General features: G+C 63.2%; 53 protein-coding genes and 1 tRNA gene (1 of these 54 only partly in view). 40 read left to right on the top strand and 14 right to left on the bottom strand.

The annotated features are described in order from the left end of the window. The 9 genes from NUH19_RS08125 to NUH19_RS08165 all read left to right on the top strand — a co-directional run. Positions 1 to 140: the 3' portion of a GntR family transcriptional regulator gene (locus tag NUH19_RS08125; protein ID WP_262316056.1), read on the top strand. 562 nt of this gene lie to the left of the window's left edge; only the last 140 of its 702 coding nucleotides appear in the window; the start codon falls outside the window, past its left edge; the stop codon is at positions 138 to 140. A 279-nt stretch (positions 141 to 419) separates the two neighbouring features. Beyond that, positions 420 to 1,880 (top strand): nicotinate phosphoribosyltransferase, encoded by a 1,461-nt coding sequence (locus tag NUH19_RS08130; protein WP_262316057.1) that lies wholly within the window; start codon positions 420 to 422, stop codon positions 1,878 to 1,880. Between the two features lie 57 nt (positions 1,881 to 1,937). Further along, the gene (gene nadE / locus NUH19_RS08135; protein ID WP_262316058.1) at positions 1,938 to 2,768 is read left to right on the top strand and encodes an ammonia-dependent NAD(+) synthetase; all 831 of its coding nucleotides are present in this window, start codon (positions 1,938 to 1,940) and stop codon (positions 2,766 to 2,768) included. Between the two features lie 447 nt (positions 2,769 to 3,215). Then, the gene (locus tag NUH19_RS08140; protein WP_262316059.1) at positions 3,216 to 5,873 is read left to right on the top strand and encodes a cation-translocating P-type ATPase; all 2,658 of its coding nucleotides are present in this window, start codon (positions 3,216 to 3,218) and stop codon (positions 5,871 to 5,873) included. A gap of 56 nt (positions 5,874 to 5,929) precedes the next feature. Then, entirely contained in the window at positions 5,930 to 6,367 is a 438-nt protein-coding gene (locus NUH19_RS08145) for a hypothetical protein (RefSeq protein WP_262316060.1), read from the top strand. An 824-nt stretch (positions 6,368 to 7,191) separates the two neighbouring features. Further along, positions 7,192 to 8,196: a tryptophan ABC transporter substrate-binding protein gene (gene trpX, locus NUH19_RS08150; protein ID WP_262316061.1), complete on the top strand. Its 1,005-nt coding sequence runs from the start codon at positions 7,192 to 7,194 to the stop codon at positions 8,194 to 8,196. Beyond that, positions 8,193 to 9,092, top strand: coding sequence for an ABC transporter permease (locus NUH19_RS08155; protein WP_262316062.1), 900 nt, complete (start codon positions 8,193 to 8,195; stop codon positions 9,090 to 9,092). The genes trpX and NUH19_RS08155 overlap by 4 nt, the downstream gene beginning before the upstream one ends. Continuing rightward, positions 9,085 to 9,843, top strand: coding sequence for an ABC transporter ATP-binding protein (locus NUH19_RS08160; protein ID WP_262316063.1), 759 nt, complete (start codon positions 9,085 to 9,087; stop codon positions 9,841 to 9,843). The genes NUH19_RS08155 and NUH19_RS08160 overlap by 8 nt, the downstream gene beginning before the upstream one ends. 68 nt (positions 9,844 to 9,911) lie before the next feature. Beyond that, positions 9,912 to 10,370, top strand: coding sequence for a SprT family protein (locus tag NUH19_RS08165; RefSeq protein WP_262316064.1), 459 nt, complete (start codon positions 9,912 to 9,914; stop codon positions 10,368 to 10,370). A gap of 149 nt (positions 10,371 to 10,519) precedes the next feature. Here the strand turns inward: NUH19_RS08165 and NUH19_RS08170 are convergent, their stop codons facing one another. Both NUH19_RS08170 and NUH19_RS08175 read right to left on the bottom strand, forming a co-directional pair. Further along, a complete protein-coding gene (locus NUH19_RS08170; RefSeq protein WP_262316065.1) occupies positions 10,520 to 10,981 on the bottom strand; it encodes a GNAT family N-acetyltransferase in 462 nt (153 codons plus the stop codon). Positions 10,982 to 10,990: 9 nt separating this feature from the next. Continuing rightward, positions 10,991 to 11,605, bottom strand: coding sequence for an ECF transporter S component (locus NUH19_RS08175; RefSeq protein WP_262316066.1), 615 nt, complete (start codon positions 11,603 to 11,605; stop codon positions 10,991 to 10,993). 134 nt (positions 11,606 to 11,739) lie between these two features. Between NUH19_RS08175 and NUH19_RS08180 the strand changes: the two genes are divergently transcribed. After that, positions 11,740 to 11,824 (top strand) — tRNA-Leu (locus NUH19_RS08180). 145 nt (positions 11,825 to 11,969) lie between these two features. On the opposite strand, the gene NUH19_RS08185 is transcribed toward NUH19_RS08180, so the two are convergent. Both NUH19_RS08185 and NUH19_RS08190 read right to left on the bottom strand, forming a co-directional pair. Next, positions 11,970 to 13,196, bottom strand: a complete 1,227-nt coding sequence (locus NUH19_RS08185) for an MFS transporter (protein WP_262316067.1) — start codon at positions 13,194 to 13,196, stop codon at positions 11,970 to 11,972. A 268-nt stretch (positions 13,197 to 13,464) separates the two neighbouring features. Then, the gene (locus NUH19_RS08190; protein ID WP_262316068.1) at positions 13,465 to 14,094 is read right to left on the bottom strand and encodes a hypothetical protein; all 630 of its coding nucleotides are present in this window, start codon (positions 14,092 to 14,094) and stop codon (positions 13,465 to 13,467) included. Positions 14,095 to 14,415: 321 nt separating this feature from the next. Here NUH19_RS08190 and NUH19_RS08195 point away from each other — a divergent pair, with 321 nt between their 5' ends. The 3 genes from NUH19_RS08195 to NUH19_RS08205 all read left to right on the top strand — a co-directional run bounded on the left by NUH19_RS08195 (position 14,416) and on the right by NUH19_RS08205 (position 16,708). Next, positions 14,416 to 14,616, top strand: a complete 201-nt coding sequence (locus NUH19_RS08195; protein WP_225047708.1) for a cold-shock protein — start codon at positions 14,416 to 14,418, stop codon at positions 14,614 to 14,616. A gap of 143 nt (positions 14,617 to 14,759) precedes the next feature. Further along, a complete protein-coding gene (locus tag NUH19_RS08200; RefSeq protein WP_262316069.1) occupies positions 14,760 to 16,124 on the top strand; it encodes a DUF2252 domain-containing protein in 1,365 nt (454 codons plus the stop codon). 185 nt (positions 16,125 to 16,309) lie between these two features. Further along, a complete protein-coding gene (locus NUH19_RS08205; RefSeq protein ID WP_262316070.1) occupies positions 16,310 to 16,708 on the top strand; it encodes a hypothetical protein in 399 nt (132 codons plus the stop codon). 56 nt (positions 16,709 to 16,764) lie between these two features. Here NUH19_RS08205 and NUH19_RS08210 read toward each other — a convergent pair whose 3' ends face one another. Continuing rightward, positions 16,765 to 17,820, bottom strand: coding sequence for an LCP family protein (locus NUH19_RS08210; RefSeq protein ID WP_262316071.1), 1,056 nt, complete (start codon positions 17,818 to 17,820; stop codon positions 16,765 to 16,767). Positions 17,821 to 17,982: 162 nt separating this feature from the next. Further along, positions 17,983 to 18,732: an ion channel gene (locus NUH19_RS08215; RefSeq protein ID WP_262316072.1), complete on the bottom strand. Its 750-nt coding sequence runs from the start codon at positions 18,730 to 18,732 to the stop codon at positions 17,983 to 17,985. Positions 18,733 to 18,890: 158 nt separating this feature from the next. On the opposite strand from NUH19_RS08215, the gene NUH19_RS08220 reads away from it, so the two are divergent. The 17 genes from NUH19_RS08220 to NUH19_RS08300 all read left to right on the top strand — a co-directional run bounded on the left by NUH19_RS08220 (position 18,891) and on the right by NUH19_RS08300 (position 39,546). Beyond that, on the top strand, positions 18,891 to 19,886 hold the full coding sequence (locus tag NUH19_RS08220; protein ID WP_420844680.1) for a YihY/virulence factor BrkB family protein: 996 nt from the start codon (positions 18,891 to 18,893) through the stop codon (positions 19,884 to 19,886). Further along, the gene (locus NUH19_RS08225) at positions 19,873 to 20,283 is read left to right on the top strand and encodes a GtrA family protein (RefSeq protein ID WP_262316073.1); all 411 of its coding nucleotides are present in this window, start codon (positions 19,873 to 19,875) and stop codon (positions 20,281 to 20,283) included. The genes NUH19_RS08220 and NUH19_RS08225 overlap by 14 nt, the downstream gene beginning before the upstream one ends. A gap of 100 nt (positions 20,284 to 20,383) precedes the next feature. Further along, positions 20,384 to 21,337, top strand: coding sequence for an NAD-dependent epimerase/dehydratase family protein (locus NUH19_RS08230; protein WP_262316074.1), 954 nt, complete (start codon positions 20,384 to 20,386; stop codon positions 21,335 to 21,337). A gap of 64 nt (positions 21,338 to 21,401) precedes the next feature. Beyond that, positions 21,402 to 22,196: a type I methionyl aminopeptidase gene (map, locus tag NUH19_RS08235; protein ID WP_262316075.1), complete on the top strand. Its 795-nt coding sequence runs from the start codon at positions 21,402 to 21,404 to the stop codon at positions 22,194 to 22,196. 162 nt (positions 22,197 to 22,358) lie between these two features. Beyond that, positions 22,359 to 23,306, top strand: coding sequence for a glycosyltransferase family 2 protein (locus NUH19_RS08240; RefSeq protein ID WP_262316076.1), 948 nt, complete (start codon positions 22,359 to 22,361; stop codon positions 23,304 to 23,306). Further along, entirely contained in the window at positions 23,294 to 24,031 is a 738-nt protein-coding gene (locus NUH19_RS08245) for a WecB/TagA/CpsF family glycosyltransferase (RefSeq protein ID WP_262316077.1), read from the top strand. Before NUH19_RS08240 ends, NUH19_RS08245 begins: the two co-directional genes overlap by 13 nt. Next, positions 24,028 to 25,170, top strand: coding sequence for a CDP-glycerol glycerophosphotransferase family protein (locus NUH19_RS08250; protein WP_262316078.1), 1,143 nt, complete (start codon positions 24,028 to 24,030; stop codon positions 25,168 to 25,170). The genes NUH19_RS08245 and NUH19_RS08250 overlap by 4 nt, the downstream gene beginning before the upstream one ends. Positions 25,171 to 25,244: 74 nt before the next feature. Next, entirely contained in the window at positions 25,245 to 27,599 is a 2,355-nt protein-coding gene (locus NUH19_RS08255; RefSeq protein WP_262316079.1) for a CDP-glycerol glycerophosphotransferase family protein, read from the top strand. A gap of 163 nt (positions 27,600 to 27,762) precedes the next feature. Continuing rightward, positions 27,763 to 28,806: an ABC transporter ATP-binding protein gene (locus NUH19_RS08260; protein WP_262316080.1), complete on the top strand. Its 1,044-nt coding sequence runs from the start codon at positions 27,763 to 27,765 to the stop codon at positions 28,804 to 28,806. Further along, positions 28,799 to 29,617: an ABC transporter permease gene (locus tag NUH19_RS08265; protein WP_262316081.1), complete on the top strand. Its 819-nt coding sequence runs from the start codon at positions 28,799 to 28,801 to the stop codon at positions 29,615 to 29,617. The genes NUH19_RS08260 and NUH19_RS08265 overlap by 8 nt, the downstream gene beginning before the upstream one ends. A 164-nt stretch (positions 29,618 to 29,781) precedes the next feature. Then, a complete protein-coding gene (locus NUH19_RS08270) occupies positions 29,782 to 32,487 on the top strand; it encodes a CDP-glycerol glycerophosphotransferase family protein (RefSeq protein ID WP_262316082.1) in 2,706 nt (901 codons plus the stop codon). Between the two features lie 38 nt (positions 32,488 to 32,525). Then, positions 32,526 to 32,921, top strand: a complete 396-nt coding sequence (gene tagD / locus NUH19_RS08275; RefSeq protein WP_262316083.1) for a glycerol-3-phosphate cytidylyltransferase — start codon at positions 32,526 to 32,528, stop codon at positions 32,919 to 32,921. Between the two features lie 67 nt (positions 32,922 to 32,988). Next, complete coding sequence (locus tag NUH19_RS08280; protein ID WP_262316084.1) at positions 32,989 to 33,981, top strand: hypothetical protein; 993 nt, start codon at positions 32,989 to 32,991, stop codon at positions 33,979 to 33,981. Between the two features lie 136 nt (positions 33,982 to 34,117). Beyond that, positions 34,118 to 35,203 carry an acyltransferase family protein gene (locus NUH19_RS08285; protein WP_262316085.1) on the top strand — a complete coding sequence of 362 codons (1,086 nt, stop codon included), beginning with the start codon at positions 34,118 to 34,120 and terminating at the stop codon, positions 35,201 to 35,203. Between the two features lie 90 nt (positions 35,204 to 35,293). Next, the gene (locus NUH19_RS08290) at positions 35,294 to 37,372 is read left to right on the top strand and encodes a C39 family peptidase (RefSeq protein ID WP_262316086.1); all 2,079 of its coding nucleotides are present in this window, start codon (positions 35,294 to 35,296) and stop codon (positions 37,370 to 37,372) included. Between the two features lie 185 nt (positions 37,373 to 37,557). Beyond that, a complete protein-coding gene (locus NUH19_RS08295) occupies positions 37,558 to 38,391 on the top strand; it encodes a GW dipeptide domain-containing protein (protein WP_262316087.1) in 834 nt (277 codons plus the stop codon). Then, the gene (locus NUH19_RS08300; protein WP_262316088.1) at positions 38,392 to 39,546 is read left to right on the top strand and encodes a C39 family peptidase; all 1,155 of its coding nucleotides are present in this window, start codon (positions 38,392 to 38,394) and stop codon (positions 39,544 to 39,546) included. 580 nt (positions 39,547 to 40,126) lie between these two features. Here NUH19_RS08300 and NUH19_RS08305 read toward each other — a convergent pair. After that, positions 40,127 to 41,221, bottom strand: a complete 1,095-nt coding sequence (locus tag NUH19_RS08305; protein WP_262316113.1) for a phosphomevalonate kinase — start codon at positions 41,219 to 41,221, stop codon at positions 40,127 to 40,129. Positions 41,222 to 41,259: 38 nt separating this feature from the next. Next, positions 41,260 to 41,934, bottom strand: coding sequence for a sugar transferase (locus tag NUH19_RS08310; protein WP_262316089.1), 675 nt, complete (start codon positions 41,932 to 41,934; stop codon positions 41,260 to 41,262). A 380-nt stretch (positions 41,935 to 42,314) separates the two neighbouring features. On the opposite strand from NUH19_RS08310, the gene galU reads away from it, so the two are divergent. Further along, positions 42,315 to 43,226 (top strand): UTP--glucose-1-phosphate uridylyltransferase GalU, encoded by a 912-nt coding sequence (gene galU / locus NUH19_RS08315; RefSeq protein ID WP_262316090.1) that lies wholly within the window; start codon positions 42,315 to 42,317, stop codon positions 43,224 to 43,226. A gap of 64 nt (positions 43,227 to 43,290) precedes the next feature. Here the strand turns inward: galU and NUH19_RS08320 are convergent, their stop codons facing one another. Both NUH19_RS08320 and NUH19_RS08325 read right to left on the bottom strand, forming a co-directional pair. Further along, positions 43,291 to 43,452, bottom strand: coding sequence for a hypothetical protein (locus NUH19_RS08320; protein ID WP_262316091.1), 162 nt, complete (start codon positions 43,450 to 43,452; stop codon positions 43,291 to 43,293). Beyond that, entirely contained in the window at positions 43,452 to 44,273 is an 822-nt protein-coding gene (locus tag NUH19_RS08325) for an aldose epimerase family protein (RefSeq protein ID WP_262316092.1), read from the bottom strand. Before NUH19_RS08325 ends, NUH19_RS08320 begins: the two co-directional genes overlap by 1 nt. Before the next feature lie 173 nt (positions 44,274 to 44,446). On the opposite strand from NUH19_RS08325, the gene NUH19_RS08330 reads away from it, so the two are divergent. Further along, complete coding sequence (locus tag NUH19_RS08330) at positions 44,447 to 45,007, top strand: restriction endonuclease (RefSeq protein ID WP_262316093.1); 561 nt, start codon at positions 44,447 to 44,449, stop codon at positions 45,005 to 45,007. A 237-nt stretch (positions 45,008 to 45,244) separates the two neighbouring features. On the opposite strand, the gene NUH19_RS08335 is transcribed toward NUH19_RS08330, so the two are convergent. Continuing rightward, positions 45,245 to 45,541 carry a hypothetical protein gene (locus NUH19_RS08335; protein WP_262316094.1) on the bottom strand — a complete coding sequence of 99 codons (297 nt, stop codon included), beginning with the start codon at positions 45,539 to 45,541 and terminating at the stop codon, positions 45,245 to 45,247. 143 nt (positions 45,542 to 45,684) lie between these two features. Here NUH19_RS08335 and NUH19_RS08340 point away from each other — a divergent pair, with 143 nt between their 5' ends. From NUH19_RS08340 to NUH19_RS08360, 5 genes are all read left to right on the top strand, one after another. After that, entirely contained in the window at positions 45,685 to 46,860 is a 1,176-nt protein-coding gene (locus tag NUH19_RS08340) for an acetyl-CoA C-acyltransferase (RefSeq protein ID WP_262316095.1), read from the top strand. Continuing rightward, positions 46,857 to 48,110 carry a hydroxymethylglutaryl-CoA reductase, degradative gene (locus NUH19_RS08345; protein WP_262316096.1) on the top strand — a complete coding sequence of 418 codons (1,254 nt, stop codon included), beginning with the start codon at positions 46,857 to 46,859 and terminating at the stop codon, positions 48,108 to 48,110. Before NUH19_RS08340 ends, NUH19_RS08345 begins: the two co-directional genes overlap by 4 nt. Next, entirely contained in the window at positions 48,107 to 49,273 is a 1,167-nt protein-coding gene (locus tag NUH19_RS08350; protein WP_262316097.1) for a hydroxymethylglutaryl-CoA synthase, read from the top strand. The genes NUH19_RS08345 and NUH19_RS08350 overlap by 4 nt, the downstream gene beginning before the upstream one ends. Before the next feature lie 141 nt (positions 49,274 to 49,414). After that, entirely contained in the window at positions 49,415 to 51,151 is a 1,737-nt protein-coding gene (gene spxB / locus NUH19_RS08355) for a pyruvate oxidase (protein ID WP_262316098.1), read from the top strand. A 114-nt stretch (positions 51,152 to 51,265) separates the two neighbouring features. After that, positions 51,266 to 52,120 carry a patatin-like phospholipase family protein gene (locus NUH19_RS08360; RefSeq protein WP_262316099.1) on the top strand — a complete coding sequence of 285 codons (855 nt, stop codon included), beginning with the start codon at positions 51,266 to 51,268 and terminating at the stop codon, positions 52,118 to 52,120. A gap of 166 nt (positions 52,121 to 52,286) precedes the next feature. Here NUH19_RS08360 and NUH19_RS08365 read toward each other — a convergent pair whose 3' ends face one another. Next, complete coding sequence (locus NUH19_RS08365; protein WP_262316100.1) at positions 52,287 to 52,775, bottom strand: nucleoside 2-deoxyribosyltransferase; 489 nt, start codon at positions 52,773 to 52,775, stop codon at positions 52,287 to 52,289. Positions 52,776 to 52,798: 23 nt separating this feature from the next. Between NUH19_RS08365 and NUH19_RS08370 the strand changes: the two genes are divergently transcribed. Beyond that, a complete protein-coding gene (locus NUH19_RS08370; RefSeq protein WP_262316101.1) occupies positions 52,799 to 53,245 on the top strand; it encodes a GNAT family N-acetyltransferase in 447 nt (148 codons plus the stop codon). Here the strand turns inward: NUH19_RS08370 and NUH19_RS08375 are convergent. Beyond that, entirely contained in the window at positions 53,230 to 54,183 is a 954-nt protein-coding gene (locus tag NUH19_RS08375) for a Gfo/Idh/MocA family protein (protein WP_262316102.1), read from the bottom strand. The two genes, NUH19_RS08370 and NUH19_RS08375, sit on opposite strands and share 16 nt — an antisense overlap. Positions 54,184 to 54,284: 101 nt before the next feature. On the opposite strand from NUH19_RS08375, the gene NUH19_RS08380 reads away from it, so the two are divergent. Both NUH19_RS08380 and NUH19_RS08385 read left to right on the top strand, forming a co-directional pair. After that, entirely contained in the window at positions 54,285 to 54,770 is a 486-nt protein-coding gene (locus NUH19_RS08380; RefSeq protein ID WP_262316103.1) for a hypothetical protein, read from the top strand. A gap of 42 nt (positions 54,771 to 54,812) precedes the next feature. After that, positions 54,813 to 55,427 carry a glycoside hydrolase family 73 protein gene (locus tag NUH19_RS08385; RefSeq protein ID WP_338085551.1) on the top strand — a complete coding sequence of 205 codons (615 nt, stop codon included), beginning with the start codon at positions 54,813 to 54,815 and terminating at the stop codon, positions 55,425 to 55,427. Between the two features lie 103 nt (positions 55,428 to 55,530). Here NUH19_RS08385 and NUH19_RS08390 read toward each other — a convergent pair whose 3' ends face one another. Continuing rightward, on the bottom strand, positions 55,531 to 56,025 hold the full coding sequence (locus NUH19_RS08390; protein ID WP_262316104.1) for a hypothetical protein: 495 nt from the start codon (positions 56,023 to 56,025) through the stop codon (positions 55,531 to 55,533). Positions 56,026 to 56,101 lie beyond the last annotated feature (76 nt).

Consider the following 56,101-nt stretch of genomic DNA (forward strand, 5'->3'; position numbering starts at 1 on the left):
TTGCCGACTTCCTGGACATCAAGCGCGGCTCCGCGATTTTGCGGCTGCGCCAGGTGTCGCTGCTGCAAGACGGCCGCCCCTTCGAGTACGTTCGCACCCAGTACGTCGGCGAACGCTTCGAGTTCTACCTGGAACGCTAACTCACAAAAGCCCCGCGGCCGGTTCGGCCGCGGGGTTTTTGGTTGCGCCGCGGTTCCAGAAAACGGCGGCGGGGGTCGACGGTTGCGCCGCTCGCTGGCCGCGTGGGGTGGCCGCTGCGGGACTGGTCCGGCCGCGCGGCGGCCCCGGGGGCCGGCGGCTCCGCCTGTCCTGACACGGATTCAGCAAATAACGCGCGTTCTTGCTGAAAGTCTGGTATAATTCAACGTAATTGGTGAAATCATTCACGCAAAAAGGCACCGACAAAGGAGAATTTTGGCATGACTTATGAAGACGACAGTTTGGTCCTTCATACAGACTTTTACGAGCTGAACATGATGTACACGTACTGGCAGCAGGGCATCGCGGAGAAGAACGCGGTGTTTGAAGTCTACTTCCGCGACTTGCCGTTCGGCAGCGGCTTTGCCGTGTTCGCCGGGCTGGAGCACGTGGTCGACTACCTCAACCAGCTGACCTTTACCAAGAGCGACCTGGCCTACCTGAAGGAAACCACGGACTACCCGCAGGCGTTCCTGGATTACCTGCGCGACTTCAAGTTCACCTGCAGCGTTCGCTCGGCGGTGGAAGGCGACTTGGTGTTCAACAACGAGCCGATTCTGCAGGTCGAGGGGCCGCTGGCTCAGGGCCAGCTGGTCGAAACCGCCGTGTTGAACATGATCAACTACCAGACGCTGGTGGCGACCAAGGCGGCCCGCATCCGCGCCGTGGTCGGCAACGACCCGCTGATGGAGTTCGGGACCCGCCGCGCCCAGGAGACCGAGGCGGCGATCTGGGGTACCCGGGCGGCCTTCATCGGCGGCTTCAACGCGACCTCTAACGTCCGGGCCGGCAAGCTGTTCGGCATTCCGATTTCCGGCACCCACGCGCATGCGCTGGTGCAGGCCTACCGCGATGATTACACCGCCTTCAAGGCCTACGCCGAGGCCAACCGCGACGTCGTTTTCCTCGTGGACACCTACGACACGCTGAAATCCGGGGTGCCGGCGGCGATCCGCGTGGCCAAGGAAATGGGCGACAAGATCAACTTCCAGGGCGTTCGCATCGACTCCGGTGACATGGCCTACATCTCCAAGCGCGTTCGCCAGCAGCTCGACGAGGCCGGCTTCACCGAAACTAAGATTGTGGCCTCCAACGACTTGGACGAGCACACGATCCAAAACCTCAAGATGCAAGGCGCCAAGATTGACACCTGGGGCGTCGGCACCAAGGTGATCACCGCCTACGACCACCCGGCCTTGGGCGCGGTTTACAAGCTGGTCGCCATCGAAGACGAGAACGGTGCGATGGTCGACACCATCAAGCTGTCCAGCAACGCCGAGAAGGTCTCGACCCCGGGCAAAAAGCAGGTGTGGCGCATCACGCGGCGCAGCAACGGCAAGTCCGAGGGGGATTATATTTCGCTGTTTGACGAGGACATCAAGGACTTAGACGAGCTGTACATGTTCCACCCCAGCTACACGTACATCAACAAGACCGTGACGGACTTCAATGCCCGGCCGGTGCTGCGAGACATTTTCGACCACGGCGAGCAGGTCTACGCGCTGCCGACGCTCGACGCGATTCGCGCGTTTTGCATGCAAAGCGTCGATTCGCTGTGGGACGAGTACACCCGCGTCTTGAACCCGCAGGAGTACCCGGTCGACTTGTCGCAGGCGCTTTGGGACAACAAGATGAACCTGATTAAGCACATTCGCACCAAGGTCGCCAAGGGCAAGCTGTAAAAACTGTGGTCTGCCTGCCGGGCAGGCCACTTTACGTTGACAAAAGGAGCCAAAACCATGAACGAACAACAAGCAGAGATTATCCAGGCGCTGCACGTGGCGCCAACCATCGATGTGCAGGCTGAGATTCGCCGCAGCGTCGACTTTTTGAAGCGCTACTTGCGCCACTACCCGTTCTTGAAAACTTACGTGCTGGGCATTTCCGGCGGCCAGGATTCGACTTTGGCCGGGACCTTGACCCAAATGGCGGTCAGCGAGCTGCGCCAAGAAACCGGCGACGCCGACTACCGCTTTATCGCGGTGCGGCTGCCATACGGCGAGCAGGCCGATGAGGCGGATGCGATGGCGGCGATCGCCTTCATGAAGGCCGACGAAACCGCGCGGGTGAACATCAAGGACTCGGTCGACGCGATGGTCGCCGCGGTGGCGCAAAACGGCGTTACCGTGACCGACTTCAACAAGGGCAACATCAAGGCCCGGGCCCGGATGATCGCGCAATACGCGATCGCCGCGGCTCGCCACGGGGCGGTGATCGGCACCGACCACGCCGCCGAGGCTGTCACCGGGTTTTACACCAAGTTCGGCGACGGCGGGGCCGACCTGACGCCGCTGGCTCGCCTGGACAAGCGCCAAGGCGCGGCGATGCTCCAGGCGCTGGGGGCCCCGGCTCACTTGTACCAAAAGGCGCCGACCGCCGACCTTGAGGAGGACCGCCCGGCGCTGCCCGACGAGGTCGCCTTGGGGGTTTCGTACCGCGACATCGACGACTACCTCGAGGGCAAGCCGGTCGCCGACCAGGCCGCGGCCACCATCGAGTCCTGGTACCGCAAGTCTGCCCACAAGCGCCACCTGCCGATTACGGTGTTCGACGACTTCTGGGAAAAGTAGGCGGCAACCGGTGGCTCGCCGCGTGAACCCGGGCCGCCGCGACTGCGGCTCGGATCGCCCTGGTGCCGCGGCCGGCTCGGCCGAATCGCCCCTGGCGTCAGCACCGGGCCTAATCGGGGCTTGTGGCGCGGCCAAGGTCGGCTCAGACGCCTCGGGCGCCGCGGCCGGCGGCCTTGTGCTGGCGGCCATGCGGCGGGCGCTTTATTCGGTCTTGCGACCAAGTCCCTCCGAGTTTGTGCGAAGGCACTTGCCAGCTGGCGGTTGAGCCCGTATACTGATGATAGACATAAGGGAGTAACGCGCGGCCTCGGCCGTGGCAGCGCCACCAGCTAGGCGAATATTCTGGCGCTGCCTTAATCTGTGAGACTTATGACCAGCCTGTTTGGGCGGCCATAAGTCTCTTTTTTTCAGACGCGAGCCCCTGTCCTACGACGAGGAGGAATTCAATTGACGCAACGACCTGTTTACGCCCAGACCCCAGAAGAGGTGCTGGCGGCCACCGCCACCGACGCGACCCGCGGCCTGAGTCCCCAAGACGCCGCCAAGCGCCTGGCCGACAACGGCCCCAATGCCTTGGCCAAGGGAGAGAAAAAGACCCTGCTGCAGCGCTTTTTGGCGCAGTTCAAGGACTTCATGATCATTGTGCTGCTGGTCGCCGCCTTGGTGGCCGGCGTGGTGGTTCACGAATGGGCCGACGCCGGCATCATCTTGGCCGTGGTGCTGCTCAACGCGGTGTTCGGTGTTTTCCAGGAAAGCAAGGCCGAAGAGGCAATCGACGCGCTGGCGCAGATGGCCACGCCCAACGCCCATGTGCGGCGGGGCGGGGCGGTTGAAACCGTGCCGAGCCCGGATCTGGTGGTCGGCGACATCGTGCTGCTCGAGGCCGGTGACGTGGTGCCGGCCGACTTGCGATTGCTCGAATCCGCCAACCTGAAGGCCGAGGAATCCGCCTTGACCGGCGAATCGGTACCGGTGGAAAAAACCACCGCGGCGCTTGACGGCGGCGAGGTCGGCATCGGCGACCGCACCAACATGGTCTTCATGAACGCCAACATCACTTACGGCCGCGGGGTCGGGGTGGTGGTCGCGACGGGGATGCAAACCGAGGTCGGCCGCATCGCCGGCATGATCAACGCGGCGGAGGAGACGACGACGCCGCTGCAGGAGAACCTCAAGCAGCTGGGCAAGTCGCTGACGCTGATGATCTTGGTGATCGCGGCGATCGTCTTTGCCGTCGGCCTGTGGCGTCAGGCGGCCAGCCTGCCCGAGATGTTTTTGACCGCGATTTCGCTGGCCGTCGCCGCGATTCCTGAGGGGCTGCCGGCCATCGTCACCATCATCTTGGCCCTTGGCACGCAGAAAATGGCCAAGCGCAACGCCTTGGTGCGCAAGCTGCCGGCGGTTGAGACGCTGGGCTCCACGGACATCATCGCCTCGGACAAAACCGGGACCCTGACGCAAAACAAGATGACCGTCGAAAAGGTCTACTACGACGGCGCCTTGCACGATGCGGCTGCGGGCATCGCCGGCGGCAACTTGATGATGACCATCATGAATTTTGCCAACGATACCAAGATTCAAGAGGACGGCGAGATGCTCGGTGACCCGACCGAAACCGCACTGGTCGCCTATGGCAAGACCCAAGGCTTCGACCTGGCGGCGCAGCTGACCGCCGCGCCGCGGGTGGCCGAGGTGCCGTTCGACTCCGAGCGCAAGCTGATGACCACCATTCACCGGCTTGAAGACGGCCGCTTCCTGATTGCGACCAAGGGGGCTCCGGATCAGCTGCTCAAGCGGGTCTCGCAGCTGGCCACCGGTGATGTGACGGCGCCGCTGACGGACGCCGACCGCGCCACGATTCTCGCGGCCAACACCGGCATGGCCAAGCAGGCGCTGCGCGTGTTGATGATGGCCTACAAGGTGATCGACACGCTGCCGACCACCATCGACTCTGCGAGCGTCGAAACCGACCTGATTTTCGCCGGTTTGGTCGGCATGATCGACCCGGAGCGGCCGGAAGCCGCCAAGGCGGTGGCTGAGGCCAAGGCCGCCGGCATTCGGCCGATGATGATCACCGGTGACCACCAAGACACCGCCGAGGCGATCGCGGTGCGGCTGGGCATCATCGACGCGGGTGACGACGCCGCCGTGATCACCGGCGCCGAGCTTGACGCGCAGTCCGATGAGGAATTCGCCAAGAACGTTACCAAGTACAGCGTGTACGCCCGCGTGGCGCCGGAGCACAAGGTTCGCATCGTCAACGCCTGGCAAAAGCGCGGCAAGGTCGTCGCGATGACCGGCGACGGCGTCAACGACGCGCCGGCGCTCAAGGCCGCCGATATCGGCATCGGCATGGGCATCACCGGCACGGAGGTCTCCAAGGGGGCGTCCGACATGGTGCTGGCCGACGACAACTTCTCGACCATCGTGATCGCGGTGGAAGAGGGCCGCAAGGTGTTCTCCAACATTCAAAAAAGCATTCAGTACCTGCTGTCGGCCAACCTGGGCGAGGTCTTGACCCTGTTCATGATGACCATGCTGGGCTGGGACCTGCTGGCACCGGTGCATATCCTGTGGATCAACTTGGTCACCGACACGTTCCCGGCCATCGCGCTGGGCGTCGAGCCGACGGAACCGGGCATCATGAAGCAAAAGCCGCGCGGCCGCAAGTCCAACTTCTTCTCCGGCGGCGTCGGCCAGGCGGTGGTCTGGCAGGGGCTGCTCGAAGGGGCGCTGACGCTTGGCGTCTACTTCATCGGCATCACCTGGCCGGTGCATAGCGGCAACGCCGCGATCCACGCCGATGCCTTGACCATGGCCTACGCGACGCTGGGTTTGATCCAGCTGTTCCATGCGTTCAACGTCAAGTCGATCCACCAAAGCCTGTTCACCGTCGGGGCCTTTCGCAACAAGGCCTTCAACTGGGCGATTCTCGCCTCGTTCCTGTTGCTTGCCGTGACCATCCTCGTGCCGGGCTTCAACGGCCTGTTCCACGTGACCAGCCTCGACTGGCACCAGTGGGCGACCGTGCTCGGCGCCGGCGTGGCGATCATCGTGATTGTCGAGCTGGTGAAATTGGCTTTACGTCTGCGCAAAAACAAGTAAACTAGAACTAGCCTGCCTCGCGGTTTGCCGCGGGGCTTTATTATTGGGAGGTCAACATGAACAAGAATCAAGTGAAAATGGTCCGCTACGGGCAGCTGGTCAACAAGGTGATTGAAGACACCGAGGCCGTTCAGGAGACGATGAGCCCGAAGTTCCAGGCCCTCAAGGACGCGATCGTCGCCGGCACCGTGGCCGACGTGGCCGAGTCCGATTATGCCGCTACGCTGCAAAGCTTCACCGCAGGCACCGCCAAGTACCAGGGCTTTTTGGCCCAGCTGCAGGGCGTCGCCGCCCCTGCGCGGCTGATGGGTAACCACAAGCTGCTTTGCGGCGCCTACGCCGAGTTCGTCGCCGGCTGTGAGGCGATGGTCGCCGCGCTGCACAACGCGCCGGCGCAGCTGGACGAGGCCGCCTTCAGCGCCGCCGAGGCCGACCAAGACGTCGCCACCGACAAGCTGATGAAGTACCTGCAAAAAATTTCGGCCTTGATCTGAGCCAGGCGCCAAAGTCGGCAGTGGCGTGGCCCAATCGCCGAGTCACATTGCTTGACGGCACATTGGTCTGGTGTTAGGCTATCCGCGAATGATTATTCTTGCACGGGGAGGCAGCATAAGGCCACAGCTGCTTTGTTATCCACCGCGCGGGGCACATCCTGCGGCTCGCACCGCAGCCCCCACCCATGCCAAGCCGCAGTGTATTGCCACACGGCTTTGAGCTCGAGAGTTTTAGTGCAACCCCGGAATCAAGCGAGGGGAAACCAGGGACCCGGATTCGCACCACCCCACCGGCTGCAGGCCGGCCACCGCCACTCCCAAGCGAGTTAGCCGCGCGGTGACCGGAACCAGTGGGTGCAACGGCACCACCACGGTCAGCAGAAGCCAGGAACGTAATCAAATCAGGCCAAGGCCACCGGATTCACCGCGTCCGGTGGCTTCGGCGCGGTCGTCGCAACGCGTCGGGTTGCGGCGGCTTTTTTCGTGCCGCGGGGCGAGACGGCGCCGGCCCGAAGTTTTTCGGCCGCTGGGGTTGACAACGCTTGCGCCAGGCCTTATCGTTAGACACAAGAAATCAACGAGGAGGAAGCAGACATGACTCAATTATCTACTGTCATCAAGAGCTGGCAAAGCCAACAGTAGGTAGGTTGTGAGGACACAACCTGCCAGACGCGCAGGTTGTGTCTATGTTGGCTTCCGTTTTGTCCGCATAGACACCCACAGACTGGGGCTATGCGGACTTTTGTGTTTTTCGGCAGATCTTCGCAATGGCGGGGACCTGCCGTTTTTTGTCACCGGAGCCAAGGATTAGGGAGAATAAAACCATGAAAAGAATGATCGCATTAGTTGTTGCCTTGCTCGCCTTTATCGGCATCGCCTACGCGGTGACCAGCCACAACGACGCCAAACCCGCCGCCAAAAAAGCGGCGGTACCGACCGTCGGCATCCTGCAGATGATGAGCCACCCGGCGCTGGATCAGATTCACAAGGGCATTTTGCAGGGCCTCAAGGATGAGGGCTACACCGTCGGCAAGGACGTCAAAATTGACTTCCAAAACGCCGAAAACGACCAGAGCAACATGAAGACGATGTCCGAGCGCTTCATCAACGAGAAGGCCAACGTCGTGGTCGGCATCGCGACGCCGGCCGCCCAGGCGCTGGCCAACGCGACCAAGAAGACGCCGATCATCCTCGGCGCCATCACCGACCCCAAGGGGGCCAAGCTGGTCAAGAGCAACACCAAGCCCGGCGGCAACATCACCGGCGTCTCCGACCAGGCCCCGATCGACGCGCAGTTGAAGTTGATTCGCCAGCTGATGCCCAAGGCCAAGGTGCTGGGCGTGATCGCCACCTCCAGCGACGATTCCGCGCAGACGCAGGCCAAGATGGTCGATGAAAAGGCCGCTAAGTACGGCTTCACCGTCAAGGACTTCGGCATCAGCTCCACCAACGACTTGAACCAGGTGGCCGGCGAGATGGCCAGCCAGGTCGACGCCGTGTTCGTCCCGACCGACAACACCATCGCAAGCGCCATGCAGACGCTGGTCGCCGCGACCAACGCCAAGAAGATTCCGGTTTTCCCAACCGTTGACACGATGGTCAAGGACGGCGGCCTGGCCACGATCGGCCTGAACCAGTTCCACCTCGGCGTCTCAACTGGTAAAATGGTAGCGGCCGCGCTGAAGGGCAAGAAGCCGGCCACCACGCCGATCCACTTCGAAACCACCGGCGACTTGGTCGTCAACCTCAAGGTGGCCAAGAAGCTGGGCATCACGATTCCAGACAGCGTGGTCACCAAGGCAGAAAAGAACGGAGAAGTGATCAAATGAGTTTAGGCGTTTCCGCAATCGGGCAGGGCCTCTTGTACGGGCTGCTCGGCGTCGGGCTGTTCCTGACGTTTCGCATCCTGGATTTTCCGGACATGACGGTTGAAGGAACCTTTCCCTTCGGCGCCGCCGTCGCGGTGGCGGCCATCACCCACGGGGTTCACCCGGTTGTGGCGACGCTTTTGGCGATGCTGGCCGGGATGCTGGCCGGGCTGACCACCGGGCTTTTGTCCACCAAGGGCCACATTCCGGTGCTGTTGGCCGGGATCCTGGTGATGACCGGGCTGTTTTCGATCAACCTGCGCGTGATGGGCCGGGCGAACCTGTCGCTGCTCAATCAGCGCAACCTGTTTGACAACCCGTTTCTCAAGTCGCTGCCGGTTTACGCCGACAGCGTGGTGGTCGGCGCCGTGGTCTGCACGGTGGTCGTCGCGCTGTTGATCGCCTTTTTGAACACGCAGCTCGGCCAGGGCTTCATCGCCGCCGGGGATAACCCGACGATGGCGCGGAGCCTGGGCATCAACCCGGCCCACCAGCAGGTGCTGGGGCTGACCATCGGCAACGGGCTGATCGGCCTGTCCGGCGGCCTGATCGCCCAAAACAACGGCTATGCCGACGTCAACATGGGCATCGGCGTGATTGTCATCGGCCTGGCCGCCATCATCATCGGCGAGGTGGTCTTCGGCCAGCTCAGCTTGAGCCAGCGGCTGGTTGCCACGGTGCTGGGCAGCGTGTTGTACCGCTTCGTGCTGCTGATCGTGCTGAAGCTCGGGTTCGCCCCGGACGACCTCAAGGTGATTTCCGCCGTCGTTTTGGCCGTGGCGATCGCCGTGCCGCAAGTCGAGTCGCGCCTGCGCATTCGCCGGGTGCTGAGAAACGGGGTGACCAACAATGGCTGAGGCTCAGCTGCAACTGCAACACGTCCAGGTCAACGTCGCGGTCGGGGAGGCCGTGCGACCGCTGCTCAATGACATTTCGCTGGCCGTGGCCCCGGGCGATTTTGTCACGGTGCTGGGCAACAACGGCGCCGGCAAGTCGACGCTGTTCAACGCGATCACCGGCGACAAGCCGCTGGCCGGCGGCACCGTCACGCTGGCCGGCACCGACATCTCCCGCCTGAGTCCGGAAAAACGCGCCAGGCTGATCGCGCGGGTCTTCCAGGATCCTAAGATGGGGACCGCCCCGCGCATGAGCGTCGCCGAGAACCTCGCGCTGGCCACGCGCCGCGGGGCTCGACTGACGCTGGCGCCGCGCAACCTGCGGGGGCAGCTCGCCGCCTTCAAGCGGTTGGCCGCCGAAACCGGCAACGGCCTGGACGCCGCGCTGGACAAGCCGACCGAGCAGCTGTCCGGCGGCCAGCGCCAGGCGCTGAGCCTTCTGATGGCCACGATGCGCCGCCCCGAGCTGCTGTTGCTCGACGAACACACCGCGGCGCTTGACCCGCATACCAGCGCTGCCATCATGGCGCTGACGTCGCAGATTGTCGCCCGTGAGCACCTGACCTGCCTGATGATCACCCACCAGCTGGAGGATGCGCTGAAATACGGCAACCGCCTGATCGTGCTGGACGCCGGGCGCATCGTCGCCGATTACGACCAGGCGGCCAAGGCCAAGTTGACCCAGGCCGACCTGCTGCAGTACTTCGGCTGAGGCTAACCGAGTTACGCCAGAAGCGGCCGCGTCGTGCGGTCGCTTTTTGGTGGCCAGAAAGGAGCAGTATGACCGAACAGGAGTTGCAGGCGCTGGTGGAAAACATTTCGCAGACCTGGTTCCACCGGCCGTTCGTCAACCGCGCCACGTTCAACCGTCGGCTCAAAACCACCGGCGGCCGCTTCATGCTGGCCAGCTCTGACTTGGAGTTCAACCCCGCGCTGTTTGCCGCGGCCGACCGCACGGTGCAGGTGGGCATCATCAAACACGAGCTGTGCCACTACCACCTGTATCGACTGCACCGTGGTTTTCGCCACCAAGACGCCGACTTCAAGGCGCTGCTGGCGGCCGTGGCCGGTCTGCGCTACGCCCCGCGGCTGACCCCGCCGTCACCACCGCGCTACGTCTACGCCTGCACCGCCTGTGGCCTGCGCTACCCGCGGCAGCGCCGCATCGACCTGCGCCGGCTGCGCTGCGGCCGCTGTGGGGCCCGGCTGCGGCTGGTCAGCGGCCCCAACCCGGGGTGACCCGGCCCGGTTGTGGAGGGCGAGGATGGCGGCCGACGCGGCGTGGGGCGGCGGCCAGGCCCGGGCGAAGCCCTTGCAGCCAAGCCAAACGAAGACCCGACCGCGGTGGTGATGCCGCCGCGGCCGGGTCTTCGTCAGTTCGTGGCCAGTCAGGGCCGCTTGCGCAGCGTCAAATTCTCCGTCGCATAGCCTAGGCTCGCGTAGAACTGCCGCGCGGCCTGATTGGCACCGAGGACGTCCAGCTGGATGAAGTCGAGGCGCTGGGCCTGTTGCCAGGCCGCCACCGCCGCCATTAGCTGGCGGCCCAGGCCGGCGTGGCGAGCCGCCGGGGCGACGTAAAGCGCGGCGACATAGGCGAAGCGGTGTGGCACGGCCTCCGGCTCAACGCCGGTTTCGGCCGTGACCACCAGGGCGAACCCCTGCAGCTGCGCGGCCTCAGTCGCCACCAGCACGGCGCTGGCAGGGTCTTGGCTGTAGTCGCGAAACAGTGCGGGGTCCGGCACGCTCAGCGGTCGCAACACCTGCGGCGCGAGGCTTGCCATCTCCTTGGTCAGTGCCTGGTACATGGCGGCGACGGCCGCCGCCTCGCTGGTCGTTGCGGGTCGTATCATGAGGGCCTCCTAACGCCGGCGCCGGCGCTTGGCATCGGTCAGCACCAGCCCGAGCAGCGGGGTCACCACCGCGGCCATGCCGGCCTCGGCGACCGCGTTGATTGCAAAGGCGGTGATGAGCAGCCACCCGAGGTTTTGGGCGTTGGCACCGGGCACCACCGCGTTGGCTCGGCCGGCGAAAAACAGCCAGGTGAAGGCGATGACCAACAGGGTGTTGGTCAAGGCCCCGCAGATACCGGCCAGGCTCATTTTAAGGCCGGCCGCGCGGCGGTTGTCGGCCGCTTTGCTCAAGGCGGCGAACACCAATGCGGCGACGACGCCGACCGCCACGCGCGGTACAATCGCGATGACGGGGTTTTGGAAGAGTAGGAGGGTCATCGGGTCGGTGGCGCCGGTGTAGGCCTTGATCAGGCTGACAACGCCCCACAGCAGCCCGAGGCCGGCACCACCGCGAACGCCCAGCAGGACGCCACCGAGGATCACGGTGAGGTGAATGGTGGAAATCGCCGGCCACATCGGAAACAACCGGATGTAGCCGATCATCGGGATGTAGGCCTGCAGGATGATCAAGGCGCCGAACACGCCCAGGATGCTGATCAGGTAAGATGAGTTCTTGTGTGTCATGATGCACCTCCGTGTGCCAAAATTGTAGCAGACCGCACCGCGTTTGGCGAGCGCTGCGTCGCCCGGAAATATTACAAAAGTCGTTGACATTAGTCCGCACACCTAATATACTATTTCTTGTGCTTATGAGTCATGCGGGCATGGCGGAACTGGTAGACGCGCAAGATTAAGGATCTTGTGGGCATTGCGCCCGTGGAAGTTCGAGTCTTCTTGCCCGCAGCGCAGGTCGCAACCGATTACGGTTGCGACCTTTTTTGTGCCGCGCCGCTGACCTGGGCCACGCGACCGGGCCTGGGGTGTGTGCCGCGGCCCAGACGCCAAAAAAATCCCGCCAGTCCGACTGGCGGGACGATGTTTTCGGCGGTCAGGCCTCGCCGGGCAGCTTCAGCACCGTGGCCATCAGGCTGGCGGCGGCGAACACGATGCCGATCACGACTAGGACGGCCTGGCTGCTGATGCCGATGAACAGCGAGACAATCGCCGGCCCCAGCAGGTTGCTCAACCCGGACCCCAGGTTCAGCGCGGTAACGCCGGTTTCCAGGTCCGCAGGCAGCAGGCTGGGGATGATCGCCGACAAGGGGCAAAAGCCGGCCATGCCGACCGCGTAGGCCAACAGCGGCAGGTACAGGGCCAACGCGTTGTGGCCCAAAAGCGGCGGCAGCAAAAGCAGCCCGAACGCCCCTAGCGAGCAGAAGGTGCCGGCGAAGGCCACGACCGTTTTGCGCCAGCCGATGCGGTCGCCAATCCAGCCGAACAGGTAATCCAGCGGAATGTTGACCGCGTTGGCGACGCTCCAGGCGATCAGCCACTCGCTCAAAGAAAAGCCGAACTGGGCGAGGTACACCGGCACCACGATCACGAAGCCGAACTTGCCGATGTCGTTGGTCCCCTTGACCAAGACCCCGACGGCCACGCGCCAAGACGTCGCGATGGTGCGAAGCTGGTGCCACAGCACGGCGAACAGGTTGGTGGCCGGACCGTTCACCGGCAGCCGGTCGCGGTTGACAACCAGCGCCAGCACCGCGCCGAGCCCGACGCCCAGCAGGCCGGCCCAGATCACATTGACCTCACCAATCAGGGGCATCAGCGCGTTGGCCAGCAGCGGCCCGACGATGACGAAGCCGAGGGCAAAAAAGATCCAAAACCAAGACACCGCCTGGCCCAGCGTGGCCTTTTGGGCGCGGTAGTTGACCCACACCAGAAACGAGTAGGCGAACAGCGGGTAGGCGGCACCGCGCAGCGCGTATAGCACCAAGAGCCCCCAGGCGCTGTGCGTCGGCAGGGCCCACAAAAGCAGCGGCACGGTGGCCGCCACCGACACGCCGGTGCCCAGCCACATCATGCCGCGAACGCCGAGCAGCCGGGTGCCGACGCCGCTCATGCAGGCGGCGATGGTGACCACCAGGCCGTAGCAGGTGAAGACGGTGCTGGCAAACCCGGCGCCGAAGCCCTGGTGAATCAGGTAAGTCGAAAACCAGCTTTGCTCGATCGACGTGCCGAGGATGAAAAAGAACAGGCCGGCAAAGCCCCAGGCAATCTGGTGGGGTAGCCCCACGCGGTCGAGGCGAGCGGCAAATGTTGAGTCAGTCATGGTAAGCGGGATCTCCAGTTTCTTGGATTTCGTAAACGCTTCCTAATGTAGCAAAAAAGCCTCGCGGATTCAAGCGAGGCTTGCGGATTGGGCGAGCTGATTGCGGGGTGGCCGCCAGGGTTGCCGCGAGGCGGTTGGCCTCGCGCCTCGGCTGGGCCCCGCGGCGCGTGTCGGTGACTGGCGCCGGGGCGTGTGGCCGAGGCTGCAGCCGAGTCGCGCGGCCGAGCGGGTGACCGGGGCGTGTCGCGAGGGGTGAGGCCGCCGCCGGTCAGTCCATTTTGGCGATGGCCTTGGCCAGGGCCTTGGCCTGGACGGTGACCGTTTGCAGGTTGGCCGTGACGATTTCGGCCTGCTGGGCCAGCGAGCTGTCGTACTGGTTCAGCCGCGTCAGCGCCGTGTCGATGTCGCCTTGGGTCTCGCTTTGGGCGACGGCGGAGAAAAATTCGCTTTCCGCGGTACCCAGCTCCTTGTAGTACGCGTCGAAGGTCTTGTGGTCGAGCTTGGCCAGCTTCAGGCCGTTCAAGGCGTCGCTCAACGCGGCGGTCGGCAGGTTCGCGTTGGTTTGGGTCCGGGCCTTGATCAACGTCGTGGTCGCGTGCTCAATCGCCTTTTGCGCCGTCTCCAGCCTCTGGTAGGCCGCATCGCGCCTTGTAATCAGCCGGGCGACGCTGCCCGTGTTTTTGAAGTCCTGCGTCGGGGCCTTTTGGTAGGCCTTTTGGAACGTGGAGGGGAAGGCACTGGCGGCGGTCGTGATGGCGTCTAGCGCCTGATTTTCCTTGGCCACCTGGGTGATGACCGTCTGCGTGGCGTCTTTCATCTGCGCCTTTTGGTCGAACACCTTGGCCGAACAGCCCACCAGAATGCATAAGCTGGCGACAAGAACCGCGATTTTCTTCATGATGAGCCCCCCTTGATTGCTTTAATCGTAGCCGATTTTGCGCGGAATTGCTAGCGCCTGTGCCGCAAAATAAAAACGCCACCATTTTGGCAATATTTATTCACAAATATTAACATAGACACATCGTATCCAGTTGGGTACCGAAACAGGGGTGGTATCCCCAAAAATTGCTATCGGTTCGCCAAACTTGAATGGTTTCTTGGATGGTGCTAGAATTTAAGAGTACTTTTGAGCGGCGCGGCTTGGGGCAGTCTTCGACGCGGCCGCACCGCTCGATTGGGCAAGACGATCATGCGCATGGCGCAAGGAGGATGTTCACTCATGGAACACGGCACAGTAAAATGGTTCAACGCAGAAAAAGGTTACGGCTTCATCACCCGCGAGGACGGGTCCGATGTGTTCGTTCACTTCTCTGCGATTCAAGGGGACGGCTACAAGACGCTTGACGAAGGTCAGGCCGTGACGTTCGAAGTCGAACAAAGCGACCGTGGGCCACAGGCGGTCAACGTCAACAAAGCCTAATTGCCGTTAACGGCCTTGGCCGGGGGGAAACCTCCGGCCATTTTTGTGCGGCGCGGGACCACCGAAGGCAAAACCGGTTGCGCGGCCGGTCGCGATGCGGTAGCGTGGAGACACGGAAGCGGTTAGCAGACGGGAGGGTCATGATGCGCAAAGAAATGATACAGGAATTAGGCAAGCTGGCGGGGCAATCGGCCTTCCAAAACATCGAGGCGCTGGAGGCAGAGGGCCGCAAGCGGCGGGCGGTCGTGCCGCTGGCGGGGCTGGGGCGGCGGCCGGTGATCGAGCGGGATCCGGTCGCCTTCATCGACGCCACGGAATCCAAGCTGATTTCCGCGCTGTTGCCGCAGCGCCACGCCCGAATGGCGCAAAGCCCGGCCGCCTTTTTCCGCGGCACCGCCGAGCTGATGGCCTACGACCTCAGCCACGAGGTCGCCTCGGGCATTCGGGTGCTGTGCTCAGGGGATGCGCATCTGCAAAACTTCGGCTTCTACGCGTCGCCTGAGCGCAACCTCTTGTTTGACCTCAACGACTTCGACGAGGCCGCCCCGAACCCCTTCGAGTTCGACGTCAAGCGGCTGGTGACCTCGGTCTACCTGCTTGGCGCCCAGAACCATTACGACGAAGCCGCGCTCGACCACCTGGCCGCCAAGGTGGCCAAGACCTACCGCAAGACGCTCAAAAAGGCCTTCAAAACCGGCGCCTTAACGCGCTTTTACGCCTCCAGCGCCGTGCGGGACCTGACCGCGGCCCTGCCGGATCAGGCGGATGTGGCCTTCGTCGAGCGCATCAGCGACAGGGCGCAAGGGCGCGACAACGAATCCGTGGTGGCCAAGTACACCGAGGTGGTCGACGGCCAGCTGCGCTTCAAGGTGGCGCCGCCGCGCTCCGCCCGCGTCTCCGCGACGACCCAGGCGGCCTTGGTCGCCGCGCTTGGCGACTACCAACACACCACCCGGGCCGACGTCGCGCTGCTGTTGGCCCAGTACCGCGTCACCGACCTGATTCGCCACAGCGTCGGCATCGGCAGCTTTGGCACGACCTGCTACCTGGTGTTGATGACCGGGCTGGGTGGCTCGCACCTGGTGTTGCAGGTGAAAGAGGCGCTGCCGCGCAGGCGCGAGCTGACCGCCGGACCGCGCGTCGACTTGGCCCGTGAGGTCAGTGAGGGCCAGCGCATCATCGCCGCCCAGCAGATTTTGCAAAAGGCCTCGGATCCCTTCTTGGGCTGGCTCAGCCTGGGCGACAAGAGCTACTACGTTCGCCAGTTCCGCGACATGAAGGAATCGATCGACGTGACCGCGCTGAGCTTCTCGCAGTTCACCGCGTATTGCCGCATCACCGGCTACCTGCTGGCGATGGCTCACGCCCAAAGCCCGACCGCGGCGATCGCCGACGGTTACCTGAACCACGACTTCGACGGCGCCATTCAGCACTGGGCCAAGGGTTATTTGGGGCAGGTGATCGACGACTACGCGGCCTTCATCGCCCGTTACGCCCCGGCCAAGTGAGCCGAGGCGCTGGCGGGGCGACCGCAGCCGGGGTCCCGCCGCGGCGGCAGGTCGGTGGGGTCGGACCGCGGCCAGCGGGTCGGGCGTTTTCACAAGCGCCAGATTTGGCAACGCAGGGCTTGGCTCGTAGACTGAGCGTTGGGGCCGGCGTGGGTCGGCCGAGACCGAGTTGGGGAGGCCAAACAATGGCACAAGTCGAGTTGATGACGCTGAACGCGCGGCTGGCGGCCTACACGCCGCGGCTGGTGGTGACGGAGCCGGCGGTGGTGGCGCTGGTGTTTGCGCTGTCGAACCGGTGGCGCGGCGACGTGGTGTACGAGGATCACGGCGGCGGGTTGGCGACCGCGCAGCTGACGGCCACCGCCTTTCACCAGGCCCTGGCCGCGCAGCTGGCGGTTGCGGTGCCGGGGGAGTTGACGCTTGAGGTGAATCAGGTCAAAAACGCGGCCTACTTCACTCAAGATGGTGAGGGGCTGCGCGAGCTGTTTCGCCTGGCGCCGGTGTACCGTCTGACGCTGGAACGGCCGCAGGCGCTTGAGCTGACCTGGCGTGGTCTGGCGGCGCGGCCGGGCGGCTGGCTGTAGACGGTTCAGGAGACACAAAAGGGGCTGCAATCGGCTGATTGCGGCCCCTTTTGGCGTCACTGCGCGGTGTCGTAGATGGTGTAGGTCGGATTGTTTTGATCCTTCCAGTTGAAGCCATGAGCGGTGTTTTGCGCGTTTTGCTTGGTGTTGTAGTTGTTAAGCACCACCGGCGAGAGCCCGAGCTCCTGCCGTGCGGCGTCTGAGACCTTTTGCAGGTCGGCCGTGGCCGGCACCTGGTAGGAGCCGCCGTTGATGTAGGCGCCGAGGCCTTGCAGAATCTGCTTGCGAATCGTGCCGGCCGCGCCGCGGTAGTTCTCGGCGATCGTGACCATTTCGTCGAAGGTCAGGTCGGTTCGCATGCTGGTGGTCAAGGAGGCCATCACGGACTTGTAGTTGGTCAAGGAGCTAGTAGACAAAAGCTTCTTAACAATCTGCGTGATCACTTCCTGCTGGCGCTGCTGGCGACCATAGTCACCCAGCGGATCCTCGTGGCGCATCCGGGCGTAGGCCAGCGCCTGGGTGCCGTTGAGGTGAGCCGGGCCCTTTTTGAACGAGCCATGGGCGTCGGCGTCGGTCCAGGAGAACTTGACGTTGACGTCGATGCCGCCGACCGCGTCGACAATCTTCGACAGCCCGGCCATGTTGACCAGCACGTAGTAGTTGATCGGCACCTCGATTAGGTCCTTGACGGCCTTGATGGCGGTGTCGACCTTGCCGAAGGTGTAAGCGGCGTTGATCTTGGTGAAGCCGCTGTACATGGCCGTGTTGACGCTCACCAGGGTGTCGCGCGGAATGCTGTACATCGTGGTGCGTTTCTTCTGCGGGTTGATGGTGACCACGATCATCGAGTCGGTGCGGCCGGTGTCGGTGCGGCCGAACGCGCCGGTGTCCGTCCCCATGAGCAAAATGCTGATGGGCTTGCGGTCGGCCAGGTGAACGGTGGCCTTTTTGGTTTCTTTGGTTTTGACGTACGTTGAATCCACCGCGGTTTTGGTCTGCGAGTACAGGCGCAAAGCGTAGCCGCCGACTAGCGCCAGCGCGGTCAGCGCCACCAAAAGCACGAGTTTAACGACCCGCCGGTGCGGCGGTGTCGGGGTGTTACTCCTACTCATACGGAAAGTCCTCCCACTGTAAGCTTCCTGTATTTTACTAGATTAACGCCTAAAAAGCTTCATTAAAGCGGTAAAGTAACGTAAATGTTAAGAAGTGATGCCACCAGCGGCTGGCTCGCACCGTCACGCCACTTGGCGGTAAGCCTGCCGTGACGGCGCCACCTAAGGCAGCAGCCGCTTTTTTTGCGCCTGCAGCTCGGGCTTGGTGATCACGCCGGCGCGGTACAGCTGGTCGTACTTGAGCAGCTCGTCGGCGGGGCTTGCCGTCGGCGCAGGGGCCTGGGTGAAGTAGGCGGTGATCGAACTGGTCAGGGTACCGATCAAGCCGATCCCGGTGAACATCAGGATCACGGCGACGGTGCGGCCGAGCAGGGTGTGCGGCGCGATGTCGCCGTACCCCACGGTGGTCGCGGTGACAATCGCCCACCACAGGCCATTGGCAAAGTCGGTGTGCTCCGCGTAGGCGTAGACGCAGGTCGCGACCAGGATCAGCCCGGCGGAGAGGCCGAGGTAGTAGATCAACCCCCCGCCGCGCAAAAAGCGCATCAGTCGCCGGCGAAACTTGGCCGTCGCGCGGTGGACCCGCCCGGCCAAGGTGGCCTGGGCGGTTCTGACGCTGTGGGCCAGCCGGCTGAGGTGAGCCGGCGACATCACGCGGTCGGTGGGTACTAGGGCCGACAGGCGAAAGGTGTTGGTGGCCAGCATCGTCGCCTTGGCGTGGGCCATGGCCAGTCGCACCAAGTAGTCGCTGGCGAACACCAGCAGGATCACCGTCAGCAGAATGCGCCCCGGCACCGCGTTGAGGTGGATCCAGTTCAGCCAATCCAGGACGATCAAGGCCAGCGCGACCACCGAGGCCAGCGTCAAGGCGAAGTTGTACAGGCGAAAGAAGCGAGTGAGTGTTGGGTGCATGGTTTCACCTCCCAATTTTATCGAGTCTAGCATAGTCCCATTCCCCAGGCGGCGCCATTTTGAGCGTGGGGCTTAAGGAAAAAGCAAACGGCCGCCGCCAATCTGGTATAATGAAAACAACTATAAAAGGCGACCACACGAACGGAAGGGGTGATTCGGTGACCAAAGAAAGTGACGCACTGCGGCTGGTCCGGCCGACCAAGCCGGTCAAGGCCGTGCCGGTGGGCGACCGCGCCAGCCTGCCGCTGGCCGCCCAGAAGCTCTCCGCCAAGGCCAAGGCCAAGGCGGTGCTGCGCCTGATCATCCAGCGCGTGTTTGCCGCCGAGCTTGGGCCGACCTCGGCCTCTTTGGCCTACTACACGCTGCTGTCGCTGTTTCCCATGCTGATCACGCTGGGGAACCTACTGCCGGTGTTTGGGCTCAACTACGACGGCGTGTCCTCGTACTTGGCGCAGGTGATTCCCGAAGACATCATGGCCTTCATCAACCCGGTGATTCACAACCTGCTGGTGTCGACCAGCGGCGGGGTGCTGTCAATTGGGGCGGTGGCCACCTTGTGGGCGGCCAGCCTCGGCGTCGACGGGCTGAAGAACGGCTTCAACAAGGCTTACGGCGTGACGCCGCCGCAGAACTTTCTGATTCAGCGGCTGCTGTCGATGGGGCTGTTCATCATCTTAATTGTGGCGCTGGGGGCCGTGATGGTCGCCTTCACCTTCGGCCGCCAGTTCCTGGAGTGGCTGGTGCCGCTGCTCGGGCTGTCCGACGCGTGGCTTGAGACCTTCAACACCTGGCGCTGGCCGGTGACCCTGGTGGCGCTGGTCGTGGTGATCTCAAGCATCGACTACTTTTTGCCCAACGCCAAAATCAAGTTTCGCACAATCATCCCCGGGACGATTTTCACCATCGTCGCCTGGCTGGCGCTGTCGCAGCTGTTCGCCATTTACATGCGGTACTTTGGCACCCGCTTCAACTCCTACGGCACCATCGGCACGTTCATGGTGCTGCTGTTGTGGCTGAACTTCAGCGCAATGATGTGGCTGTTCGGCGCCGTGATCAACGCGGTGGTCGCCGAGTACTACACCGGGCGGCTGCACCACTCGCGCGGTAAGGTGCGAGACTTTGTCAAAAGGCGGCGAGCCCATGTGGCGCCGTAGCTGGGCGTGGGGCGTGGCCCATCGCGAGCCGCTGCTTTACCTGTGGTTCGGCGCCTGGACGACGGTGGTCAACATTGCGGTGTTCTGGTTGGCGCAACACGGGCTGGGCTGGCACTGGGCGGCGGCGAACTTTTGGGCGTGGAGCGCGGCCGTGCTGTTCGCCTTTGCCACCAACCGCCGCTACGTCTTCGCGGTATCGACCCGCGGGGCCTGGGCCGTGGCGCGTGAGCTGGCCCGGTTCGTCTTGGCCCGGCTGGCGACGCTTGGGCTTGATTACTTGTGTATGTGGGGGCTGATTGCAGGGCTTCACGCCGGCGACCTGGGGGCGAAGCTCGTGACGCAGGTGGTCGTCGTCTTGGCCAATTACGCCCTGAGCAAGTGGCTGGTTTTCAGGTAAAAACGGTTGGCGGCAGCGTTCCGCCGGCCGTTTTTTGGCGTTGGGTGGGGGCAGGCTGGTACGATGGAGGAGAGGCCCTTAACCCGACAAGGAGGTCCAAATGCCAACTTATTTGATTACCGGTGGCGCCGGCTTCATCGGCGGCCACCTGGTTGCGCGACTGCTGCTTGACCCACAGGTCCAAGTGACGGTGGTCGATGACCTGTCGACCGGCGACTGCGCCAACCTGCCCCAAGACCCACGCGTCACGCTTTTGGTCCACGACGTCTGCGATGCCGCGTTCATGGCGGAATTACTGGACCGCGAGCGCTTCGACTACGTGGTACTGCTGGCGGCCGTGGCCGACGTCGCCGCCACTTGCCTTGACCCACTGGGCACCGCGGCGGTCAACCAATGGGCCAACCTGACGCTGCTGGACGCGCTGCGCCGCCGGCCGTGGCCGCTTGGCAAGCTGTTTTTTGCCAGCTCCGCGGCGGTGTACGGCGATTGCACTGGCACCGCGCTGAGTGAGACAGGGCCGGTGGCGCCGCAAAGCCCCTACGCCGTCGACAAGTACGCCAGCGAACGCGCGGTGTTGAACGCCGGTCGGTTGTGCGGCCTGCCGGTGGTGTGCGGGCGGCTGTTCAACGTCTACGGCCCGACTGCGGCGCAAACGTTGGGTGGCGGCGGGGTGATTACCCGGGCCGCCCGGCAGCTGGCGGCCGGATCGGCGTTTACGCGCCACGGCGACGGCGAGCAGACCCGCGATTTTGTCTACGTCGAAGACGTGGCGGCGGTGATCGCCGCGCTGCTGCACGGGCCGGCCACCGGGCTGGTCGTGAACATCGGCACCGGTCGGGCGAGCAGCCTGAACCGGGTGCTGGGCGGCCTGGCCCAGGCGCTGGCCCAACCCTTGGCGCTGCGCCCAGGGGTGGCGCGGCCCGGCGACGTGCGGCATTCGCAGGCCGACGTGGCTCGGCTGGCGGCGCTTGGGCTGCGCTGCCAGACGCCTTTGGTCCAGGGCCTGGCCGCCGTGGCCCAGGCGGCGCCGGTGGCGTTGGTGCCAACGCCTTGACAGTGTGGTAAGATGGTTTTGGAAACAGCGAACTAGACGACTAGAAGTAGGAGATGCAAGTCTTTTGATTACATTAAAATCACAACGCGAAATCGAAGGCATGGCCAAGTCCGGTGCGATTCTCGCCGGCATGCACAAGGCCGTGGCGGCCATCATCCGGCCGGGAATCTCCAGCTGGGAGATTGAAAAAGTCGGCCGCGAGTACATCGAAAGCCACGGCGCGATTCCCGCGGAGCTGGGCTTTGAAGGCTACAAGTACGCGACTTGCGTGTCCATCAACGACGAGGTCGCGCATGCGACACCGCGCAAGGGCCTTTTTCTCAAGGAAGGGGACATCGTCGCCGTCGACACCGTGGTCAACTGGCAGGGTTACATGTCCGACTCCTGCTGGACCTACGCGGTGGGGCAGATTTCGCCTGAACGCCAGAAGCTGATGGACGTGACCAAAAAGGCCCTGTACCTGGGCATCGACGCCGCCGTGGTTGGCAACCGCCTGGGCGACATCGGCTACGCCATTCAGCACTACACCGAAGACGAGAACGGCTACGGCGATGTGCGTGAGTTGATCGGCCACGGCATTCAGCCGACCATGCACGAAAGCCCGAACGTGCCGCATTACGGCGAGCCGGGTCACGGCCTGCGCCTGAAGGCCGGCATGACCATCACCATCGAGCCGATGATCACCACCGGCACCTGGAAAATCAAGGCGCATGACCTGCCCGGCGACGACTGGGAGTACTACGTGACCGCCGATGGTTCCGATTGCGCCCAGTACGAGCACACGATTGTGATCACCGATGCGGGGCCCAAGATCCTGACCAGTCAGGACCCGGTGGCCGACGCCAAGTACTTGTTGTAAGCGGAAGGCTGCGCAAAGGCGCAGCCTTTTTGGGATGCCAAAGCATTGCCGCGCGGGTTTCGCGCGACGGTACTGAAGCGTTGCCGTGCGGCTTGGCAAAAAAGCTAGACCGTGAGCCGCCAGTTTTTGGGCCTGTCGCGACCACAGAAGGGAGGAAACGCCATGCTTTCGATTATCGTACCGTGCTTCAACGAGGAGGAGACGGTGCCGCGGTTCTTTGAGGCCGTGGAGGCGCAGCGCTTGGCTTTGGCCGAGACTCTGGAGTACGTGTTTGTCAACGACGGCTCGACGGACCAGACGCTGGCGCGGCTGCGCGAGCTGGCCGCCGCGCATCAGAACGTGCATTACGTCTCCTTTTCCCGCAACTTCGGCAAGGAGGCCGCCTTGTACGCCGGCCTCCAGCAGGCCAAGGGGCAGCTGGTGGTGGTGATGGATGCGGATCTGCAGGACCCGCCGGCGCTTTTGCCGCAGATGCAGGCGATGCTGCGCCAAAATCCCGACCTGGACTGCGTCGGCACCCGTCGCACCGACCGCAAAAGCGAGCCGCCGGTGCGAAGCTTTTTCGCCCGGGCGTTCTACCGGCTGATCAACCGCATCAGCCAGACGCCGATGGTCGACGGGGTGCGGGACTTTCGCATGATGACCCGGCCGATGGTCGACGCCATCTTGGCCCTGACCGAGTACAACCGCTTTTCCAAGGGCCTGTTCAGCTGGGTCGGCTTCAACGTCGCCTACATCAGCTACGAGAACCAGGCCCGGGTGGCGGGGAAGAGCTCCTGGTCGTTTTGGAAGCTGTTCAACTACTCGATTGAAGGCATCGTGAACTTCTCGGAGCTGCCGTTGAACCTCGCGTCGGTGGTCGGGGCCCTGTCTTGCGTCGGCTCGGGCATCGCGATGCTGTTCATCATCGGCCGGGCGCTGCTTTACGGCGACCCGACCGCCGGCTGGCCGTCCCTGGTGTCAATCGTGCTGTTCATCGGGGGCATTCAGCTGCTGTGCCTGGGCATCATCGGCAAGTACATCGGCAAAATTTTCCTGGAAACCAAGAACCGACCGCTTTACATTATCAAAGAGACAGACGAAAGTGAGGCCCATCAATGGCACGTCTGACCATTCTCGGCACCCCGTTCGACGACGGCACCGAGGCCCAGTTTCTAACCCGCTTCCAAACCCGCCTGGCAAAAGGCGTCGGCACCTTCGTGGTGACCGCCAACCCGGAAATCGTGATGTATGCCAGAACCCACCCCGACTACCAGGCGCTGATTGCCAAGCGGGCCGATTTTGTGACCGCCGATGGCATCGGCATCCTGCTGGGCGCCCGCATTCTGGGCAGTCGGCTGGCCGCTCGTGTCACCGGCTACGACCTGATGCAGGCGATGCTCCAAGCCGCCGCGGCCGAGGGGTTGCGTGTGGCGTTGGTCGGCGCCAAGGCGGCGGTGCTCGGCCAGGCGAAGGCCAGATTGACCGCGCAGCACCCCGGGCTGAATGTGTGCTACCAGCACGACGGCTACTTTGATTTGGCCGACGCCAGCGTGGCCGACGCCGTGGTCGCGGCCCAGCCGGACCTGATTTTTGCAGCGCTTGGGTTCCCCAAGCAGGAGCGCTTTTTGGCCGGGCTGCAAAAGCGGCTGCCTCGCGCCTTCATGATGGGCGTCGGCGGCAGCTTCGACGTTGCCGCCGGCGTGGTCAGCCGGGCCCCGCGCTGGATGCAGCGGGTACACCTTGAGTGGTTCTACCGGCTGCTCAAGGAGCCCAGCCGCATCGGCCGCATGATGGTGCTGCCGCAGTTCGTGTGGGTGGTGTGGCGAACCCGCCACCAAAAGGGGCAGCGATGAAAGAAACGCTCAAGGAATGGATCAAGGCCTTCTACCTTGGCCTGCTGCGGCTGCTGCCGCAAAGTCCCAAGCGTCAGGCGAAAGTGGTGTATTACGCCACCTTCGCCAACAACGACGCCGGCACGATCCGCGCGTTGCACAAGCGCTACGGCCGGGATTTCGTGGTGCTGGCCACCGCCAAGGCGAAGGCCCAGGTGCCGGCGCTTGTGGCCGCCAGCGTCAACGTCTCGGTGCTGGGTCGCACCAAGCTGCTCACCCAAAATTGGATCAGCTACCTCAAGTCGGCGCGGGTGATCATCGTGGATGACTACCTGCCGGAGCTGGCGCTGGTTCGCCACCCGCGGGTGATCATGTTGTGGCATGCCAACGGCGCGATCAAGCGCTTCGGCTGGGGCGACCCGGCCACTGGTCAGCGGCCGCGCGGCGACCGGCGGCGCTTTGCGAAGGTCTACGGCAAGTACACCGACATTCTCACCGGGTCCGACCAGATGGGCCGGATTTTTGTTGAGAGCTTCAAGGTGGCGCCGGGCGTGATCCGGCCGCTGGGCTTTTTGCGCTCGGATCTGCTGGTGGGCCAGCCGCAGGCCACGACGCCGGTGGTGCCGGTGCTCTACGCGCCGACTTACCGCAGCGACGCCCAGGCGATGCAGGCGGTTTTGAGGCAGGCCTTCGCCGCCTTTGCCACGCTCGACGTCCCGGTGGTGGTCAAGCTGCACCCCGCGGTTGCCGCCGACTTGGTGCCGGCGCTGCCGGCCAACGTCACGGTGACGCAGGCGGCACTTGAGTCGCTTTACGGCCGCACCCAGACTTTGGTGACGGATTACTCCTCGGCGGTGTTTGATTACGCGCTGTGCCGCAAGCAACCGCACGTGGTGTTCTTCACGCCGGACCTTGCAGACTACGCGGCGGTCCCGGGGCTTCAGCCGGGCTTTACGGCCGGTCGCCTCGGGCCGCTGGTGCAAGACGGAACGGGGCTCGTAAAAGCGCTGCGGCAGGCCGCGGCGCAGGCGCCTGGCGGCCAGGCGCAAGTGGCCGGCGACCAAGCGACCGCGGTGGCGGTCTTGACCGGTTGGAACCAGTACAACGACGGGCACGTGCAGGCGCGACTGTTGGCCCTGGTGGCCGACGCGTTGCGCTGAAGCGCGGTGTGGTATGATGAGTGGCAATAAGCGGCCGGGCTGGCGGCAGCCGGGTCAGATAGTGGGAAGACAACATGAAGACAATTGCAATTCTAGGCTTTAACATCTTTGCCGTGGGGGGGACCTCGCGCAGCAACATCAACTTGCTGACCGAATTTGGCCAAGCGGATTACCAGATCACCTTCTACAACTTTCGGGGCTTCACCGATCACGACGTCAAGGTGCTGCGCCAGGCGGAGCCGGCGGCCCAAAACGTCACGTTCAAGTACGTCGAAGCGCTCAAGGACGACGCGCTGGACTACGACGTGTTTTTCATCACGCGTGAAAGCTTCTTTTGCGTCGCGCCGTACATTCGGGCCAACAGCCAGGCCTTGGTGGTCGGCGAGATTCACGCGCCGCTTGCGCTGGTGGAGGACAGCAACCTGACGCATTACCTGAAGTACTTCAGCACGGTGCGGGTCGCGACGCCTTCGATTCAAGCGGCGGTGGCGCGGCGCTTCCACTTCGATCGCACCTATGTCCAAACCGTCAGCCTCGCCCACATCGCCACCGCGCCGCAGCCCTTTCAACCGGCGCTTGTCGATGCGGCCGGGCACGTCAACTTGATCATCCGGGCTCGCTTCGACACGGAAAAGGATTTCCCGTCGGCCCTGAAGCTGATGGATTACCTGATTCACGCCTTGCACCGCACCGAGTTTCGGCTCTACATCACAGGCTACGGCGCCGGCCAGGGCATCATCGACAACTTGATCGCTTACTACGAGCTGGGCGCTTACGTGACGATCAATCCGGCCACGGTGCCGGAGTGCCACCTGTACCTGTCGACGTCCAACTACGAGACGCTGGGGTACTCCATCATCGAAGAATTCGCCCAGGGCCACCCGGTTGTGATGTACGGTGGTCGCGACCACGTGGTCCACGAGAACTTCGGGGCCTTTGCAGACTGCCTCTGGATTCAAAAACGCGCCGACGTGGATGCGCCGGCCCTCATTGACTTTCTGGCGCAGCCGCGAACCCAGGCCGCTTACCAGCACAACCTGGAGTTGCTCAAGCAGATGAAGGCGGATTACGTGCCGCGCTTTGAGGCCAACACCGCCCCGTTCGCCCAGGCGGTGGGGCCGATCGGCTCGGCCGGCGTGACCTACGCCAAGATGTGGGCGAACCTGCAAGAGGCGACGCAGGCGGGGGAAACCGGCCGGATTCGCAAGCTCTACACCGCGCTGCGCCAAATTCCGGGCTTTCGCTGGATCCTGAAGCACGAAGGGGTGCGTAAGGTCGGCCGCCTGCTGGTTCAGCTGGTGATGCGCCGCGGTCTGTACCAGATCACGGACGAGCCGATCAGCTCACACAAGGTCTTTCTCGAGTCCTTCCACGGCAACAACCTGTCCGGCGATCCCAAGTACTTCGGGCTCAAAATCAAGGCGCTGTTCCCGGATACCGAGATTTACGTCAGCTCGATGGGCGATCTGGTCGACGCCGAGGCGGTCAGCCTCGGCTTCACGCCGGTGCGAGTCGGCAGCCTGAAGTACCTGCAGTCCTTCCAGCAATCCAAGTACGTGTTCATCAACGGCAACAGCCTGGACAAGGCCGGCAAGCGCGACGGCCAGGTGTTCGTTCAGACTTGGCACGGGTTTCCGATGAAGCAGATGGTCAACGACCTCGCCGACTCCAAGCAGCGCCGCAAGGAGGCCAAGGCCTTCGCCCCGCGGATGAAAAAGTGGGACTACCTGACGACCTCGTCCAGCTACAACGTGACGCTGTTGCAGTCGGCCTTTCGCCTGGCGGATAACCCCGAGCTGAAGATTCTGCACGAGGGGACCCCCAAGAACGATTACCTGCTGACGCATGCCGAAGACGCCGCCGAGAAAAAGCGCATCTACGAGAAGTACTTCAACCGCGCCTACGATCCGACCACTAAAATCGTGCTGTTTTGCCCGACCTGGCGCAAGGGCAACCGCAAGCGCGTCTCCAACCTCGATTTGAAGCAGGTTGCAAACCAGCTGCCGGCCGACTACCAGATCATCGTCAAGCTGCACCCGCTTGAGGGCCAGCTGCGCGATCAGTACGCGGCGCTGAGTCCTAAGATCTCGTGCTTTTACAACGAGATGGTCGACATTCAGGAGCTCTACCTGATTGCCGATGTGTTGATTTCGGATTACTCCTCGGCGATTTACGATTACGCCTTGCTGAACAAGCCGATCATCGTGCTGCAAGAGGACGAGGCGGCCTACGCCAAGCAGATCGGCTGGTACTTCGATAACGAGGAAGAGACCGGGCTCAAGGGCCGCGCCTACACGACGCCGCAGCTGACCGAGGCCATCTTGCACCCGCAAGACACCAGCGCCTCCAGCGCGTTGATCAAGTCGCGGCTGATGACCGACGAGCAAAGCGGGGCGACGGAACGCATGATTAAGCAGATCATGGCGTAGGCAACTAGTTGTGCTTTGGTAAAATTTCAGTTAAGGGCGCCGCGCTGGCGTTAATTCAACGTATAATACGAGAAGTTATGTGACTATTTCCGTGGAAGGAGCTGCCAGCAGCTTGGAGAAGCAACTCAAAATCAGTGCTCGTTACCTCACCAAAGAGTACGACATGATGAAAACCAAGAGCGATATGCTCAAGACCCTGATGCCATTTGGCAACACAAAGATCGAACAGTTCTGGGCCCTCAAGGGGGTCAGCTTTGATGTCTACGAAGGCGACAGCGTCGGTATTGTCGGCCTGAACGGCGGCGGGAAGTCGACGCTTTTGAACATCGTGTCCCAGATTATTCCGCCGACCTCCGGCGAGCTGACCGTCAACGGCACAACCAACATCATCTCGGTCGGGGCGGGGCTCAACTTGAACCTGACCGGTCGCGAGAACATCATCATGAAGTGTGAGATGCTTGGCATGTCCAGCGCAGAAATCGACGCGAAGATGGATGACATCATCAACTTCGCCGGCGATCAGGTCATCGGCAAGATCGACCAGCCGGTCAAGACTTACTCAAGCGGGATGAAGAGCCGCCTCGGCTTCAGTGTGCTAGTTCACCAAGACCCAGACATTTTGATCATCGACGAGGCCCTGAGCGTCGGGGATGCGCCGTTCTTTGAGAAGGGCGTGGCCCGGATGAAGCAGTTCAAGGCCGAGGGCAAGACTATCTTGTTCGTCAGCCACAGCCTTTCTCAGGTTGAAACGCTGTGCGACAAGGTGATCTGGATCGACCACGGCCGCGTGGTCATGGAAGGGTCAGCCGAAACGGTCCTGCCGCAGTTTGAAAAGTTCCAGCGCGAGTACAACAAGCAGAGCAAGGCGGAGCGGGCGCGGATCACCCACGAGTCCGGCCGCTCCTTTGACCTCGAGGCGCTGCGCCAGGAACACCCGACGGAGCCGGCCAGCTACTTCCAGCGCCGGCTGTACGATCAGCCCTTCACCTGGGCGACCAAGCTGGTGTTGACGTTTTTGACCTTCCTGCTGGCGTTCACCGTCGCCGCGTCCATCAAGGACATTCCGTTCAGGACGGCCGTGATGGAGCCGCTCACCGTGGTCAGCTTGCGCAGCTGGATCATTTTGATCGTGGTCATCGTCGCGATGGTGGTCGGCGGCATCCTGATTCACAATCACAAGGAAAGGCAGGTGCGTTCTGATGACTGAGGCGTGGCTTGTCTTACGTGAGCAGTTTCGTAACTGGAAAATTATCAACCGGCTGGCCAAGTACGACGAGAAGTCGACGTTTCAGGCCCACATTCTGGGGAACATCTGGCAGATTCTGGACCCGTTGATCAACATCGCGATTTACTGGCTGGTGTTCGGCATGATCCTCTACGGCAACAAGCCGATGGACGGCTACGCCTACATCGCTTGGCTTTTGCCCGGCTACATCGCCTGGCAGTTCATGCGCTCCGAGGTGCTCGGGGCCAGTCGCAGCATGGTCAAGCGCGTGTCGATGGTCAGCAAGATGCAGTTTCCGGTGTCGACGATTCCCAGCATGACCCTAGCCAACCAGCTGATCAACTACTGGTGGATGCTGGCCATCAGCATGGTCATCATGTTCCTGTACGGGGTGCGGCCGTCGTTGTACTGGATTCAGTTCATCTACTACTTCATCTGCATGATCGCCTTCTTGTACGCGATGGGTCTGGTCACCTCGACCATCACCGTGGTGGTTCGTGATTTTCACACGCTGTTGAACTCGATGATGCAGCTGATGTTTTGGATCAGCGGGACCGTCTTCAACTTCGGCGCCAACGCCGTGATCGAGCAGCACCCGGTGATCATTCGCATCATTGAGATCAATCCCTTTTACTACATCATCATGGGGATGCGCGAGACCTTCCTTGGCACCGGCTGGTTCTTCCACGACGTCAAGGCGGTCATCATTTTTTGGAGCATCATCGGCCTGCTGCTGATTCTCGGCAGCCACATCCACCTGAAGTTCCGAAGCCGCTTCATCGACTACATTTAGCGTGAGCCGGTCGGCTTGAGTCGAGAGGGACTCTTGCTGGACCGGTTTTTGTGGTAATCTATTCTGGGAATGCAATGCTTGGGTGTGGACTCAAACGCGCGTTGCAGGACGAGCGGGTAGTCGGCCGACACCGGCTAAAAATTGAGTGAGGTGTGAAACACAGGATGAATTTAGTGAATCGCGTCAGCAGGGTGCTGAAGCAACGAGAAGATCAGGCGTATCAGTATACCTATCTGAAGGCATACAAGAAGCACACGCTAATGCGCGACGTGGCGCTGATTGAGTCGACCCACGGCGACAACTTTTACGGCCACATGTACTACGTCACCCGCGAGCTTGCGCGGCAGTACCCCAACTTGACCATCAACGTGGCGGTGGCGCCCGAGCTCGTGGCCTCGGTACAAGCCATTTTGACCCGCGACGGGCTGAGCGGCGTGACCCTGGTGCCGTACCTCAGCGACCGTTACTGCCAGCTTCTGGCCAGCGCCGAGTACCTGTTCAACGACACGTCTTATTACTCGTTTTTTATCAAGCAGGACTTTCAAAAGTACTTCAACATCTGGCACGGGACGCCTTTGAAGTGCCTAGGCAAGGACGACGGGGACGTCGCGCGAATGGGCAACGTTCAGCGCAACTTCTACTCCGCGGACGCCTTGGTGGTCAGCAACGACTACACGCGCGACAAAATGATCGGCTCGTTCAACCTGGACCGCGTGATGCGCGGGGATGTGGTGGTCGGCCCCAGCCCCCGCAACAGTGTGCTGAGCGATGCCACGGTGCGAGCGGCCGTTCGCCAGCGCTACAACCTGGGGGAGCGCGAGGCGCTGGTCTACATGCCGACTTGGCGGGAGAACGACGGCGAGGTTGACGCCGATGCCACGTTCACCACGCGGCTGTTGGCCAAGCTGGATGCGGCCCTCAGCGATTCGCAGGTGCTCTTCGTGAAGCTGCACCCGTTTCAGGCCAAGCTCACCCAGCTGGACTTTGCGGATTACCACCACATCGAAGCCTTCCCCAGTGACATCGAGAGTTACCAGTTCCTGGCCGGCACCGACGGGCTGATCACCGACTACTCGTCCATCATGTACGACTACATGAACACGGGCAAGCCGGTGGTGCTGTTCGCCTACGACAAGGCGGCCTACTACGCCAGCCGTGGCTGCTACGAAGACATCGACGATTACCCATTCACGCAGGTCCATTCGACCAAGCGGCTGATCGATTGGCTGCAGGTGGCTGACCACGCGGTCGACTACGATGCGGCCTTTGCCAAGCGTTACGTCGGCGTTGACAGCACCGCGGGGACCGGCGAGCTGGTCTATTACCTGATGTCTCACTACGGCCACGCCGAGGCGCATGGGGAACAGCCGCACGTGTCGGCGAAGTCGCCGTACAACGGGCTGCCCACCGTCGCCATCTACTCCGGTGGGTTGTGGAACAACGGCATCACCTCGGCTTTGCTCAACACCTTGGATCAGGTAGATCTGACCAAGCACAATTACGTGGTCTTCTTCCCCAAGGCGACGGTCAAGCCGGCCTTTCGCTTCCTGCTGTTCAACCTGCCCAAGGGCGTCGTGTTCTTCCCGTTCGATGGCGGCAGCACCGGTAGCACCTTCGAACGCTTCATGATGCGGCGCTACATTCGCAGCGAGCACTTCAACTTCGCGCCGTTTCGCACGGCGACCGATGCGGTATACCGCCGCGAGTACGACCGCATCCTGGGGGCGCTCAAGCCGGCCTACTTCATTCACTACACCGGCTTTGAACGGGCCTACTCCGAGATGATCGCAAGCCTCGCTAAGCGGCCGGTCAAAACCATGGTGTACGTTCACACGGACATTTTCCAGGAGCGGGAGCTGCGCGGCAGCGCGATGAACTGGAAAATGACCAAGCGGGCCTACCAGTACGCCGATCGCATCGTGCTGGTCAGCGACCAGCTCAAGGCCGACTTCATTCACCACTTCCCAAGCTTTGCGCCGCGGGTGCGGATCATGAACAACTTCTTGGGCTCGCAGAAGGTTAAGAAGATGGGCGACGAAAGTGTGTTCACCACCATTCTCAACACCCCGGTGACCGCCAGCAACGACTACGCGGTCAAGCGCCAGGCGATCAACGCAATCGGCTCGCGCAGAATCGACTTTGCGGTGCCGCCTGCCGACGAGTTCGTCACCAACGCCTTGCTGACGCGCTACCACGAGCTTAATACCTTCCCGTTCGTCGAAAAGTCGCTGCCCGACATCGTGGCGGCGTGGAACGAGAAGCTGGCCGATTACGTCAACGTCGCACACCCCTTGCAGCCGGATGTCAGCCAGATTTTCACCATGTACGGCACCAGCAAGCTGCGCCTCTTGGACGACCTGTTGAACCCGGACATCAAGGTCTTCGTCAACGTCGGCCGCATGGCGGCGCAAAAGGGTCAAGACCGCCTGATCCAAAGTTTCGCGGAGGTCCACCGGCGCTACCCGAACACCCGGCTGGTCATCATCGCGCCGCATGGCACGTTGCGCCGCCAGACGCTGGGGTGGATTCGCGATTCCGGCTGCTCGAGCAGCATCTACCTGCTCGGTGGCATGGATAACCCGTATGCGCTGATGAAGCTGACCGATGCGTTCGTCTTCACCTCGCGTTACGAGGGGCTGGGGCTGGTCGTCTTCGAGGCGCTGGCGCTTGACCTTGACGTCATCACGGTGGAGATTCCGGCGACGGTGGCGATGCTCAAGCCGGGCAACGCACTGGTCGCCAAGAACACCGACGCCGACATCACGGCGAAGTGGCTGGCTTACATGGCCAAGGGCTTCAAGCGAACGCCTTACGACTTCGCCGTTCAGGATGCCCGGTCCAAGCAGGAATTTGAGTCTCTGTTCGAGTAGCCACCGGCACTCGGCAGTCTAAAAAAGGAGAATGAATTATGAAGCGTGTGATTACTTACGGAACCTTTGACTTACTGCACTACGGCCACATCGAGCTGCTCAAACGCGCCAAGGCGCTGGGTGATTACCTAGTCGTCGCCTTGTCCACGGATGAATTCAACTGGGACAGCAAGCAGAAGAAGGCTTACTTCCCGTACGAGAAGCGCAAGGCGCTGCTCGAGGCGATTCGCTACGTCGACTTGGTGATTCCGGAAAACAGCTGGGATCAAAAGGTCAGCGATGTGAAGCTCTACCAAATCGACACCTTCGTTATGGGCGACGACTGGGCCGGCAAGTTCGATTACGTCGGCGAGCAGACCGACGCCGAGGTGATTTACCTGCCACGGACGCCGGAAATCTCCACCACCAAGATCAAAAAAGACCTCAAGTTCTAGTGACCGCGCGGTAGGGCGCGTGGTGTAGACTGCTTCCGTCACTGAAGCCATTTTAGGGAGAACGCTTATGAAGAAAGTTAACGCACTGATCAAGGCGCTGATCGGGGCCGGAATGCTGCTGGGGGCGACGCAGGCCGCGGGGCCTACGACCGCCACGCCCGTCAGCGCCGCGACCAAGCCGGCGTATGTGACCATCACCAAGAAGAACTACAGCATTTGGCAGGATTCGAGCTGGCAAAAGCGCCTACATAGCTCGACGAACTGGTACCACCACAGCTTCAAGGCCAGCTCGCAGGTGACCTACAACGGGACGCTGTACTACCGTCTGTCCAAGGACGGCAAGTACTTCGGCATGATCAACGCGGCGGCCACGCAAACCGGCACCGGGGCCCAGGGTGCCGCCATCGCCACCAGCAAGTACGTGTCTTTGAACAAGAAGGGCTACACCATCTGGGGCGATTTTGGCTGGCAGACCAAGCGCAACACCACGTCTTCGCTTTACCAAAACACCTACCAGGTCAAGGCGACCTACTTCCACAGCAACGGCTCGACTTACTACTCCCTGTACCGCGGGACGACTTGGGTCGGCTACCTGAGTAGCGCCGCCGCGGCGACGGCCAAGGGGGCCCAGGGCAACGCCATCAGCACCAACCGCTACGTCAAGCTCACCAAGAAGGGTTACACCGTCTGGGGCGACTTCGGCTGGCAGACTAAGCGCCACAACACCAGCAACTACTACAACAAGGTTTACCAGGTGAAGGCCCTGTACAAGCACGCCAACGGGACCACCTACTACTCGCTGTACAGCGGCAGCAGCTGGTTCGGCTACCTGAGTGCCGGCGCGACGACGGCGACCAGCAAGCCGGCGGCCAAGCCAATTACAAAACCGACGCAACCAGCCATTGGCAGTATGGTTTATGTTGCAGCATCGCTCAAAGGGACGGCCTATCATCTGAATCCAAATTGTCGGGGGCTCTCCAATGCAACAAGCGGTGTCATCAAAATTAGCCTGAAAAAGGCGCTTGCCCTTCACATGAAGTTGTGTCGCTACGAGCGATAGGATTGATTGAGAATATATTGTTTGTCAACACGGTTTTCTGACACGCTTTTCCTGTCAGGAGGCCGTGTTTTGTTGTATGCTGAAACCACCACCGCTTCGTGGCAAACTGACTTTCAGAAAGGCTTGGATCATACCCATGGACCTCATCTTACTTGCAATCGGCGCGTTGTTCGTGCTCAGCTGGCGCTGGGCCCCGGATACCCAGGACCGCGACTACCTCGATCACCGCACGACCATGACGATTAACGGCTTTTTCCTGTTTCTAGTGTTTTTCAGCCACTTTGCGACCTACCTGCCGGTGCAGACCCAGCTGTTTCGGCTCAGCGGCATCTGGCTGCACATTCAGCGCCAGGTGATCGTCACGCCGTTCCTGTTCTTCTCCGGCTACGGCATCATGACCCAGCTGATTCGCCGCGGTCACCGCTACGTCGATTCGTTTCCGGTGCGGCGCTTCTTTTTCGTGTGGTTCCGCTTCTTCGTCGCCGTCAGCCTGTTTTGGCTGGTGGCCGAGATCATGCACGTCAGCTATCCGCTGAGCCGGATTGCCCTGGCCTACACCGGGGTGGTGTCGATCGGCAACAGCAACTGGTACATTTTCGCGGTGCTGGTGCTCTACATCCTGACCTACGTGGCGTTCAAGCTGTTCGGGCGGCGCCAGCAGGTCGCGCTGGCCGTGATGGGGCTGTTGCTGGTGGGTTACACCGTCGTGGCCTATCAGCACTTGGTACCGGCCTTTTACAACACGATTTTCTGCTACTACGCCGGGATGCTGTTCGCCGTTCACAAGGACCGCATCACCGCCGCAGTGGCCGGCAGCTGGCCGCGCTACCTGCTGGCCGGGGTGCTGGTGGCCGCGATGTTTGCCGCCTCGTACCTGCTGGTCAGCCGCACCCAGGCGGGATGGCGGGTGCTGTGGTACGAGCTGATGAGCGTCAGCTTCGCGCTGGGCGTGACCTGGTTTGCGATGCGGGTGCGAGTCGTCAATCCGCTTTTGGCCTACATGGGCGGCGGGGCGATGTTTTCGCTGTACATGCTGCAGCGCCTGCCGATGATTGTCGGCAGCAAGCTGGGGCTTTCGGCGCAGCCGATTCCGTACTTTCTGATCGTGGTGGTCAGCACCTTCGCGATTTCGTGGGTGTTCGAGTACGTCGTCAATGCAGTGCTACAGGTTTTGATTCACAAGCAGACAGCGATGCCCGGGGTCGCCGAGCACAAGAAGTGAGCGGCGGAACTCCCATGAGCATTTTGGCGGCCGATGTGGTACGCTAGTCGGGTGCCATTAAGGTACAGTACGGGCAAGCTGGAGGAACAGATGAAAAAATTCAAAGCACGTTGTGAACTGATCGTTGCGCTGATCGCCATGGGGGTGGCGATCGGCACCGTTGGCAGTCAAGCGGTGGGGGCCACCACCACCGCGCAGCCGGCCATCACGCACAGCCGCACTGCCGGCGCAGCCACGACCGCGCCGGCAACGGCGCAGGCAGGCACCAGCGCCGAGGCAACCGCCGCGACGCCAGACGCCAAGGCGGCTTCGACCAAGGGGCCAGAGGCGGGTGCTGGCGCCGCTGAAAACGCTGGCGCTGCCGCCAAGACCACGACAGCCGCCGCAGCGACGGCGCCGGGGCCGAAGGTGGCGGTGCCTTTGACCGGCCACTACGCGACGGTCACGGCCAAGGCCTACACCTTCTGGCAGAGCCTGAACTGGGAAGACACCGGGAAAACCAGCACCGATTACTACCACCAGACCCTGGTGGCGGTCGCCACGGCCACCATTGCCAACGGCAAGCGGTACTACCAGCTAGCCACGACCGCCGGCACCGTGGTCGGCTACATCAGCGCAACGGCGGTGGCGGTGGGGACGCAGCCGGACGGCGTCGCCCAACCGTTCAATCAGTATGCCACCATCACCAGCGCGGCCGACTACACGATCTGGCGCGACCTCAGTTTCGAGGCCGTGGCGGCGCAGTCGCCCAGCGTTTTTCACAAGACCTTCCTGGCCAAAACGGTCAGCTACCACCGCAACGGCGCGGTGTATTACGCGCTGTACGACGGTGACCAGTTCTTCGGCTACATCAACGCCACTGCGGTGCAGACCGCGACCAGTCCGGCCGGGGCGCCCGTGGCGATGGACCAGTACGCAACCGTCACCGCGCCGTCGGTTTACACCATCTGGGCCAACTTCGACTGGACCAAGGCGATGGGCCGCACCAACCCGAGCGCTCCTGAGACCTACCAAGTGCGTGAGGCTTACTACCACAGCAGCGGCGCGACGTATTACAGCTTGTACCAAAACGGGACCTGGCAGGGCTACATCAACGCGGCGGCCACCACGCTTGCGGCCACTAGCCGCGGGGCGGCGCTGCCGAGCGACCGGGTCGTGACCGCCACGGCCAAGGGCTACACGATCTGGCAAAACCTCGCGATGACCGCGGCGCAGACCAGCACCACGGCCAAGTACCACGAGACTTTTCAAACCAGCCAGGCCTTCGTCGCCGAGTACGGCGATCGCTACTACCTGCTGTGTGACGCCGAGAATCGGCAGGTGGGTTACGTCAACGCCGCGGCCGTCAGCGTCGCCGAGGGTCGCCAAGGCGTGGCCATCGCCGATACCCGCACGGTGACGCTCAAGGCCGGCTACACGCTGTGGAATGATTTTGACTGGCATGCCAGAGCCAAGCAGGCTGGAAGCTACAAGGGCCAGACGCTTGAGGTGCGGCGCCACTACAACCACCTCAATGGCAGCCGCTACGACTCCGTCTACACCGCCGGCGGCAGCTGGCTGGGTTACGTCAACGACGCCGGCGTCCAAACGGCCAGTGAGTGGCGGACCACCAACGGCCAGCTGCGCTACTACGACGGCAAGAAGGCGGCCTACACCAAGACCTTCACCGTCAAGTACTACAGCCAGCTGGACGCTCGCTGGGCCGGCAAGTCCTACGGTGGCTACAACTTCGGGGCCACCGGTTGCGGGATGACCTCGATTGCGATGATTCTCTCGGGCTTGGGCAAAAACGTGACGCCGGTGACGGCGGCCAACTACGCCTACAAGTACGGGCATTTCGACCGCGGTGATGCCGGCTCTTGGGAGTCCGACTTGACCGATGTCGCCGGCCACTACGGCGTCGGCTACAAGGTCATGAGCTCGGCCGCCCAGCTGACCAGCTACCTTAAGCAGGGCTACCCGGCCACGGTTTGCCTGGACCTGGGCGGCGGGGTTCGCCACATCGTCGTGCTGCACGGCCTGGTGAACGGTCGAACCACGGTGTCCGATCCATACAACCGCGCCTTGTTCAGCGGCCAGCGCAAGATCTCTCAGATCTGGAGCCTGCTGTCTTGGCGTTCGGTCAACACCAACCGGGGGCAGTCGGCCGCGGTTGTGTACATGCCGTAAAGCACGGCAACCGGCCCAATCCGGCGCCGGTTGCCTGGCGGGAACCACATACGGGCTTTGCGCGACTCGCCGCTGATGGCGGGTCGCTTTTTTTTGCGCCGCCGGTGCCAAATCCGCGTGTGACGCGATGGGCCGTTGTGGTAAGCTAACTTGGTGATGGGGGTCACGGAGGAGAGGCGGATTCGATGAACAGACGTAAAATTGCCAGTGGCGTCGGGGTGGTCCTGCTGGCCCTGGCGATGGCGCTTAGCATTGCGCCGAACAGCGGCGTCGGGGCGACTGGGCCAGACCGCCCGGCCGGTGCGGCGCTACCGGCCACCGGGCGGGCGGCACAGCGGCGGGAGACCGCGGCGACCCAGAACACGGCGACCGCGGCCACACCGGCCAAGACCGCGTCACCCGCGGCTGCACAAGCCGAGCAGCCTTTGGCTAACACCTACGCCACGGTGGTGAAGCGCGGGTACAGCTTTTGGCGAACGCTGACCTGGCAGGCCGCCGGGCAGCGCAGTGACGCCTACTTGAACCACACGCTGGTGGCGGTGTCACAGACTCGCCACCGCAACGGCAGCCTGTACTACCGCCTGGCCACGGCCGCCGGGCAGGTGATCGGCTACATCAACGCCGAGGCCCTGGCTGTCGGCACCAATCCCGGTGGCGTGGCGCAACCCTTCAATCGTTACGCGACGGTTACCACCAAGGCCAACTACACCATCTGGCGCGACCTGCGCTTCCAGGCCGTCGCGGCGCTGACGCCGGCGGTTGTCCACCAGACCTTCCTGGCCAAAACCGTCAGCTACCACAAAAACGGGGCGGCGTATTACGCCTTGTACCGCGGCGGTCAGTTTTTCGGCTACCTCAACCAGGCGGCGGTGACGATCGCGGCCAGCCCGGCCGGCGCCGCGATGCCAATGGCGCAATACGCGACGACCACGGCCGCCAGCCGCTACACCATCTGGGGCGGCTTCGACTGGGCCAAGAAGCTGGCCGCGACGGCGCCGAACGCCCCGCAGACCTACTAGGTGCGTTACGCGTATCACCACAGCAACGGGGCGACCTACTACTCGCTGTACCAAAACGGCAAGTGGCGCGGCTACGTCAACGCCGAGGCGATGACCCTGGCGGCCACCAGCCGCGGGGCCGCGCTTGCGGTTCACCGGGTGGTCACCGTGACCAAGCCGCTTTACACCATCTGGCATGATTTGACGATGCGAGCCGCGCAGACCGACACGACCGCAGCGATTCACCAGACTTACGTGGCGACGCAGCGCTTCGTGGCCGAGTACGGGGCGGCCTACTACCTGCTGGCAACGGACCGCGGGCAGCCGGTCGGCTACGTCAACGCCGAGGCGGTGACGGTGGCCACCGGGCGGCAGGGGTTCCCGGCCGAGGACAGTCGAGAGGTGCTGCTCAAGGCCGGGTACACGCTGTGGCAAAATTTTGCCTGGCGGCCTCGCGCCAAGCAGGCCAGCGGCTATTCGCGCCAAATCCTTGAGGTGCGACGCGACTACACCCACCTCAACGGCAGCCGCTACGCCTCGGTTTATACCAAAAGCGGCCAGTGGTGCGGCTACGTCAACGTCAACGGGTTGACCCCGGCCGGCGAGTGGCGCCCGAACAACGGCCAGCTGCGCTACTACGACAACCTCAAGGGCCGCGACACCAAGTCCTATACGGTAACGTACTTCAGTCAGCTGGATTCGCGCTGGGCCCACCAAACGTACGGTGGCTACGCGTTTGGGCCCAGCGGCTGCGGCATGACTGCCTTGGCAATGGTGCTGGCCGGCTACGGCCGGGCCGTGACGCCGGTGACCACGGCGAGTTACGGCTTTGAACACGCCGAGTTCAACCACGACGGGGCCGGCACCTGCCAGTCCACGCTGGTGACGGTGGCGTCGCGCTTCGGCCTCGACTGGCGCGTGATGACCTCAGCCAGCGAGCTGACCAGCTACCTGAAGCAGGGCTACCCGGCGACGGTGTGCCTGGACCTCGGCGGTTACCGCCACATCGTCGTGCTTCACGGCTATGCCGCCGGCAAAACCACGGTGGCCGATCCCTACGCCAACCGGCTATTTTCGGGTCAGCACACGGTGGCCGAAATCTGGGGTAAGCTGTCTTGGTTGCAGGGCAACCGCGAGATGGGGGCCTCTGCGGCGGTGGTTTACTTCGCCAGGTAACGCAAAAACGGGTTCTCACCCAAGGCGCGCTCGTCTGCGTCGAGGTGGGGACCCGTTTTGCGTCCGGTGGCCAGCAATCACCGCCGGACGCGCCGAAGCCACCGCGGGGTCAAATCCGCGGTGGCCTCGGTATTTTGATTGGTTGGTTGTGACATTCGTGGTCGGCTCGGGGCCTTGTGGTACAGACTTGAGCCGCTTGGAACAAGCCACGCACCAAGCCCCTCCGCAGCTACCTCGCAAGCGAGTAGGAGAGACAGTGTGACTGCGCGTGGGTGGTGGCGTACACCCTGGTATTCGGGCCCATCGAGGGGCGCCGTAACGCGAAAACACGTGTGTTGAAAGCCAGGTTCGGCTTGGTATGGGCGGGGGTACTGGAGATGCTTATGCTCCGGCCTTTCCCCCTGGGGCAGTGGACGCGCAACGACCAAGGCCTTTGGCCGCCTCCCTGTCCTAGAATAATCATCCACAGTCAGTGTAAGCCCTGCCATTTTAGCCGTCAACTTTGAAGCTCGGCCGGTGGCGGCTGGACCAAAAAAGCAACCGCGGTTGGGCGGTTGCCGGTTGGGCTCGGGGCTGGTCGCTACGCCTCGGCGAAGGCCGTGGTCAGCTTGATTTCGTGAACCTTGAAGCGCAACGGCTCGATTGACGCCGTCGCCCATTGGGCCAGCAGCGGGTCGAGGTGCTGGCGGCGGTCGATCAAGGCGATGCCGCAGTCACCGCCGCCGGCCCCGGAGGACTTGGCGGCGGCGCCGAAGGACTCGGCGATTTCGCACAGCTGCTGCAAAGCAGGGGTTTCGATGGCGACACCCGAGCGGTGGCTCAGGTCCTCCAGCAGGCGGCGGTTGGCCCGGATGCCGGTTTGAATCGTGGCGATGGAGCCCTGTCGAAACCCGGTAATCAGGTCCTCGAGCACCTGCCGGCTGGCCGCCAGGAATTCGCGGTAGGCCGGCTGCTGATTGGCCTTGAAGACGGCGATTTTGTCGACCAGGCGCGAGGTCGAGGCCGGCAGCCCGGTCCAGCCGATCAGCAAGGCGAGGTCTTCGGGCGCCTTGAGCAGCTCGACGGACAGCTGCGGCCAGTGCATCGCCAAGAGCGCCTTCAGGCTGTGGGTGCGTTGCATTTCGGCCAGCCACGCCTTGTCAAAGGAGCGGTAGGCGATCCAGCCACCGTACACCGACGCGGCGATGTCGCCCAGCGACCCGTTGCCTTGGACGGCCAGGTGGGCGATGGCGGCGAGCTTGTAGACCTCGTCGTTGGTCATCTGCAGGTGATAAAGCGCGTCCAGGGCCCGAACGGTGGCGACGGTGATGGCCGCCGAACTGCCCAGGCCGTACTTGCGACCGCTGGTGGAATCCAGCTCAGAGTCGACTTTCAAGTCGTAGACGGCCAGGCTTCGCCCCAGCTCGTGGGCGTATTGCTCCGTGTAGCGAATCGCGCTGAGAATGTAGTGAAACGGGTTGTCGCGGTTGTCAAAAACCATCTCGTCGCCGTTGCGCTGCCACATCAAGGCGTTTTCTTGGTACTGTTCGGACACAATGCTGCCGACGTCTGTTGTCTCCGTCACGGTGACGGTGACGAATTGGTCCAAGGCCACAATAATCGCGGGGTAGCCCGTCTCCACGACCGCGTACTCTCCGGCAATGAACAACTTGCCCGGTGCCTGCGCTGTTACCACATCATCAGTTCCCTTCACTCAAAAAATCGCCTCGCACCTTAGTGGGAGGTCGTGCTGTTAATGCCACGCTGCGCGACGATGACGATCACGCTTTGCGCGAAAATCGCTAGGTCGCGGCGCAGCGAGTAGGTGGCCGCGTACTCGCCGTCGTAGGCCGCCTTGGTCGGATTGGCCAGCTCGTTGCGCCCGTTGATCTGGGCCAGCCCGGTGATGCCGGGCCGGACGCGATCCGCCCCGTTGGCCCGGCGCAGCCGCAGCACCTCGGCGTCGGTGGCGGCCAGCGGCCGCGGCCCGACCATGCTCATTTTGCCGCTCAGCACGTTGAAAAACTGCGGCAGCTCGTCCAAAGACGACTTGCGCAAAAAGCGGCCGAGCGGGGTGACGAAGCTGGCCATCGACTCCTTGGTGAAGTCCTTGTTGGCCTTCACCGGTGCGTCTTGAACCATCGTGCGGTACTTGATGATGACGAACGGTTGGCTGTCTTGGCCGAAGCGCTGCTGGCGAAAGAAGATCGGCCCAGGGCTGGTCGCCTTGACCAACAAGGCAATCAAAAGCATCGGAATCGCGGCGACCAGCAGGCCGGCGGTGGCCAATAAAATGTCGCACAGGCGCTTGCCACAGCGCCGATACACCGTCAGGGGCGGTGCCGGCGTCACAGGCGTAATGGCTTCAAGCGTGGCCTGTTCAGCCTGATCCGAATTTTCTTGACTCATTGCGCGTGTGGCCTCCCGACGGGTCGCCTCGACAGCGACGTGAATTGCGTATCATGACACATGTTACAAGTATAGCAAATTATGCGCCGCTGGCTGAGGGAACCATCAGAGTTTTAGTGGAATTTAAAAATTTTTTGCGCGAAAACCACTGCCTTCAGGGCCGCGTCGGGCGATTGGCTCGCGGCTTGACGCCCTCGGTGACTGAGTCGGGCGCGGCCCAAGCCCCGGCGCCGCGGCTCATTCGATCGCGCAACCCGGCGCATTTCGGCGCCGGGGGCCGACTTTGCGGGGGCCGGCAGCGCCTCATGCACGTGTTGTGGCTATCCTTTCGCCCCTGAATGCGGTATCTTAGAGGTATCTCAAGTATGGAGGGATTTCACATGAAAGTTCGTAAGGCCGTGATTCCGGCCGCGGGGCTTGGCACCCGCTTTTTGCCGGCCACCAAGGCGCTGGCCAAGGAGATGCTGCCGATCGTCGACAAGCCGACCATCCAGTTCATCGTCGAGGAGGCCAAGGCCTCGGGCATCGAGGACATCTTAATCGTCGAGGGCAAGCAGAAGCGCTCGATTGAAGACCACTTCGACTCCGCCCCCGAGCTCGAGCAAAACCTCGAGGCTAAGGGCAAGACCGCGCTGCTGCAGATGGTCAAAGACACCACGGACATCGGCGTCAACATCTTCTTCGTGCGGCAGCCCTACCCCAACGGCCTGGGCGACGCGGTGCGGCTGGCCAAGTCCTTCATCGCCGGCGAACCCTTCGTCGTGATGCTGGGCGACGACTTGATGCAAGACCAGGTGCCACTGACCAAGCAGCTGATCGACGAGTACGAACGCACCCACGCCTCGATTCTGGCGGTCAAAAAGGTCCCGCACAACGAGGTCTCGGCCTATGGGGTGATCGACCCGGAAAGCGAGGTCACCAAGGGCCTGTACAACGTGCGGAAGTTCGTCGAGAAGCCGGCGGTCGAAGACGCACCGTCGGACCTGGCGATCATCGGCCGCTACCTCCTGACGCCCGAGATCTTCGACATCCTGGACAACCAGAAGCCGGGCAAGGGCAACGAAATTCAGCTGACCGACGCGATCGACACGCTGAACCAGACCCAGCGCGTGTTTGCCCACGAGTTCACCGGCGACCGCTACGACGTCGGCAACAAGTTCGGCTTCGTGGAGACCACCATCGAGTACGGCCTGACCCACCCGGAGGTCAAAGACGAGCTGCGCGCCTACATCCTGAAGCTGGCCGACCGGCTGCGCCAGGAAGACGCCGCCACGCCACCCCAGCAGGACTGAGCCGCAAAAAGAGACTGAACCCCCGCACATCGCGGTCGGCTCAGTCTCTTTTGGTTTGTCGGCCTCACAAGGTGGCGAGGGCCACCACCACCGCGCCGGCGACCAGCAGGCCGGACGCCGCCCACAGTAAGCCCTTGGCCCGGCCGCCCAGGTGCAGGCGCTTGGCCAACAGCCCCGTCACCACCAGCAGGCCACAGGCCGCTAAAAGCGGCGCCAGCGCGGCCATCACTGCAACCGGTGGAGCGTGATGATTGTCTGCCGGTCGAAGGGCCGGTCGGGTGTCATCATGAAGTTGCCGTTTTGCGGTCGAATGCCGACGGCGACGTGGGGCTGGCCCAAGATGCCGTTGAAGCAGTTGGTTTCGCCGACCTCGGGGAAGGTGGTGACCTCAAGTCCCTTGGCGTCGGTTTCAAGCGACAGCGACCATTTTTTGCCAATGAGGCTGGCGGTTTGGGACTCCGACCGCACCGGCCGGTCCGTTGGCAGGGCCACCCGCTCGGCGTCCAGGCGCAGCTTTTGGCTCATCACGGTTTGGGCCGGGTCGCCGGTCAGGACGAAGGGAATGTTGATCAGCGGTCGGCAGGGAATCGCGGCCGTGGTTTCGACGTGCCAATCGATGGTCCAGTGATTGTCTTGATCCAGCGTGTGCAACACGGAGATGCGCCGCTGTCCCGGCAGGCCATCGGCGCCGTCCGGCAGGTTCAACGTCAGGCGCAGTTGCACGTGGGTGTCATCTTGGGCGGTTGCGGCCTGCCAGTTCCAGTTCTGCCAGCCCGTGCGACCGGAATTCTCCGGCAGGTCGCCTTGCGAGCCGAACACCGGGCCGACGGTGGCGCCGAACAGCCCGGGCTCGTTGATGTAATCCTGGAAGGTGATGTAGCCCAACGTCAGGTTGGGGTTGTGCCCATCGCGGTCGGGCAGCCGCACCCGCGACACCCGGGCCCCGAAGGTCAAAAAGCTCAGGCTCATGCCGGCGTCGTTAGTCAGTGTGTATTGCGTGATGTTGTCGTCGCGCAGGCGAACGAAGGTGGCCGATTCAATTTGCATCTGTAACCGCTTCCTTTCATATCTGTTACAATCGTACCGAATTTAGCGGCGGGAATCAATGCTTTTTTACGCCGAACTGTTACGGTCACCGGTTGGTGAAAAGGGCTAGGCCAACGCACCGGATTCTGGTAGGCTTAGAGAGATGAAACAAACGTTCGCCACAGGAGGTCACCATGCAGCGCTTACTGAAAAAAATATACTGGTTGTGGACGGCCGGCTTCGCGCTGGCCTTGGGCTACGCCTTTTGGGGCCGGGCCTACTTCCTGGCCCTGCGGCCGCGGCTGGACCTGGCCGCCTTTGTGTTGATCGCCGGCTGGGCCGGCCTCAACGCGGTGCTGTTGTACCGGCGGCACTTTCGCTACCGCGACCTGCAGATGGAGAAGGTCGACGCGATGGACGGCGAGGAGTTCGAGCATTTTTGCGCGTATGTGCTGCGGCGCAACGGCTTTAAGCGCATCCAGGTCACCCAGCTGTCCGGGGATCAGGGCATCGACGTGATCGCCCGCAAAAACAAGAAGTCCGTTGGCTTTCAGTGCAAGCGATACACCGGCTTTGTCGGCAACAAGGCGGTGCAGGAGGTCTGGACCGGCCACAACTTCTACAAGCTGGACGAAGCGGCGGTAATCACCAACTCCGAGTTCAGCGACGCGGCCAAGGAGCTGGCCGACGACCTCGGCGTCATGCTGATCGACCGGCCGCGGCTGCGCCGGCTGATGCGGCGGCTGCCGAGCTGAAAAACCGCCGGGCGACGCCGGGTCAGCGCGAGGCGGGGCCGGCGCCAGCGGTGGTTGACCGGCTGGCGCTGGGTCGCGTGGCGTTTGGCGGTCACTGCGCCTGCTGCTTGATGGCGGCTGGCGGCCACTGCGCCTGTTGAGTCGCGGCGGCGGGTTGCCGCGGCCCGAGGAGGCGCCGGGTCACAGACTCAAGCCTTGGCGGCGCCGGCAAGGCTTAGTCTTGGGCCCGGGCCGCGCTCAGTTGACCACCAGGGCCTGGGCGCGTTGCTGGAAGCCAAAGGCCGGCACCGGGCCGGTCGGAGTCTGCAGGTAGACGTAGCGGTTGCGCAGCTCGGGCCGGTCCAGCAGCACCCGCAGCTCCCACAGGCGGTGCGGGTGACCGCCTGCTTTGGGCAACAAGGTGAGGCGCGGGGCGTCCAGCACGGTGGCGAGTTCGTAGGTCGCAATGTTGGCCACCACTTCGCCGCTTTGCATCTGCACGGCTGTGTTTTGGTTGTAGTCGGCGAGAAGCGCCAGCAGGTCGATCACGCGCATGTCGCGCCTCCGTTCGGGTTTTTGTCCATGATAAACCCCCTCGCGCGCAAATGCTAAGTTTTTCTTAGCGGCGGTGCCGGGAGTGGGGCCGCTTGCTATACTAGAAGGCATGACAAGAGGTAGTGCGACCACAGGGAGGAAATATGACTGAAGTTGTGATTCTAAGCGCCGCCCGGACGCCGATCGGCCGGTTGGGCGGCGCCTTGGCCGGGATGTCGGCGGTGGCGCTTGGCACGGTGGCGGCCAAGGCCGCGATTGAACGCGCCGGGCTTGCCCCGACCGACCTCGACCAGGCGGTGTTCGGCAACGTGCTGCAGGCCAACGGTGGCCAAAACGTGGCGCGACAGATCGCCCTGCAAAGCGGCATGGGGACCGATAGCTCCGCGATGACCATCAACGAGGTCTGCGGCTCAGGGCTCAAGGCCGTGCGGCTGGGCCAAAGCGCGATTCTTTTGGGCGACGCCGACGCGGTGCTGGTCGGCGGCACCGAAAGCATGAGCCAAACGCCGTACTACGCACCCGACCTGCGCTTCGGCCACAAGTTCGGCAGCGTCGCCTTCGTCGATGGCCTACAGCGCGACGGGCTGACCGACGCCTTCACCGGCGAGCCGATGGGCATCACCGCCGAGAACGTCGCGGCCCAGTTCGACGTGTCGCGAAAGGCCCAAGACGCCTTCGCGTTGGCCTCGCACCGAAAGGCGGTGGCGGCCCAGGCGGCCGGCGATTTTGACGCCGAAATTGTGCCGGTGACGGTGCAGACGCGCCGCGGCCCGGTGGCAGTCGTTAGAGACGAGGGACCGCGGCCGGACACCAGCGCGGCCAAGCTCGCGGCGCTGGCGCCGGCCTACAAGCCAGACGGCACGGTGACGGCCGGCAACGCCTCTGGCATCAACGACGGCGCCGCCGCCTTGGTGCTGATGCGCAAGGACCTGGCCGAAAGCCGCGGCCTGCCGTACCTGGCGACGATTGCCGGCTACAGCGAAGGCGGCATCGACCCCAACTTCATGGGTTACGCGCCCAAGCGGGTGATCGAGAAGCTGTTGGCCAAGACCCACAGCACCATGGCCGACATCGACCTCTTTGAGATCAACGAGGCATTTGCGGCGCAAAGCGTCGCCGTGGCCACCGAGCTGGCCGTGCCTGCTGCCAAGCTCAACGTGGCCGGCGGGGCGATCGCGCTGGGGCATCCGCTCGGCGCCTCCGGGGCCCGGGTGCTGACGACGCTTTTGGCGGCGTTTGACCGCCGCGGGGCGAAAACGGGCATCGCGGCGCTTTGCGTCGGCGGTGGCATCGGCGTCGCGATGCAGGTTCGCCGGTGAAATTCTACCAGCTGACCCCAGACGAACGCCGGAAGCTGCTGGTCGACCAGGGTCACCTGACGCCGGCGGATGCCGCGCTGCTGGCCCAGACGCCGATGCTGGCCCCCGACGTGGCCGCGCATCTGATTGAAAACCAGATTGGTCAGTTCGCGCTGCCGCTGGGCGTGGTCCAGGACCTCGTGGTTAACGGGCAGGCGGTGCAGGTCCCGCTGGTCACCGAGGAGCCATCGGTGGTGGCGGCCGCCAACAACGGGGCTCGCATCGCCGCCTTGAACGGTGGGGTGACCGCCACGGCGCCACTTCACCGCGTGATCGGTGAGGTGGTGTTCGACGCGCCGGTCGACTTGGACCGAGCGGCGGCGACGCTGCGGGCCCACGAACCGGAGATTCGCGTCGTGGCCGCCGCCGCCCACCCGTCGATTGTGCGGCGCGGTGGCGGCCTCGCCGACATCGCGGTGGAACGCCTCGGGGATTTTTTGAAGCTGAGCCTGAGCATCGATCCGCAGGCCGCGATGGGGGCCAACATCGTCAACACCATCTGCGAGGCGGTGGCTCACGCGGCCGCGGCCTGGCTCGGCCAGGCGCCTTTGGTGGCGATTTTGACCAACGGCGGGGGAGCCGCCACCGTGGCCACGGTGAAGCTGAAGTCGGCGACCTTGGCCACCAAGGACCAGCCGGGTCCCGCCATCGCGGCTCGCATCGCGCGGCTCAGCGCCCTTGCGCAAGTCGATGAAGACCGCGCGGTGACCCACAACAAGGGCATCATGAACGGCATCAGCGCGGCGGTTTTGGCCACCGGCAACGATGGTCGCGCCGTGGCCGCCGGGGTTCACGCCTTTGCCGCCACCAGCGGTCGGTACCAGCCGCTGGCGACCTGGCGGCTGGCCGCCAACGGGGACCTGTGCGGCCGCATCGCGCTGCCGCTTCAGGTCGGGGTGGTCGGGGGTGCCACCGGCGCCTTGCCGGTCGCCCAGGCCGCGATGCGGCTGGGCGGCTACCGAGACGTCGCGGCGCTTCAAACGACGCTTGCGGCGCTGGGGCTGGTACAAAACCTCGCGGCGCTCAGAGCCCTGGCCGGCCCCGGCATTCAGGCCGGGCACATGAGGCTTCAGGCCAACGCCCTGGCGATTGCGGCCGGGGCGACGGGACCGGAGATTGCGGCGGTGGCCGCGGGGCTTGGCGCCGGGCAGATGAGCCTGGCCCGGGCCCAGGCGCTGCTCGCTGCGCAACGAAAGGATGACGAATCGTGACCATCGGGATTGACCAGATTGCGTTTGACACGCCGGCTTTTTACGTCGACCTGCGGGAGCTGGCCGCCGCACGAGACATTGCGCCAGACAAGTTCACCATCGGCATCGGCCAGGACCAGCAGGCCGTCGCCCCCAGCAGCCAAGACATTGTGACCCTGGGGGCGGCCGCGGCCAGTCGGCTGCAGCTGGACCCGAAGCGCCTGGGCCTGATCGCCTTGGGCACCGAATCCGGCGTCGATGCCAGCAAGGCCGCGACGCTGTACTTGCAGCGGCTCTTGGGGCTTGGCCCCTGGGTTCGGGCCGTCGAACTTAAGGAGGCCTGCTACGGCGGCACCGCGGCTTTGATGATGGCGCGGGATTACGTCGCGGCGCATCCGGACCGCCAGGCGCTGGTCATCGCCGCCGACATCGCGCGGTACGGCCTGGCCACGTCCGGCGAGGTGACGCAAGGCGCCGGGGCGGTGGCGATGGTGGTCAGCATCGCGCCGCGGCTGTTGGCCCTGGCCGATGATTCGGTGCATTACGCCGAAGACATTCAGGACTTCTGGCGGCCGGTCTACACCGACCAGGCGCTGGCCCGAGGCAAGTATTCGACCGAGCAGTACCTGCGCTTCTTCGACCTGGTCTGGCGGCGCTACCAGGCGATCAGCGGCCGCACGATTGCCGACTTCAAGGCCCTGCTGTTTCACCTGCCTTACACCAAAATGGGGCTCAAGGCGCTGCGGCAGGTGCTGCCGGAGGCCACGGCTGCGCAGCAGGCCGAACTGACCGCTGCCTTTGAAACCAGCGCCCGCTACAGCCGGCGGGTCGGCAACCTCTACACCGGTTCGCTGTACCTGAGCCTGCTGTCGCTGCTGGACGGTGCCGCGAACCTGCAGGCCGGCGACCGGCTGGGGCTGTTCTCCTACGGCTCGGGGGCGGTCGGCGAGTTCTTCAGCGCGACTTTGGTGCCCGGGTTTGAGGCACAGCTGACCGCCGCGGCCAACCTGGCGCGGTTGGATGCGCGGCGCCGGCTGAGCGTCGCTGAGTACGAGGCGGTGTTTGCCGACAAGGTGCCGTACGGCCCGGCGGCTTACCAGGCGAATCCCGCCTGGTTCGCCGGCCGCTTCTTGCTGATCGGCGTCCAGAATCAGGAGCGCCAGTACCAGGCGTTAACTGAATAGTCAAAAACAGGCGGCGCCCAGGGTGGCCCCGCCTGTTTTTGACGTGAGCATATTCTTGGCGGTCGGGTCCGGAGTGGTGGTACCCTTGGGTCAGCGCCGGTTACGTAGTGTCGCCCGCTCAGACCCGCAAGGAGGCACACGATGGGACAACTCAACGCAGCAGACGCCATGCTCAAGGTCATTGAAAGCTGGGGCGTTCGAAACATCTACGGTTTGCCCGGCGGCTCGTTTGATTCGACGATGAACGCGCTGCACAACCGTCAAAAGACCATTCGCTACATCCAGGTTCGCCACGAGGAGGCCGGGGCCCTGGCCGCCGTCGGGGAGGCCAAGGTCACGGGCCAAATCGGGGTATGTTTTGGCTCCGCCGGCCCGGGGGCGGTTCACCTACTCAACGGCCTGTACGACGCCCAGGCCGATCGGGTGCCGATTCTGGCGTTGGTCGGTCAGGTCCCGACTGCGACGATGAACACCAACTACTTCCAGGAGATGAACGAAAACCCGATGTTCGCGGATGTGGCCGTCTACAACCGCACGGTGATGACCGCCGCCCAGCTGCCGGGCGTGGTTGATGAGGCGATTCGTCGCGCCTATGCCGAACGCGGCGTGGCCGTGATCACGCTGCCCAAGGACCTGGGCTGGCAGTCAATCGTTGACGATTACGTCTCCTCGGCGCCGCTGCACCGCACGCCGCTTTTGCCGCAACCCGACGCGGCGCAGGTGGAGGCGGCCTGGGCGCTTTTGGCCGCCGCCAAACGACCGCTGCTCTACATCGGTCAAGGGACGCGCGGGGCCGGCGCCGAGGTGCTGGCGCTTTCGGCGCTTTTGCAGGCGCCGATTCTGAGCTCGGCCCTGGCCAAGGGCGTGGTGGCAGACGACGAGCCAGCTTATATGGGCTCAGCCGGGCGGGTGGCCTCAAAGCCCGGCGTGGAGGTCGCACAGGCCGCCGACACCGTGCTGATGCTGGGCACCGACATGCCCTTTCAGGCCTACTTCATTCGCCCGGACGCCACCTACATTCAGGTGGACACCGACGCCACCAAATTCGGGCGGCGCCACCGCGTCGACCTCGCACTCCTGGCGGATGCCAAGGCCGTGATGCAGGCGCTGCTCAGCGTCGGTCGGCAGCTGCCTTCGACGCCGTGGTACCGCGCGGCCTTGGCCAACAAGCGCAACTGGCGTGACTGGATTGCGGGCTTCGAAAACGACGCCGCCACGCCGCTGCGGGTTGAGCCGCTGTTCAAGGCGATCAACGACTACGCGACCGGCGATGCCATTTTCCAAGTCGACGTCGGCAACGTCACCATCAACGGCATGCGCTACCTGCGGCTGAATCCCAAGCAGCGCTTCACCACCAGCGGCTGGTACGGGACGATGGGCTACGCGCTGCCAGCGGCCATCGGGGCTTCGGCGCATTACCCCAAGCGGCAGGTGTGGTCAATCTCGGGCGACGGTGGGTATGCGATGGTCATGCAGGACCTTTTGACTCAGGTCAAATACCAGTTGCCGATCATCAACGTGATTTTGACCAACGAAAGCCTCGGCTTCATCGAGGCCGAGCAAGACGACACCAAGCAGCCGCACTCGGGCGTCGCTCTGATCGACGCGGATTACGGCACCGCGGCCACGGCCCTTGGCGCCACCGGCTTTGAGGTTCGCACCCTGGCCGACCTGCGAGATGTCTTTGCCGCCCTGCCGACGACGACCGGCCCGGTAGTGATCGATGTGAAAATCTCCAATCTGCGGCCGCTACCGGTCGAGCAGTTGGTGCTGGACGACCAAACCCAGGACCCGGCGGCCGTCGCGGCCTTTAAGCAGCGGTACTCAGCGCAGGACCTGGTGCCGTTGCGCGAGCTTTTGGACCAGGCGGGGGCGTGAGGCCGCTGGGCCAACGCCGCCCGTGACTTGCAGGCGAGCCAGGCTGGCTCGCCTGTTTGGGAGGTGGCAACGCCTTGGCGAAAGGCGTAAAATAACGCCATTGGAGGCGATTGAATGAAAAAAACGGCTTTGGTATTGGAAGGTGGGGCCCTCAGGGGACAATACACCGCCGGGGTTTTGGACACCTTTTTGGCCCAGGGGCTGCACTTTGACACCGTCATCGGGGTGTCGGCCGGGGCGTTGTGCGGGACCAATTACGTGTCCGAGCAGTTCGGCCGCACCACGCACGTGAACGTCAATTACCGCCACGATCGCAACTACATCTCGTTGCGCCGGGCCCTGCGCCGCCAGGACGTGATCAATTTGGACTACCTCTTTGCCCCGCACGGCGCCGGGTGGGAGGACTTTGACGCGGCGACTTACAACGCAAGCGCCACCCAGTTCGTGGTGGTCGCGACCAGCGTCACCAACGGGCGGCCGGTTTACTTCGTTCACCCCAAGGACGCCGAGCTGGTTGAGGCGCTGAAGGCCTCAAGTGCCATGCCGTTCATCTCCGCGCCGCAAGACACCCGGCTGGGGCTGTGCCTGGACGGCGGCATCACCGATTCGATTCCTTACGCCTACGCGCAGGCGGCCGGTTTTGCCAAAATCGTGGTGGTTCGCACCAGAGAACGCGCCTACCGCAAGGCGGCGACCTCGCCGGTGCTGGCCGCGGCCTATCAGCACACGTTCGGGGCGCATCCGCGCTTCGTCGCGGCGGCCTGTGCCCGACCGGAGATGTACAACCGGCAGGCGACGGCGCTGGATGAGCTGGAGGCCGCCGGTGACGTATTCGTGATCGCCCCGCAACAACCGGTGACGGTCAAGCGCCTGGAAGGCGACACGGACAAGCTGCAGGCGCTGTACGAAACGGGCCGCCAAGAAAGCGCTGCGGCCTTTGAGGCGCTGTCGGCCTACCTGGCCAAGTGACGCTGGCGCAAAACGCCCCTGCCTCGGCTGATGCCAAGGCAGGGGCGTTCGTTGTGATCGGGTACGGGCAGAACCTTACCAAGTGTCGTCAGGCGCCGCGGTGAGGCGAAGGGGTTCGCGCGTTGCAGGCGCTGCGGTCGAGCGGATTCCCGGTTCTCGGCTGCGCTTAGTGCTGGGTGGCCTGTAGCCGCCGAGTCAAGTCGGCGAGAATGGCCGCGACGTTGTTGTAAACGGCACCGTTGAGCTTGATCAGGCCGACGGTGTAGAGGTTCAGGTAGTGGAACTGGTTTTCGGCGACCTGGCTGAGGGCCGAGAGCTTCTGCGCGTTGTCGAAGCCCTGCTGCCGCGAGTCGGTGTAAAGCCCCAGCACCGGAATGCCCTTGGCGTAGGCGACGCCGATTTCGCTGGCGACGCCGGCGTCGATCACGGGGCCGTCAAGCACCGCAATCATCAAGTCGGCGGCCAGCACCTCCTGGGTGTCGGCCTGGGCAATCATGGTCGAGTCGGCGTAGGCGGTTTTGTCGTTGATCGCCGCGTTCTCCTGTGGCAGGTAGATGTCAAGCGCCGGCAGCTGGTCGCGCAGTTGGGCGACCAGCTGCTGGTTGAAGGCGAAGTCGGCCTGAGAGAACAGGCCGTTGGCAAAGTAAATTTTCATGGGGTCCTCCAGAAAGGAATCAGATGCAAATTGAGTTAGTGACCGGCAGCCGCCAGCCTTACCACCAGCTGCTGCTGTTAGGGGATGAAGACCCGTTGATGCTGGCGCGGTACGAGGCACAGGGCCAGCTGTTCGCCGGGTGGCAAGGCAAAGCACCGGTGGCCGTCGCGCTGGTCGTGACCCAGGGCAGCACGTGCGAGCTCAAGAACCTGGCGGTGGCCGAACCTTGGCAGCACCAGGGGCTTGGCTTCGCCATGGTCAATCATGTGCTGACCTATTACCGCGGTGCCTACGCGCGGCTGGTGGTCGGCACCGGCGACGCGGATTTTGCCAACCTGCGCTTCTACCGCCGGCTGGGCTTTCGCTTCTGCGGGGTGCGGCGCGACTTTTTTGACGCCTACCGACCGCCGGTGGTGAGCGATGGCCTGACGATGCACGACATGGTGATGCTCGATCACTCGTTGGGGTAGGAGAAGCCCCAGGCCTTGCGAGCCGCGGTCATGATCGCCATCACGTCGCGCGTCCAGGTCAACGTCGGGTTCTCGCCGGTTTCAACGGCCTGGGCCATGTCGTGGGCCTCGTAGGCCAGCGCCTTGGCGCCTTCACCGGCCAGAATTACCTGCGACAGCTTATCGGGGTCGGTGAAGGTCGCCTCCTGGCTGCGCGGGTACTCCAAGACGCTGTAGTAGCCGCCTTCGTAGGCGACGGTGCCAAGTTTTGGCATCCGGGCCTCGAGGTTCAAGGCAACCGTGACCATTTCGTTGTTGGCGTTGTTGAGCAGCAGGGTGCTTTGGCCATCGACGCCGCTTGCAGTCGGGGTCCACTGGGTGGCCACTAAGTGCGGCGTAGCGGTCAAAAAGCGCCGCGCAAAGCTCAGCGCATAGACGCCGATGTCAAGCATCGCGCCGCCGCCGAGCTTGGAATCGTACAGCCGGGCGTTGGGCTTGCCCTGGGCAAAGGAGCCGAACATCACGTTGATGGTCTTGAGCTTGCCCAGGTCCTTGGCGGTTTCGATCAGCTGCGGGTACAGCGGCATGTGATAGATGGTCTGGGCCTCCATCAAGATCAGTTGGCGGCTTGCGGCCAAGGCGATCAGTTCGTCCAGCTGGGCGAGGTTTTCGGTGATCGCCTTTTCGGCCAGCACGTTTTTGCCGGCCTCAAGCGCCTGCTTGATGTTTTCGTAGTGGAAATTGTGCGTGGTCGCGACGTACACAATGTCGATGTTGGGATCGGCGAACAGCGCCGCGTAATCGGTAAAGGCGTGTTGCGCGTGGTACTTGGCGGCAAAGGCCTGGGCCCGTTCGAAGTCATGGGCGGCCACGCCGTAAAGCGTCTGATCTTTGGGCAAGGCGGCGGCGAACTGACTGCCAATGCCGCCCAGGCCGATGATGCCCCAGTTGTGTGTCATGTGCATTCCTCCCGGATCGTGATGACTTAATGTTAGCACAAAGCGGCCCCTGATTCTGCTACAATGGAGGGGTAACCAATTGAAAAAAAGGGGCGGATTCGATGAACGATCAGACGTTACTTGAACTGGCAGCCTTGACGCTTGCGGCCGGTGGCGAGGTGGCCAAAAACACCTGGCTGAACCAGCTGCACGTGCCGCTGGAGGCGGTGTTGGCCGGGGATGCGGCGCTGACGGCCAACCAGCGCGGCCGGCTGCGCTACCTGTTTTCCGATTACGAGTGGATGCTGGCCAACAAGGTGGCGGTGCAAGACCAGGCCGCCCCGGCCGAGCAAGGCGTCGGCTGGCGCTACCAAAACGCCAAGGCGACCATCGCCTTGGCCTGGCTTCAGGCCGGTGCCGCCACGGCGGTCACCCAAAGCCAAAGCGGCACGGCGCATCTGGAGATTCGCCGCGGCTACGGCATGCGCGGCCTCGACGACATTTTGGACTTCGCCGTGCCGGCACCAACCGCCAAGAAGCTGGAGACCCAAAAGCTCGACTTGCTGGAATGGGCCCAGGCCCAGCTGCCGGCGCCGCAAGCGGAGTAGGCGCGAGTTTGACCCAAGGACCCACAGGAATGGAGTGACGAGATGGCGCGGCGACGCAAGATCCCAATGTTTGTGACCGTCGTGATCGGCCTGATGCTGACGGCCGTGGCGGTGGTGTCGGTGCAGACGCTGATGACCCGCCGCGACCTGGCGCGACAGGCCAGCGTGGCCAAAAGCCAAAGCGCAAGCGTTTTGGCTCAAAAAGAGGCGTTCATCACCCGGTTGGCGCCTTACGCCAAGACCCTGCAGACGCAATACCAGGTGCTGCCCAGCATCACCTTGGCCCAGGCGATTCTCGAGTCCGACTGGGGCCGCTCGACCTTGGCCAGCCAGTACCACAACCTCTTTGGCATTAAGGGGACGGATCCGGCCAAGACCAAGTTGCTGGCGACCAAGGAGTACGTCAACGACCAGTGGGTGACGGTCAAGGCGCGGTTTGTCGTCTACGACAGCGACCTGGCCTCGATGAAGGCGCATGCGTTGCTGTTCGTCAACGGCACCGCCTGGAACAAGAACCAATACGCCGCCGTGCGAGCCGCCAAGGATTACCAAACCGCCGCCTACGCGCTCAAAACAGCGGGGTATGCGACCGATCCGGATTACCCGGCCAAGCTGATCAACGTGGTGCAGACCTACAACCTGACCCGCTACGATTAAAGCCCGCTTGTGCGGGCTTTTTGTGACTCGGTACCCTTGGTGTTGTGACCCAAAAATGCCGCACAAGGCGCCTGTGCGGCAGGGTGGAACTTGGTGGCAGCCGCTAGCGGTCGCCTTGTCTCAGCCTAAGAACGCGCCTTGACGACTGGCTCAGACGGCGGACAAACGCGGGGCGGCTGCTGTCTTTGAGGGCATCGTTGGTATCCAGATAAATCTCGGCGGTCCACTTGCCGTTTCGAGTGCCTGGTGGCGTCAGCACCACGCGATAGACAATCGGACAGTTCTTCAGGGTCAGGTGACGGGTATCTTTGCCTTGAAACTTGGCATAAGACCGACTGGCCTTCAGCGACTCGGCGTTGGCCAACGTGTAGTTGTACCACGCAATGCCGCTGAAGGGGCCGGTGGCTTCTCGATAGACTTTTCGCCGCACGGTGTACTTCGCGTAGCCCGCATCGGCTAAGGCGTGGTTGGCGCGTTGCGTCACCTGGTAGGTTGCGTAAGCGTGGTGGGCCCACCACAATCCGGTGATGGCGAGCAACGTCAACAGGATGATGAGCCCTGTTTTGCGTCTGAGCTTTAGATTCTGCCATTTAGTCATTAGTAACCTTCCACCTTATATGGCTTATATGCAGCATAGAAGTAGTCCGGCAACGAGCTGGGTGCGATAAAGAAGG

This window comes from Lacticaseibacillus parakribbianus (genome assembly GCF_025490915.1).
Classification (GTDB): domain Bacteria; phylum Bacillota; class Bacilli; order Lactobacillales; family Lactobacillaceae; genus Lacticaseibacillus; species Lacticaseibacillus parakribbianus.

What these genes read in the sequence shown, in the direction of transcription:
- NUH19_RS08130 (WP_262316057.1), top strand. Translation starts at nt 420, where the DNA reads ATGACTTATGAAGACGACAGTTTGGTCCTTCATACAGACTTTTACGAG.
- nadE (WP_262316058.1), top strand. Translation starts at nt 1,938, where the DNA reads ATGAACGAACAACAAGCAGAGATTATCCAGGCGCTGCACGTGGCGCCA.
- NUH19_RS08145 (WP_262316060.1), top strand. Translation starts at nt 5,930, where the DNA reads ATGAACAAGAATCAAGTGAAAATGGTCCGCTACGGGCAGCTGGTCAAC.
- trpX (WP_262316061.1), top strand. Translation starts at nt 7,192, where the DNA reads ATGAAAAGAATGATCGCATTAGTTGTTGCCTTGCTCGCCTTTATCGGC.
- NUH19_RS08155 (WP_262316062.1), top strand. Translation starts at nt 8,193, where the DNA reads ATGAGTTTAGGCGTTTCCGCAATCGGGCAGGGCCTCTTGTACGGGCTG.
- NUH19_RS08160 (WP_262316063.1), top strand. Translation starts at nt 9,085, where the DNA reads ATGGCTGAGGCTCAGCTGCAACTGCAACACGTCCAGGTCAACGTCGCG.
- NUH19_RS08165 (WP_262316064.1), top strand. Translation starts at nt 9,912, where the DNA reads ATGACCGAACAGGAGTTGCAGGCGCTGGTGGAAAACATTTCGCAGACC.
- NUH19_RS08170 (WP_262316065.1), bottom strand. Translation starts at nt 10,981, where the DNA reads ATGATACGACCCGCAACGACCAGCGAGGCGGCGGCCGTCGCCGCCATG.
- NUH19_RS08175 (WP_262316066.1), bottom strand. Translation starts at nt 11,605, where the DNA reads ATGACACACAAGAACTCATCTTACCTGATCAGCATCCTGGGCGTGTTC.
- NUH19_RS08185 (WP_262316067.1), bottom strand. Translation starts at nt 13,196, where the DNA reads ATGACTGACTCAACATTTGCCGCTCGCCTCGACCGCGTGGGGCTACCC.
- NUH19_RS08190 (WP_262316068.1), bottom strand. Translation starts at nt 14,094, where the DNA reads ATGAAGAAAATCGCGGTTCTTGTCGCCAGCTTATGCATTCTGGTGGGC.
- NUH19_RS08195 (WP_225047708.1), top strand. Translation starts at nt 14,416, where the DNA reads ATGGAACACGGCACAGTAAAATGGTTCAACGCAGAAAAAGGTTACGGC.
- NUH19_RS08200 (WP_262316069.1), top strand. Translation starts at nt 14,760, where the DNA reads ATGCGCAAAGAAATGATACAGGAATTAGGCAAGCTGGCGGGGCAATCG.
- NUH19_RS08205 (WP_262316070.1), top strand. Translation starts at nt 16,310, where the DNA reads ATGGCACAAGTCGAGTTGATGACGCTGAACGCGCGGCTGGCGGCCTAC.
- NUH19_RS08210 (WP_262316071.1), bottom strand. Translation starts at nt 17,820, where the DNA reads ATGAGTAGGAGTAACACCCCGACACCGCCGCACCGGCGGGTCGTTAAA.
- NUH19_RS08215 (WP_262316072.1), bottom strand. Translation starts at nt 18,732, where the DNA reads ATGCACCCAACACTCACTCGCTTCTTTCGCCTGTACAACTTCGCCTTG.
- NUH19_RS08225 (WP_262316073.1), top strand. Translation starts at nt 19,873, where the DNA reads ATGTGGCGCCGTAGCTGGGCGTGGGGCGTGGCCCATCGCGAGCCGCTG.
- NUH19_RS08230 (WP_262316074.1), top strand. Translation starts at nt 20,384, where the DNA reads ATGCCAACTTATTTGATTACCGGTGGCGCCGGCTTCATCGGCGGCCAC.
- NUH19_RS08240 (WP_262316076.1), top strand. Translation starts at nt 22,359, where the DNA reads ATGCTTTCGATTATCGTACCGTGCTTCAACGAGGAGGAGACGGTGCCG.
- NUH19_RS08245 (WP_262316077.1), top strand. Translation starts at nt 23,294, where the DNA reads ATGGCACGTCTGACCATTCTCGGCACCCCGTTCGACGACGGCACCGAG.
- NUH19_RS08250 (WP_262316078.1), top strand. Translation starts at nt 24,028, where the DNA reads ATGAAAGAAACGCTCAAGGAATGGATCAAGGCCTTCTACCTTGGCCTG.
- NUH19_RS08255 (WP_262316079.1), top strand. Translation starts at nt 25,245, where the DNA reads ATGAAGACAATTGCAATTCTAGGCTTTAACATCTTTGCCGTGGGGGGG.
- NUH19_RS08260 (WP_262316080.1), top strand. Translation starts at nt 27,763, where the DNA reads ATGATGAAAACCAAGAGCGATATGCTCAAGACCCTGATGCCATTTGGC.
- NUH19_RS08265 (WP_262316081.1), top strand. Translation starts at nt 28,799, where the DNA reads ATGACTGAGGCGTGGCTTGTCTTACGTGAGCAGTTTCGTAACTGGAAA.
- NUH19_RS08270 (WP_262316082.1), top strand. Translation starts at nt 29,782, where the DNA reads ATGAATTTAGTGAATCGCGTCAGCAGGGTGCTGAAGCAACGAGAAGAT.
- tagD (WP_262316083.1), top strand. Translation starts at nt 32,526, where the DNA reads ATGAAGCGTGTGATTACTTACGGAACCTTTGACTTACTGCACTACGGC.
- NUH19_RS08280 (WP_262316084.1), top strand. Translation starts at nt 32,989, where the DNA reads ATGAAGAAAGTTAACGCACTGATCAAGGCGCTGATCGGGGCCGGAATG.
- NUH19_RS08285 (WP_262316085.1), top strand. Translation starts at nt 34,118, where the DNA reads ATGGACCTCATCTTACTTGCAATCGGCGCGTTGTTCGTGCTCAGCTGG.
- NUH19_RS08290 (WP_262316086.1), top strand. Translation starts at nt 35,294, where the DNA reads ATGAAAAAATTCAAAGCACGTTGTGAACTGATCGTTGCGCTGATCGCC.
- NUH19_RS08295 (WP_262316087.1), top strand. Translation starts at nt 37,558, where the DNA reads ATGAACAGACGTAAAATTGCCAGTGGCGTCGGGGTGGTCCTGCTGGCC.
- NUH19_RS08310 (WP_262316089.1), bottom strand. Translation starts at nt 41,934, where the DNA reads ATGAGTCAAGAAAATTCGGATCAGGCTGAACAGGCCACGCTTGAAGCC.
- galU (WP_262316090.1), top strand. Translation starts at nt 42,315, where the DNA reads ATGAAAGTTCGTAAGGCCGTGATTCCGGCCGCGGGGCTTGGCACCCGC.
- NUH19_RS08320 (WP_262316091.1), bottom strand. Translation starts at nt 43,452, where the DNA reads ATGGCCGCGCTGGCGCCGCTTTTAGCGGCCTGTGGCCTGCTGGTGGTG.
- NUH19_RS08325 (WP_262316092.1), bottom strand. Translation starts at nt 44,273, where the DNA reads ATGCAAATTGAATCGGCCACCTTCGTTCGCCTGCGCGACGACAACATC.
- NUH19_RS08330 (WP_262316093.1), top strand. Translation starts at nt 44,447, where the DNA reads ATGCAGCGCTTACTGAAAAAAATATACTGGTTGTGGACGGCCGGCTTC.
- NUH19_RS08335 (WP_262316094.1), bottom strand. Translation starts at nt 45,541, where the DNA reads ATGCGCGTGATCGACCTGCTGGCGCTTCTCGCCGACTACAACCAAAAC.
- NUH19_RS08340 (WP_262316095.1), top strand. Translation starts at nt 45,685, where the DNA reads ATGACTGAAGTTGTGATTCTAAGCGCCGCCCGGACGCCGATCGGCCGG.
- spxB (WP_262316098.1), top strand. Translation starts at nt 49,415, where the DNA reads ATGGGACAACTCAACGCAGCAGACGCCATGCTCAAGGTCATTGAAAGC.
- NUH19_RS08360 (WP_262316099.1), top strand. Translation starts at nt 51,266, where the DNA reads ATGAAAAAAACGGCTTTGGTATTGGAAGGTGGGGCCCTCAGGGGACAA.
- NUH19_RS08365 (WP_262316100.1), bottom strand. Translation starts at nt 52,775, where the DNA reads ATGAAAATTTACTTTGCCAACGGCCTGTTCTCTCAGGCCGACTTCGCC.
- NUH19_RS08370 (WP_262316101.1), top strand. Translation starts at nt 52,799, where the DNA reads ATGCAAATTGAGTTAGTGACCGGCAGCCGCCAGCCTTACCACCAGCTG.
- NUH19_RS08375 (WP_262316102.1), bottom strand. Translation starts at nt 54,183, where the DNA reads ATGACACACAACTGGGGCATCATCGGCCTGGGCGGCATTGGCAGTCAG.
- NUH19_RS08380 (WP_262316103.1), top strand. Translation starts at nt 54,285, where the DNA reads ATGAACGATCAGACGTTACTTGAACTGGCAGCCTTGACGCTTGCGGCC.
- NUH19_RS08385 (WP_338085551.1), top strand. Translation starts at nt 54,813, where the DNA reads ATGGCGCGGCGACGCAAGATCCCAATGTTTGTGACCGTCGTGATCGGC.
- NUH19_RS08390 (WP_262316104.1), bottom strand. Translation starts at nt 56,025, where the DNA reads ATGACTAAATGGCAGAATCTAAAGCTCAGACGCAAAACAGGGCTCATC.